Here is a 57,671-nt window from a genome sequence, read left to right as displayed (position 1 = left end):
ACTGGGTGACTATCCGCAGCTCAGCGCGTACGACATTGCAACCACCATCGGCAGTTTTAATGCGCGAGAAATCACGACACGATTGAATGCCGAAATAAAACGAATTATCGTAAAATAATTAGAGCGTCTCAAAATCTTTGTACATCAAGCTCGGTTGAATGCCGCGATTGTTTTGATATTTATTGCTGACGTACTTAACGTATTCGCCTTCGATGGTGTGATAAAAAATTTGACAAATTTCAACACCAGCATAAATGCGAATAGGTTGAACGCAGAACATTTCTAATGTCCAAAATCCACGAAACCCAACATCACCAAACCCTGCAGTGATATGAATAAATAAGCCAAGGCGACCAATAGAAGAACGACCTTCAAGCATAGGTACACAATCTTCGGTTTCTGTGTATTCAATAGTTCTGCCCAAGTATAATTTACCTGGCTCAAGAAGAAGACCTTCTTCAGGAATAATAACACTTTTTGTTGCGTGTGATTTTTTCATATCAAGTGTTGGCACATCGTATACCATAAGTTCATGATGCAAGCGCAAGTTGTAACTGTTAGGATTTAATTGATGATCGTTAAACGGATCAATCTTAATTTCTTTGCCCAACTTTTTTCTTATTTCCTTGCCGGATAAAATCATAAATATTCCTTGTATATAACGGTACAATCACCAAAGTTGTAAGATTCAATTAACGCTGCTACACTAAAACTAATTTTTAAAAGTATCAAAATTAAACCAATTACCTTCTTACATTTAAAGGTAACAATCATGTTAGATACTACAACAACAGATATCATTATAGAAAAAATTAGAGAAGAAAGTAACCGCTTTCATAGTCTCAATTTAGAAGTTGGCAAAGTCATTGTTGGCCAGCATGACATTATAAATTTTGCGATTATTGCCATTCTCTGCAATGGACACATCTTGCTAGAAGGCGTTCCTGGTGTTGCAAAAACAACCCTCATTAAGGCGCTCACCAAAGCTTTAGGGCTCACTTTTAATCGCATTCAATTTACACCAGACTTGTTGCCAGCGGATCTTATCGGCACCTTGATGTACAACCCAAAGACACAAGAGTTCGAAACAAAAAAAGGTCCGATTTTTGCCAATTTAATTTTAGCTGACGAAATTAACCGTGCACCATCAAAAGTGCAAGCAGCGTTGCTTGAAGCAATGCAAGAACAACAAGTCACCATTGGCTCACACACATTCCATCTTGATAAACCATTCTTGGTTTTTGCAACACAAAATCCTATTGAGCAAGAAGGTACCTATCAACTACCTGAAGCCCAACTCGATCGCTTCATGTTCAAATTATTAGTTGATTACCCCAATATTCAACAAGAACGAGAGATCCTCAGACGCACGCTGGACACCAATGCAGTTGGCACCATATTAAATAAACAAGAAATTTTTCAAGCGCAACAACTCGTAAAAGATATCTATGTTGATGATAAAATTTCAGACTATATTGTTAATATTGTCTTTGCCACACGTACGCCCGCGGTATTCAAATTAGATGAAATAAAACCATTAATTCAATACGGCGTATCACCACGCGCTACGCTTGCATTATCTCACGCAGCTAAAGCGCATGCATTTTTAAAGAAGCGACATTTTGTTACGCCTGATGACGTAAAAGCTGTTGCACCAGCTATACTGCGCCATAGAATAATTTTAACGTATGAAGCAGAAGCGCAAGAAATATCAGTAGACCACATCATTCAAAAAATACTTAATAAAATACCAACACCTTAACGCTATGAAACAAGTGATTGGCTCGATCAGGAGTTGCATTGGGGCGAATGGCTATATTATACTTGACAAGATCTTGCTAAGAAGAGTATCGTGTGAAAAGTAAATCGATAAAAAGGAATTATTGATGAAACATCCTGTATGGATTTTAAATAGCACGCTTCTTATTCTGCTCATTGCAATATGCAGCTTTATAGCTTTCTCCGGGCAAAAACCACCCGCACGAGAAGACATAGAGCCAAGCAGTGCAAGCAAACCCCTCAAGGGAGAAATCGTTAAAGTAAATATAGAAAAAATTTACGAGAACGATATTTTTGGCACGTATAAAAAAGAATTCACCATTGCTGCATCAGATGGCATTCCAACAATCCCCGATGCACCAACACCAAAAACGGTAAGTGTCCCTCAAGTACCAAAGCCCCAATTCTTAGACCCTCTGGATATAACCCTCAAGGGCATTATTATCATGCTCGAAGATGATTCTCAGAATCGGGCCATTATTGCTGACAACAAAACAAAAGTAGAATCCACCTTTGGTCTTGGCAAAATTCTTGAGGATGCTCAATTAATACGAATATTTAGCAATAAAGTTATTTTCCTTCGTTCTAATGGCCAGCAAGAAGTTCTCTACTTGCGAGAAAAAGATGCAAAGGCTGATTCAGCATATATAGCAGTGCAAAATGACTGGCAAGATATTTCGCAAAAAGTATCCGACACAGAGTTTGTTGTAAGCCCACAAGAATTTATCACGCACATAAAAAACCTCGCTCAATGCATTGATATGCTTGACCTTATCACTGTGTACAATAAAGGAAAGAGCGTAGGATGCAAAATAGGATCATCAGCCAATACACCACTTCTTGAACAACTTGGCTTGAAAGTTGGCGATATCATAACGCAAGTAAATGCAACATCGGCAGCTGATACCGCAGACCGATTCAAAATATACAAAGAAATTATTGGCATGGGACAACAAGGAACCGTCAAGGTCAAGTTGCTGAGACAAAAACAAGAAATAACTATTATTTATAGCTTAAAAGAATTTAAACCAAAATCATTAGAAAAGCCTGCTGCTGCAAGTGCTACCGCGACACCTATGCAAATCGAGCAACCAGCAAATCAAGCAAAAACAGAACAATTACGCTCGTTACAACAGCGCCGCACTTTTGCACCAACGTTACAAGAAATTCGTGCACAAGAAAGAGCAAATATGTTACAAAATGGTAAATCATCATCTGCAATAAAAAATAAAACCGATAACATTAAGTGATAAACTATGAAAAGTAAAAATAACATAGCGCTTCTTATTTCTCTGAGTATCGGAGGGTTGTTCCCCCAGATGCTTCAGGCAGAAAATGCTGTATCATCCTACAAGAAGAAAAATAAAATACATGGTTTACTCTCAAGTTTGAGCGATAGTCCTACAGCGGAAACATTAAGCACTTTGCAAGAAGACAAGCAAGCCAATCTTGCTACGCAACTTGATACGCTGGACGCACAATCTGCACCTGCATCAATTGCCGCGCCCGCTGTTGCAACTACATCTGCCGCTCAATCTATTCCTGCTTCAGTTGCAACGCCACTGAGCATTACCCCTGCACCAGAAAAAACTACATCTGCTGGTCCAGCACCCATTGTAATTCCAGCTGAAAAGACAGTAAAAAATGCTACTGAAATAAAAACGGACGACGCGAGGGTTAGCACCTTGGTCGACCAAACACCTATCAAGCCAGCTTCAGCAAAAAAATCAAAATCTGCTGTTAAAATCAATCCAGAAGACATGCCTTATATCGAATTCCAGTTTGAGAACACTGATTTACAAAATGTGATTTCTCAGGTTGGCGAAATCTTTAAAGTGTCATTCATTATGGACGAAATGATTGACCCGCTCCCTACAGGAGCCAAGGCAATAAAAGGAAACAAAGTATCATTTAAGACGCAAAAACCACTCACTAAAAAACAGGGATGGAATTTATTTTTAAGCTTCTTGGATGTAGCTAGATTCGCTGTTATTCCTCAAGCTGACCCAACCTTTTTTAAGATTACCTCAACCGAGGCTGCCAAAAAGTCCGCCCTTCGTTCTTTTATCGGCGTTGATTCAGCCCTACTGCCCGACACGGACGAAACAATTCGTTACGTCTATTTTATCGAAAATAGCTCAGTCGAAGCTATCAAGGGTATTGTAGATTCCCTCAAACCTAACACATCGCCCCTTCAAATACTCCAAGAATCAAAAGCCTTTATTTTGACCGATAAATCATACAACATCAAATCTATCATGGAGATCGTAAAAGAGCTTGATAAAGTCAGCATGCCGCAAGCATTGTCAGTGCTTAAATTAAGATGGGCTGACGCAAATGATGTAAAAACGCTCTATGAAGGAATCACCAAGCAAGATGATGCAAGTATCACCTCAAGACTTTTCCCTGCACGTAAACAACCAAGTTCTCTTTATTTCCCTGAAAACACCCGTATCTTTGCCGAACCACGTACCAATACTCTCATCCTTATGGGAACACAGGACGCTATCAAAAAAATTGAAGATTTTATTTTAAAACACATTGATGTGGATATCGATCGTCCTTACTCACCCCTCAAGGTGTATCAACTCAAGTATGCTGATGCAACAACGGTTGCTCAAATTATGAATGATGTTACAGGTTTTGGTAAAAGCACTGCAGCAGGAACCAGTGGTAGTGTTCGAGGTGGCGATAAATACTTCAAAACCATGAACTTCACTCCCGAAACATCAACCAATCGAATCATTGTTGGTTCTGCAGATAACGAAGATTATCTTAAAGCCGTAGAAATTATGAAAAAATTAGATGCGCCGCAGCCGCAAGTAGCTATGGAGGTCTTGATACTTGCAGTAAGTTTGCAAGACAATAAAGAGCTCGGTTCGCAGCTGCGCAGCAAAGTGCCGGGACCCGATGGCTTAGTTGGAAAAAATGTTAAATTTCAAACATCTGGCCTTTTTGCTGGTGGAGTAGCCCAAGGTATTGTCGAAAATCCAAATGGTCCAGGCGTACAACGCTTGTTAGGCAATCTCATTAATTTAGTACAGGGTGCCCCAGCGGGCAACACCGTACTTTCTCTTGGCGCGGATGTTTTTGGCGTATGGGGAATATTTCAAGCTCTTCAAACAGTGGCTAATCTAGAAGTTGTTTCAAATCCCTTTTTGACAACATCCAATAACACCGCCGCATTCGTTGAAGTTGGCGAAACACGTCGTGTTGTTTCTGGCAACGTATTAGGTGGTGGCACCGATGTAGATACATTTGCTAATCAATCAGCAAATTTACGAGTAGACGTCACACCACAAATAAACTCTGACGGCATGATTGTACTCAAATTAAAAATAACCATTGATGAGTTTCTTAATCCCGACGATCCGAGAAGTGCTACGCTTAAAAATAAACTCATAGAAACTTCCGCCATTGTTGCCGATAAAGAAGTGCTTGCTCTTGGTGGCCTTGTTCAAAATAAAATTAGCAATAATATGAGCAAAGTACCTATTCTAGGAGATATTCCCCTGTTGGGCTGGCTCTTTAAAAACAAACGAAAAACTCAAACTAAAGAAAATCTCTTAGTGCTTATTTCTACACGCATTATTGATCCTTTAACAGACGCAAGTCAACCAGCCACACAGGAAAAAATTAAGGATTATCACAACTCAATAAATGAGATGGAAGATCCAACCAACAAACGTGACCCAATTCACAGAATGTTCTTTGCAAACTCAGCTGCAAGCACCGATAAAATAATGGATGAGTATATGTTTAAAAGACATGATGCTCCTGGTAGCGAGCTGATTAAAGAAAACAAAACAATAAGCCGGGCAAAACGCCGCAAAGAGGAACGAAAACAAAAGAAGCTCGCGCAAGCACAAGAACAGAATCAGCAGCAACAACCATGGCAGGTGGTGATATGATAAAAGAAATATTTTTGCCTAATACCATTAATGGTTATTATCTTTTCCCGGTACGTATTGTAGGTTTTGATGTTGGCAAGACACACATCAGCGCAACACAAATTTATATGACTGGTAAAAAAACCATCATAGAAAAATATCTAGAGACCCCCCTCGATCAAGGAAGCGCCTCCAACTATGCCGAGCGTGTGTCCAACGCACTTAAAACAATAATGCTTCAATTAGACACATGCGATCGTGTACACACAGCAATTTCCAGCTCAGTAGTCATATTTAAAGAATTACGCTTACCATTCTTAAATTATGAAAAAATAAAAATGGTGCTCAACTATGAAGTTGAGCTCTTATTACCTTTTCCAATACAGGATGCTTGCGTAGATTTCATTATCACTAAACAATACCCTGACCTTGGCAGTTCTGAAGTCTTAGTAGCGGCTGTACAAAACAATTTTATTGCTGAGCATCTTCAACTGTTTACCGATGCTGGCATTTCTCCTGATGTTGTTACCGTGGATCTTTTTGCACTCTATGGTTTTTATAAAAAACTTCCTGTCTATGCTGCCACTACAAGCGATGTCACCTTTATCGATCTTGGCATGCAAACAACACGAATAGCCTACGTGCAAGATGGCAAGCTTCGCTTTATTCGTACTATTAACAAGGGCTTAGGACAAAGCGACACATTAGAGTCAAAGTTGTTTTGGCAAGAGATACAACTCACCCTACAATCATTCAAAGCACAAGCGCAAAATAATACAGCAAACACAAGAATTATGTTGCTCGGCAATGGCGCAGAAATTAAAGGAATAGCTGATGTCGCATCTCAGCAACTAGGAATGCCTTGCGAGCTTATGCGTGCAAACAGTCTATTGCATGATTCAACCATTACTATTAAAAATGACATCCCGCTCCCAAGCTCAAGTATTATTAGCTTGAGTACAGCACTACCATCGCCTATTACCCAACATTTTAACCTGAGACAAGGCATTTTTGCTCTACCTATAGCCTCATTGTTTAACAAACAATTACTTGTTGCCTGTTGCCTTATACTCCTCTGCATTGGCTCTTTAGGAACCTATAGTTTTCTGCAAATACGAGCCATGCGCAACGAAGCAGTTGCCTCTGAAAAAGAAGCGCTTGCCTCACTGACAGAACGCAAAGATTTTGAACGCGTCTTACAAGAAGAACTCAAAGGTACAAGCGAAAAAAATAAACTCGAAGACGCTAAAGACATTGCTCAAAGCGCAGTGAAAAAATTGGAAGAAATGTGGTTTGCTTTTACAGGATCAGCCAGATCCTCGATGTTACAATATCTTCTTGAGCTTTCCAACAGAATAGATCGCGATGGCCTTGGATTTGATATAGAAAGCTTAACTATTAGCGAAGGCACCATGACGATAAAAGCACACGTTAAAAATCATGAGGCATTAAAAATTCTTGAAAAAGAATTGAAACAATCAAAACTGTTCAGTTACGTGCCAACACAAGAAGAAACAAACTTTACCATGAAAATTATTTTAGCAAAAAATGGTGAGGGGCAATCATGATAATTTTAGACAAAATAAGTACCTTTATAGCACAATTAGAAGAAAGAAAATTCTATATCTACCTTGGTGTAGTTATAGGCATTCTTGTACTCATAATGTCTGGCATTGTTTTTTATCGTTACAATAGTATGAACTACTGGAAAAAACGTATTAACCACATCAATGAGATACGCGAAGAAATCAGTGAAATTATCAGCAAAGACCAACAAGTATTAAGTCAACGCGCAGAAGTTAACGCCACGTTGGCCGAAATGCCCGACTTTAAAATTGAAGGCTATTTTAATGAATTATTAAAAAAACTAAATCTTGAGCGTAATAAGCAAACAAGTGCAACATCACCTGGCGAAAAAAGCGATTCAGAATATCGCGAGGTGCTTTTAAAAGCAAAATTTGATACCATGACTATGCAGCAATTGACTGAGCTATTAAATGAGATTGACCAAAATAAACGCATTTATACCAAAGAACTTGAGATTACAAAGTCTACAAAAACACCAAAAACTATTGATGTTAATGTCACTATTGCTACACTGCAACGTAAACCTGAACAAACTGAGTTAGTTGAGTAGGAATTATGAAAAAAAACAGTATCATTTTTTCATGTATTATAATCATGGGCCTTACGCATCAACTGTGTGGTAAAAACGTTAAAGAGCACGAAGCTAAAACCATAGCCTTTAACTATAACAATGAAGAGCTCGTCGATATTATTAACTATCTGGCTGGCAAAAAAGGGGTGAATATTTTGTTGCCCAATGCTTCAGGAGATGAGGCAATTAAAACTAAGGTAACCCTGTATCTGAAAGACAAACTTACACTCGACCAAGCATGGGCAATGCTTTATACAATTCTTGATATTGCTGGTTATACTATGATGCCACGACAAGGCATGTATGCTATTGTAAAAAATACTGCCACCATAACCAAAGAGCCTTTACCGCTCTATATCGGCATGCCTCCACAACAACTACCCGATACCGACCAACGCATTCGTTATGTTTACTACCTTGCTAACATCAAACCAACGGATGACGAAGCAACAAGTGAAACCGTCGCAATACTCAAAAACTTACTCCCCGCTGACACCAGTAGTTATAAAATTGACACGACAACCAATGCTATTATTATAACTGCCAAAGCAGATGATATTAAATCTGTAATGAGCATTATTGTCGACCTTGATAAAGTAGACTTTCAAGAAACCTTTGAAGTATTCAAGCTCCGTTATACCGTCGCTCAAACCGTCGCCGATTTATTCAATAACAGTATATTAAAAACCGCAGCATCAGATCTTAATCGTTATCACCTGAGTACAAAACAACAATCAGAAGTCTCTTTTTTTTCAAAGCACATTCGCATTGTTCCGCAAAATAGAACTAATGCTCTTATTCTTATAGGTCGACCACAAGCGATAGAACGCACCAAAGACTTTATTCTCAAGTACATTGATATCGAATTGGATGCAGGACAATCAGTACTTCATGTATATAAACTGCAGTATTTAGATGCCCCATCCCTCGCAACGGTGTTAACCAATATAATTAACACTGCCAAAGCAGGCGGAACAGGACAATCGAGCTCGGGTGGCACCGTGCTTGGCGGAACATTCAAAAATTTTGATGAGATTCTCATACGATCAGATAAGCCTGCAAAGGGAGATTATGGTGGCAACAAGTTAATTGTTGCTGCTCGTAATGATGATTGGAAGGTATTAGAAAAACTTATCGCAGAGTTAGACATTCCACAACCTCAAGTTCTTTTAGAAGTTCTGATCGCTGATTTGAGTCTAGCAGACAGCAGGTTTATTGGTAACTTGTTAAGAAATGCCGAAAATCTTGCGCTGCCCGGTGGCGTGAATGTTCAGACGGCACAAATTGGTGGTGTAACACTCGATAATTTAGATTCTAGTGGAGCACCAACTTTAGCTACAACCCTACAAAGTGATTTGTTAACATTAGAACCCCAAGGGTTTTTGCCTGGCGGAGCAAGTTGGGCGAAAAAAATTTCTACCGTTGAATCTGGAAGCGCCTTTCTTTCATTTAACGATGATAATGGCAAGACATGGAGTCTATTACAAATTCTAAAAACATTAGATAGCACTAAAATTCTCTCTCATCCTCATGTGCTTGCTATTAATAATCAACCAGCAAAGGTGGTTATTGGTGAAACCCGACTCCTCCCCGATGAAGCCGTAGCAGCTGGTGGTACAACTACAACGAGAAAGTTTAAATCAATACCGGCAAATTTAAAAGTCACGGTTACTCCACGTATTAGTAGTGGCAATACTGTCAATTTGGGCATTGTTGTTGAATCATCAAACTTTAAAAGTGCAAGCAATGCGGATAACACTATTATAACTCGTAATGTAACAACTAATGCTGAAGTGCTTGATAAACATATTTTAGCATTGGGCGGCTTAATAAAAGTTGATACCTTACAAACAGCTAAGGAAACACCAATCTTGAGTAAAATTCCTATTTTAGGATATTTCTTCAAAAGTCGTGGCACTGACATAGCAAAAACAAATCTTACGATCTTTATATCACCAACAATTATACAACCGCGCTTGCGCAGTGGTGTGTCAGATTATACCAAAGATTATATTAGGCTTGCCAAAGAATACGCCAATGAAGGATCACTCTTTGATTCATTACAAGATCCAATTACTCGTTACTTCTTCAAAACAGGTAATGCAGACTCTGATTATATGATTGATGAGTTTTTAGACAAGGATGAATTCAAACGAGATTTAGCAAAAGAATCTCCTGCGGAAATTCAGAAAAAGCTCGTGAAAAAACCTATTAAATCATTGGTCGTCAAGAACGACCATGACCATAAGAAAGTCAGTAAAGACGCGAGCTTAGAACAATTTAAAGCATTGATTGCCAATGATAGTAATCCGCTGTTACATGTCTAGCAGAGAGCGGGCAAGTTCATCTTCAATGCGCAACATGTAATTATATTTTTCCATGCGCTCGCCCCGAGATAATCCACCGGCTTTGATATGGCCAGCGCTTGTACCAACAGCTAAATCAACAATAAAGGTGTCATTGGTCTCACCCGAACGGTGTGAGACAATAGTATTCATATCATGCTCTTTGCACAATTTTATTGCTTGTAATGTTTCGGTTATCGTGCCAATTTGATTTGGCTTGATAATCGCGGCCGTAGCAATGTTTTGTTCAATGCCTTGCCAGATTTTTTCAGGATTGGTGACAAAGATATCGTCACCAACAATTTGAACTTTATTCATCAAAGTTTGTGTCATGTTCTTCCAACCATCCCAGTCTTGTTCTCCCAAACCATCTTCAATTGAATAAAGAGGGTACTGGTTTGCAAGCTTTTCATAAAAGCTTATAAGTTGGTCAGACGACATTAGCTTTCCGTTAACGCGATATTTCTTCTTCTTTGCGTCATAAAGTTGTGAAGCCGCCACATCAATTGCTAAAACAAACTTCCCATTAACTTTCTTTTTTGTTAATTCAATAGCTTCAACTAAAAAATCTAATGCTTCAATATCATTGGTAAAATCTGATGCAAAGCCGCCTTCATCACCAACAGCAACGATCTTATCATTTTTAAGTAATAAATTTTGTAACTCATGATACATGACAATCGAAGATTCCATAGCAGCGCGAAAGCTCGGCATTTCAACAGGTACAACTAAAAATTCTTGTATGCTTAATTTATTATGCGCGTGCACACCACCGTTAATCATGTTAAACATAGGCAATGGTAATGCTACTGATTCAAAATTACACAAGTGAGCTATCATTTCATAGGGTTCTAGCCCTTCAACAAGTGCTTGCGCCTTGAGTAATGCAATGCTCACTGCCAACATAGCATTAGCGCCTAATTTCGATTTATTATCAGTACCATCTAATGCAAGCATCATAAGATCGGAAGTTATTACATCCGGTTCTTGTCCCAATAATGGAGGCGCTATAATTTGTTCGATATTATCAATTGCTTGTGTAACACCTTTGCCCATTAATCGTTTTCCGCCGTCACGTAGCTCAACCGCTTCCGCTGATCCACAGGACAATCCTGATGGCACGGATGCAGTAACAAAAAAACCTTCTTCTAAACTAATATCACATTCAATCGTCGGAAACCCTCGAGAATCAAAAATCTCTCGAGCAATAATTTTTTCAATTTTCATGAGCAACTCCTTTTTCAGTACTTTTTTCTATGCTTATTTTTCACTATACACATTTTGCAAATGATAGACCATGAAAAAGGACACGCAGCCTAAGCTACGTGTCCTGTACATCAATTTTGATAAAATTATTCTTACTGTTGTTTAACGGTAAGTTTTACGCCGTAATCCTTAAGTTGCTTGTCAGTAACCAAACTTGGCGATTCCATTAACGGATCATAAAAACGTTGTGTCTTTGGGAATGCAATGACTTCACGAATAGAGCTTGAACCTGTCATAAGCATAATTAAGCGATCGATACCAATTGCAAGACCACCATGTGGGGGGAATCCTAATTCTTGAGCTTCCAATAAGAATCCAAAGCGAGCATTAGTTTCTTCTTTACTCATGCCAAGCATATCAAATACTTTCGCTTGCACCGCCGCATCATGAATACGAATTGAGCCACCACCAAGTTCGATACCATTAAGAATGATGTCATATGCACGCGCCTTAATATCGCCTTGCTTTTCATTCTCCCAGCCCGCTTGTGGCGAGGTGAACGGATGATGCACAAATGTCCATTGCTTGCTCTCTTCATCATATTCAAACATTGGAAAATCAGTAATCCATGAAAAATTAAAGGTGCCTTGTGGAATTAGATTGTATTCTTTACCGACTATCAAACGCAGTCTACCCAAAATATCCCATGTTTGTTTGTGTGGACCGGCAAGAATCAAAAGCACGCTGCCAGGCTTTGCAGTTGGGACCAGCTTTTTGACTTCATCAAGAAATGTTGGGGCCAAGAATTTTGCGACTGGTGATTCAGCAATACCATCTTCTTTAAAGCGAACCCACAATAAACCTTGTGCGCCAAGATCCTGTGCTTTGCCCACCCAACCATCAAGGTCGGAACGAGAAAACTCTCTGTTTTCTATGTGGAGCGCACCAACACTGCCACCTTTATCAAGAACTGCACGCAAGAATTTAAGCTCAGTGCCTGCAAATAGTGATGTGATATTGTTAATTTTTAACTCAAAACGTAAATCTGGCTTATCTGAACCATACGATTCAAATGCCTCTTGGAACTTCATACGAGGGAATGGAAGAGACAGTTCAATGTTGTATGTTTTCTTCCAAATAAACTGAACTAATCGTTCAATTAATGATTGAACATCTGCCTCAGTAATGAAAGACATTTCAACGTCTAATTGTGTAAATTCAGGTTGACGATCAGTGCGAGAGTCCTCATCTCTAAAACAGCGAGCAATTTGGAAATATCTTTCCATGCCGCTTGCCATCAATAATTGCTTATACAATTGAGGCGATTGAGGCAATGCATAAAAATGTCCCGGATAGATACGTGAAGGTACGATAAATTCCCGTGCGCCTTCAGGTGTGTTCTTGGTCAAAATAGGGGTTTCAAATTCATAGAACCCTTCACTCTCAAAAAATTCTCGCATTGCAAAAACAACTTTGTGACGCAATGCAAAGCGACGCTGCATTTCTGGGCGGCGCAAATCAAGATAGCGATATTTAAGGCGCAACTCTTCGTCAACATTTTCAGCTTCTTCAAGGGTAAATGGTAACACTTTCGCTTTATTTAAAATCGTCACCGCAGTAACTTGCAGTTCCCACTTACCGGTTGGCAAATCTTTATTGATGGTTTCAGGAGTACGCTCTACAACAGTGCCACTTACTGTAATCACATATTCGGAGCGTAATGTATGTGCAACATCGTGCGATACTGTAGAAAAGTCAGGATTGAAAACCAATTGCATGAGGCCACTTCTATCACGCAAATCAATAAAAATGAGACCACCATGGTCGCGACGTCTATTAACCCAACCACAAATATGGATAGTTTTGTTGAGGTGGGTTTCGTTTACTAAACCACATGAAACAGTACGTTGAAATAGTTGCATTGCTTTCCTTATTCTCAAAATAATAGGTGTTATTACCTTTTAATTTATCACAATTCTTAGATATTGATAACAAAAAAGGGGCCTTTAAAAGACCCCTTTTTTTAGAATATGCAAAGTTGCTAGAATTTATATTCAAGACCTATATTAAATGTATAAGAAACATCTTTTCCTATATTTGGCACGAAAGCACTTGATGATCCAGTAACATCAAGATCTGAAATAGCGGCCAATTGAGCTCTGTCTAAAGGCTTGCCTCTAATATCTTCATAGTGAGTACCAGGGAAGAAAATAGAGGTAACAAGGAACAGTCTAAGATCTTTAAATAAATTGTAATCAAAATACACGTTTGTTTCGACACCCAAGAAAGTTCTAGCGTCGTCCTTAGAATCTTTTTTAGTTATAAGATCAAATTTCTTAGATGGAAATTGTTGCCAGAAAGCTAACATATTTGGATTAATACTAAATTTCTTCGTTGCGCTTACAGGCTTCCATGTCATACCTGTGCCACAAAATACTAGATTGGTAAATCCAGAAACACTTACGGAAAATTTACTTGGAACTTGACCGTCTTCAGGAGCAGAGAGTGGACGTTTAAGTTTACCCGCACCGCCCAAAACGTAAGCACTCTTAACGCGTTTGCCCCAATAAAGTTCTTGTAATCCAATAAATCCAGTAAAATCACCATCAACAACATCAAAGTTGGGATTGTTGTCGCCCGATGCTACGCCTGCTGCCACAGAAAATTGAAGATCTTTATCGAGAGCATACACTGAGCCATCAAGAACAAACATCCAGCCTTTATAGATATTATTATAAGAGTTACGGAATCTGAGCTTATCATTAAACAGCTCACCCTGATTACTACTTGTGCCAATTGATTTGCCATTAAACTGGACTTCTTCAACGCCAATTGCTTCATTGTCTCTTCGTGTTGATTCAATCAATTTTTGCGATGAAGATTTAGGAATAAATAATGCTGTAGCTCCGGTTGCACTACCCAAATGAACCTGGTTATTAACTTCCACAACATAGCCATCTCTATTTTCTACAACAACTTGATTACGATCCCAAGCTTTGACTGCTTGACGACCAAAGTTTTGTGCAAAATCAAAACCGACGGCAAAGCGACTACCTTCATATTCGCTTGCTAAACCTACGGTACCTAGCTTGCTGCTTGCATCGCCTAAAAACTCGATCATTTGCTCTGGATCATTGTTATAAAAAGCATATGGCTCAAGTGTTAATTTACCATAACAAGAAGAATCAAACACCGTCCAATTAAGCCTTGTTGCAATCAAAAAGTTAATAACGCCAAAACCACGTGATGGTGTATCTATTCTTCCGTATTGCTGACCAAGAACTCTTTCTGCTACTTCAGATAAATTACTACTCTTGTTTTGTAAAATTGCACTGTAAATATCATAGGTCAAAACTTTTGGAACAATATCACCAGATATTTTTACACCAAATGCAAATTGATCAACAACGATATCAGTGTAAAAACCAAGAATGCCATGACCAACAGCGTACGCGTCACCCAAAGCAATACCACGACCCAATTGGAAAGGAAATGCACCAATAATCATTGTATGTTTATTGGTAAAATCTAAACCTGCAGCGCGGACAAGATCAAATGATAGCCAGCACTCACGTATCCAAAAAAAGTGACGAGGAATACCATGTTTGTGACTTCCTCCTACAGCATTAAGAGTTTTGGTTTCAACATCAAGCGTTGAGGCTATGCTTCCAGGATTTCCCCAAACCCCCTTGTTTCTTGCTACAATACGGAAATTAGCCACATCGCACGCATAAGTCTTTTGACCACAGGTAAGGTCAAACTTCAAATCAAGAACATGGCGCGCATACCATATCTGATCGTTCTCATTGTTGTTATTCAACAATCCTATGTTTCTACCATAAAATGTGTCAGGCCTAAATGCTCCTGAGAAAACCCAATCAACATCCAAATTTTTGGTAAGAGATATTGAACTTGCTGGTACCAGCATAAAAATCAAAAGAAACAAATAACTAAATTTTTTTCTGTCTTGCATCGAAGAACCTTTGTAATATAAATCTAAAAGAAATGGTGTTTTGAATGCGTTTATAGCCCATTTATACTAATGTTTTTGGCTAAATTGTCAATTGAAATACTTGTTTACAAAAAGCAAAATCGCCCCTATTTTCATAGATAAAAACATCAACTCACATAGATATTTTTAGGATTTTATGAAACAACAATCACCCGCCTTATTACTCGGTGCCCATGTCTCCATAGCTGGTGGCTTTGAAAAAGCTATCGAACATGGCGAGTCCATCAACTGCACGGCCATACAAATTTTTACTAAAAGTAATCGCCAATGGGCAGCGAAAGCGATTACCCCTGAAGAAGCGTCTCGTTTTATTGATGCAAAAAAACAATCTTTCATACAATCAGTATCTGCCCATGCAACATACTTGATCAACCTAGGGTCCCCTGATTCTGCAACACAAAAAAAATCAATAACAGCAGTTACCGATGAACTTGACCGGTGCCACATGCTTGATATTCCCTTCCTTATACTGCACCCGGGCGCATCTTTATCCAGTAGCGAAGAAGATTGCTTGCAGCGCATAACCGACAACTTAAACGAGGCTATGAGCAAGGCGACTGGCAACACCATGGTTTTATTGGAAAATATGGCTGGCCAAGGTTCCGTGATTGGCTATAAATTTGAGCATCTAGCTTTTATTCGTAAAAACTCTGATTTTAAATCGAAGGTTGGAGTATGCTTTGATACCTGCCATGCTTTTGCCGCTGGTTACGACTTTAGTACACCAAAAAGCTACGAGACTATGTGGCAAGAATTTGATGCAACAATTGGACTTAGCCACCTGAAAGTCATTCATATAAATGATTCAAAAAAAGAATGCGACTCAAAAGTAGACCGCCATGAAGATATCGGCAAAGGAAAACTGGGACTTGAGCCATTTCGCATGCTCTTTAATGATCCACAATGGTTTAATATTCCAAAGATTTTGGAAACACCAGCAGATGACCTAAAAGATTATGTGCGCAACATGGAAAGCATTAAGTCTCTGATTTTGAAAACAACAAGAAAAGTTTTGAATATGGATGGATCTGACTAGTTTTTATTTTTTAAACAGAATGAGGCAACAGATTAAGCTCTTAGTAAGCGTTTGAGCCAAGAAGAAATTGTAGTATGAACTTTTCCTTGATCTTAATCTATTGCCCCGTTCAGTAAGAAGTGATTCTAACCACACGTTCTTAACCCAACAATAATGTTAGAATAAGCAACATCCTAAAGTCATGAAGCATTATCAATTCTGATGAGTTACCGATAAAAAGCAACAATGTTTTTCGATCAAAAAAAGCAACAACAAGAAAGCGTGCTCTATTGGGCATATTCTAATAAAAAACAACGGTTTTGTGTAAAGCGCAACACAAAAACAACAAAAAGTCATCTGCGATCAATTCCTTCTGTTTTTCCCCAAAAAAGAGCTTATTTTTGCCACAACAAAGCAAACCAAACAATTAAAAAAAGACCGGCAGATAAACATAATATCCATAAAGAGAGGCAATTGATGAGAAACAAAAACGACACGCCAAAGAGCACAAGTGACAATAAAAGCACGTATCCCAAGATTGCCCATTTAGACCAACCATTTCTTTGTAGATAGATTGAAAAATGGTCTGGAGAACCCAAATAGAATGGAATTTTCTTATAAGTACGTACCAAAATCAGTGTGCCAACTTCGAGTAGTGGAATAGCCAAAATAACTATAGGTGTTAAATACCCACTTATAGTATAAATACCCCAGTTAAACAAAAAAGGAACTGTTGCTAAGAACCCCCCAATAAAAAGGGAACCTGCATCCCCCAGATAAATCTTTGCTGTAGGTTTATTGTACCAAAAAAACGCTAATAAAGGCCCTAAAAACGCACAGAGCAGAATAATAACCGAAGGTTGATTAAAGTAGATTGCCAGGGCTAAAAATGAGCTTGTAGCACAAATAGCGAGTAATGTTGCCAAGCCATCCATAACATCAACCAGATTGAAAGCATTAATAATCAGCAACATCCAGAATGCCGATAGAGGTAGATTCCAATAATTAGAGAAGAACTGCGCCTTTAAATAAAGGCCAGCCTTCAAAAAACAAGTTGCCGCTAGTAGTTGACCAAAAAATTTTTGATAGGGACGCAGAACAATAAGATCATCTATCAGCCCTATAAACAATAAAAGTGTAGATCCAGTAAAAAAAAGCAACATGTTGTTCTCAAATGGATAAATCAAACAAAAAGCAACAAGAAACCCAACATAAACCGCTACACCGCCCATATAGGGAGTCGCAGTTTTGTGTACTTTGATTTTTCCATCTGGCTCATCGATAAACTCAAGGCGCCGCGCAATAATACAACATAAAGGAACTAGATAGAATGTTACTAAGAAAGAAATCAATAATGCAAATCCAGATCTTATAAAAATACCCACGTCCATGGAGCTTCCTTTTTTAAAATACATATATCAAGAATTTAATGACAACCAACTATAAAAAAAGCGACAAAAAAAGACCAGGATTTTTGAGTAAAAATCCTGGTCTTAAATTTATATAGTCTATTATAGTGATAGTTTATGCTTCAGGAACTTCTAGATAACACTCAACGCGATCATCTACAGCCCAATCAGTAACGCCATCAATCAAGAAAGCACATTCAAAGTTCGTATGAACTTCTTTTACGTTCTTTTTATCACGCTGCAAGCTCTTAATTTTGCCTTCACCAACTTTTCTATTGCCGCGCAACACTACAACAGTGCCATCTTTAGAGAATCGACCTTCTTTGACATAAGCACCGGCAATAACGCCAATATTTTTAATATCAAAGATACGCAATACACTTGCTTCGCCAATTTTCTTGCGCACCATCTTAACTTTTTTAGCAGCTTGTGCAACCACTTCAAGAGCTTCGAGCAGTTTATAAATAATATTGAACGAATTAATGGTAACGTTTTGTCTTTGAGCCAATAATTCTGCATTTTGATCTGGTTTTACATGCAAAGTAATAATGCGAGATCCAGTATCAGCAGCCAACATTACATCGCTTTCTGATATATCACCAACCCCTGCATGGACAATAGTGAAACTTTTTTCGCTCTTTTTTGATAACTTTTCAATAGATTCCAACAAAGCTTCTTTAGAAGAATTAGAATCAGTTTTTACTATAATATTAATCGCATTTTCTTTGGCGAGAGTTCTTATAGGTACTGCTTTACGCTCAGTTGCTTGAGGCTTACGTTGATCTTCTTTTGCAACTACTTCAAAATAACTACCTGTTTCAGGCAATACATCAAATCCTGCAACCAACACTGGAACAGAAGGACCAACGCTCATTACGCGTTGCCCACGAGAATCAACTAATGAACTTACTTTGCCTGTCGCATTGCCACAAATAAAATAATCGCCAACCTTGACGGTACCTTGCTGGCAAAGAAGTGTTGCAACAGAACCGCGACCCTTTTCAAGCTTTGACTCTAGAACATACCCTTTTGCCGGACCACCGACATCTGCTTTTAATTCCATTAATTGCGCTTGTAGTAGAACCATTTCAAGCAAGGCATCAATATTTTTACCTTCTTTGGCAGAAATTGGAACAACTACTGTTTGACCGCCCCATTCTTCAGGCAACAGATCATACTGAGCAAGTTGTCGTTTAACTACTTCAAGACGTTGTGCATCAACCTTATCTATCTTGTTTACTGCAACAATAATAGGAACTTCCATAGATTTAATGCTTTTCATTGCTTCGACCGTTTGTGGCATAATGCCATCATCAGCTGCAATTACTAAAATAGCAATGTCGGCAACTTTAATACCACGCGCACGCATTTTGGAGAAAGCCTCATGACCAGGAGTATCCAAAAATACAATGTTGCCCTGTGGGGTTTGTGCTTCGTAAGCACCTAGATGTTGCGTAATGCCGCCTTTTTCTTTTGCTGCAACACGTGTTTTACGAATAAAATCAAGCAAAGTTGTTTTACCATGATCAACATGTCCAACAACAACAACAATAGGAAGACGCTCAGTCATATTTTCTTGTGAAAGACCAGCAGATCTATCTACCGACTGCTCAGCTTGTTTTGCTGTGGATGGTTTAATAATTCTCATCTGATACTGCGTAGCAAGACGAGCAACCAAATCTTCAGTGAGTAGTTGATTTTTGTTTACAACAATGCCCCACTTGAGCAAAGAAAGAATAAGGTCATTTGCTGTTTTATGCATTTTTAAAGCTGCATCACCTACCGACATTGACTCAAGAACAATCTCAAGAATAGGTGCGGACGCATCTATTACCTGTGGCTTTTCAATTACCTGAGTATATTTAGATGGAGGAGGAGTGACTACCTTGCTTGGTGCCGGTTGCACAACATTGGAAGGCTTTATTGAGTCAGTTTGAACGTGCATAGAGGGAGTTTCTTTCTTGGTTGCATCAGGTGCCTTTTGAGGCGTTGATTGAGAATCAGTTTCAGTTTTTTTCTTAATTTTTTCAACTGGTTTCTGCTTGAATTTTTCCTGCAGAAATATCAATTGGTCATCAGAGAGCACAGACATGTGGCTTTTAACATCAAAACCTTTACCCTTTAGAGCTTCTAAAAGATCTTTAGAGGTAATTTCTAATTTTTTTGAAAGTTCATATACACGCATTGTTATTTATCTTGCCTCTGTTCACTCTGGGTCCCAATTACACATCATATACATAGGTGCAGTACTATTCCAAGCCCTCAATATCATTGTACATTTCTTCATTTTTAGCAAAACGCTCATCAGTTGAGGAGGGAACGGTTTGCATCAATTGAATATTCATGCCAGTCAGACGTGATGCCAATAAAATATTTTGGCCCATCTTACCAATCGCAAGCGATCGCTGATCTTCATCGAGCCAAATGTGTGCTGTATTATTTTCAACAATTTCTACTCGATTGATTTCAGCAGGCTTTAATGCATTTTTTACCAATAACTCGAGGTTATCATTCCATGCAACAACGTCAATTTTTTCATCGCCCAACTCTTTAAGAATCGGTTTGATACGACTGCCGCCCACACCAACACAAGTGCCAACTGGATCGATATTGTGGTCATTAGATATCACTGCTATTTTTGATTTATAGCCTGGAATTCTAACCACTCTTTTAATTTCTACCAATTTTTCAAAAATTTCTGGAATTTCTAACTCAAACAAGCGTTGTAAAAATAAATCTGAAGCGCGATCAAGAATTAATTGATTTTCGTTGCGCGGCTCCAACAGAACTTCCTTTAGCAAGGCCCTAATTGGGAAGCCAACGATGCACTTATCGCTTGGAATAGAAAGAGATTTTGGCAAGAAAGCAAGATTGTCGCCCATCTTAACCACTACACCACCACGCTCACACTTGTGAATAGATCCGTGAACAATGGTGCCTTCTTTAGGTTTAAATTCCTCAAATATTGCCGTAGCTTCAATTTTACGAATCTTACTTGCAATGATTTGCTTGGCGCGCAAAATTTCGATACGACCAATTTTCCCATCAAAGGAAATCCAAAGTATTTGACCAGCTTCGCAATCTTTATCGATAAAGCGTGCTTTTTTTACACTGATCTGATGATCCTCATCCGTAACCGTGGATACAACTTCTTTTTGTACCTGAACAACTATTTCATCAGACTTTTTATCATATTCAACACGTAGCGTTAAGGTTGGGTAGCGCTTTTCATAAGCAGCATACATTCCTTCGCCAATAATAGAACTTAAAACAGCCCTATCAAGGCCTCTCTCTTCTACGAGTTCATCAATTACATCAGCAAGTTTCACGGCGACCTTCGACTAATAAAGATATCTAATTTTTGGATGCTCTATTGCAACAATATATTTGAGTATACCTAAAAGATATAAAAAATGAAAGTATGCTTTTCATATTAATCTCAAGCCTTATCCCGATCAAGCTTTTAGAGTTCTTTTTTAGGGAATTTGTTTTGAGCTTATTTATTATTTATATAACTTTATAAAGCTTATAATAATAATAGGTGGGGCCGTTTTTGGTGGATAACTTTTTTTTAACGCATACTTTAAGCTGATCCAGTAGACTTATCACTGGAGTCATGCTCTGGTGGATAAGTGGTGGATAAGTGGTGGATAACTGGTGGATAACTTTTTTGTGATTCATCAATAGTGTTATCCAGTGATGATTTTAAAGTTTTTTTAATCGATTAGCGCTTTCCGGTAATGCTTTTGAAAAATAGATCTTTGAGTTATCCACCACTTATCCACCACTTATCCACCACTTATCCACCACCACAGGCTGAATTCATTGTGCTTTGATTGCCTGATGTTAATTCCCATTTGAATTGCTGTTGCGTGCGAGCTTAGTTTTTAGGATTTCACCAGTTGTAGCTGTAATGAGGTGGTGTGTTATGAGGTAGCAGCATTGTTTTGCGCTGACTCAATAAAAAAAGGTCGATGCTTGGTTGTTAAGCATCGACCTTTATAGTTCTTACTTATGTAAAGATTTACCGTCCTCTTTATAGCAAAAGATATTGCGATAGTAGGGTTGCCCATTTATTGCTTGCTGCAAAAGAAGTTTTATAATATGAGGAGTGTATGCGTCGTTCAGGGAAGTAAATAGAGATTCCTTGTGCGAGACTTAAATTCTTGCCTGCTTGGTTTGCAATAACCACCGACTTTATGATGTTTTTTCCATCCTCTAAGGCTTGGCCAAGTGTTTTTTTAATATTGGCCCCTTGTTGTTCATTGATGAAGGTGAAGTATTTAAGATTTGCAAGCAAGTTGGTATAAAAGTGGTGCAGATCAATGTAGCTTGGTTCATCAAAATGGGTGCACAGCAACTTGCTTTTGCTTGCTTGAATTGCATTTTTAACTGAGCCATTTTTCTGTAGTCGAAGGCCATCGCTTAATAATGTTGCAACGGTATTGATATTGTTTTCTAGGGCGTCAATGCTGTCCAAGTTTATTGCCGCCTGTGTGTAATCATTGGTAATTTTGCCATATGTTTCAGCATAAACATCAACCATGTGTTTTGCGAATGTTATGTAATCAATTGATCCAGAGCGAAATGGCTCAAGAACTCTTTGATAATCCCAGCCAGGTCCGAGTTCGACTTCTTGAGAGCCGACCATAACTTGAGCGTATTGTTTTGCTATTTCCGCAATCTCAATCATTCCCATAAGGCAGGCATCAAACCCTAAAATATTTAACTTTCTGCCGCCTAAGAATTTTTGGGTGACTTCCGCAAGGGCGCTATCGAGTTTTTGATTAGTTAGATAATTGCCTGTTGATTCGTCCCAACAGATACCGCGCCAGGAGTCATTATACAGTTTTGAGTCGATATCATTAATGCAGTCTAAAAAGCCAATGCTACGATCGAGTTCAAATTTATTTATGTTTGGGTTGAAGACAAACAATTCAGCAGGATTAACAATTCTGCCAATGTCAGGATCGATTATGCCGGTTCCGTGGTTCCATAAAATAAGTGCATAGTTACGTGCTGGATAATTTTCGATGGCCCATTTACAACATGATACAAGGGTCTTTGGGTCACCGCTATCCATTTGTTGTGACGATGAGTCAGCGCTATTGACGTGGAGAATTTTATTGTTTTCTACGTAGTAGCGGCGAGTGATTTTTTTATTGCCGGTAATTCTGATGTCTAGCTGGACAGCAATATTAAGAAAATCATTGGAGCCAATCTCTGACATTTGCTTTATGTTGCGTGCCGCAAAATTGCGCAAATTGTTGTCAGCAGCTATATAAACAATAAAGGTCCAATCTTTCACCCTGTTGGCCTTATGAGAAACAGATCTTTCTACGTGAGTTTTTGTATCAATAACCTCATTGCGTGATTGTGTTGTGCATACAAACAATAAATAAAAAAGATAATAACTAAGTTTTTTTATTTCCTTGATAACCATTGGTCTCCTTTTTTCTAGAGAAATAAAGTTCAAGTAGATTTCTTAGATCGATTCTAGGTGATATCGAAAGAGATAATCAATATTTTTTAATTATCATGCAACTTCTTGCTGTGTATGCGATTAAACCACGCAAGGGCAAATGTTAGTCCAAAACTTAATTGGAAGTCTAAGAAAAAAAGTTGCATTGGATTATAGACAAGCACTATGAGGGTGACTATTGTCAATAGATGGAATACTTGTGAGGGGACTTTAAGGAGGGCGCATGTTTTAAATAAGATAAACCCAATAAGAGCTCTGAAAAAGGAAATACTTGACCAGCTAAGGACGTAATATAACATGCTCAAAAAAATAAGAAATAAATTTCTATAGAATAGAGGAATCAGTAACAGGCTGAGTAAAATATGCCATACTATAATAAAAATCACCATATGCAGGCCAGATCGCGCAAGATAGTGGGATATTCCCCATGCCTTGCATGAGTCTTTTGATTTTTCCATCTGTTTTTTTCCACAAAATTTATTGCCCAAAAAAATTGATGAAAATAATGCTCTTGTTGTCCAGGAAAGCTTCGCCTTACATTGTTTTAAGAGTGATTCTCTGTAATAAAATAACCAACGGCTCGGGCTATATATTGGTCGATTAATTAGGGTATAGTCTAGGGTTGGTAAAAATAATGTTGCGGCTATGTTTTCTTTTATTAAATAGTCATTGTAGGCATTATTGGAAGTTGTCTTAAGGGTCACGTTTTTAAGCTCAATGGTATCTTGAACTTTGGCGTCCGTTTTTTTCATTGTGTAAAACGCAATGGTTTTGCGAGTATAGATCAGGTCAGGTGTACCGGTGCCTTGCTGAATAGTTTTGGTTTCTAGATTAATGCACTGTTTTAATCGTTGGTGCTCAAGAGGCGTAATGCTTGTTATGGTGCCAGTGATTGTGCAAGGTGTGTTGAGGTTAATTATGGTGCCAAGTTCATGGTTTGCTTTTTGGGATTCGTAGCAAAGCGCTCCTGATATCAATGCGAACAGTAATGCCCACATTAACCACGCACTAGGATTTTTTAGAGTTTTATAGAGAGCGCAAGAAGTGCATATAATAATGGCAAACAGTAGAGTCGAGATTGGCAGATCAGATTGTGACTGAGCCACTATACCACAGGCAAATAGTGCAGTGATATAAAAAATCGGATGCATCTGGCAAGAAACAAACTGCTTGGATAATAATGTCGACATAGTTATTTGAAAATTCTATATAAATTATATGGTACCATTTCATTACAATGATACCATATTTAAATTTTTTAAAAAGTTTCTATTTGTTTAATGCTGATGTCAATTAAGTATGAATGACTATGAATCTATACCTGCAAGGTGCTCTTCTGTGAGGGTCATGGCCACTTTAGGGTTTCTGATAAATTCCAATATTAACTGTAATTGTCTTGTGGCATTTTCGTAGAGATCAATTTTGACTTTATTTTCAGTTGAAGTGTCAGCAGCTTTTTTCAGTATTTTAAGATTTACTGCATTGAGGAATCGTTCGGCTGGGTCAAGCTTTGTGGCAGCATTTGCGCGGGCGCCTATAAGATTTGCTTTTGCTTGTAATATTCCACTTGTGAACGCTGTTACTGCTGTTTGTTCTTTAGTTGTTTGTGCGTCAATTGCGGTTCCATATTTTTGGATCTTCGTCAGCCAATCAGAGTTTGTTAATTTCTCTTTTATCTCTCGTTTTAAAGTATCAAGCTTGCTTAGAGAGTCCTTAATGCTTTTTTTTGCTGCATACACTTGTTGGTTGATTTCTCGAAAATAATTCATATTGGTATCAGGATTAAATGCTTTGCTATAAACGGCCACCGCAGCTTGATTCGCCTCATCTTCTCCCTGTGTTATTTTGGTTTCTAATGCGGTAATGCCAGACTCGTCTTTGATTTTATTGAGTTGATCAGTTGCTTTTTTTAGTTCATTGAGCAAGCTAAAGTCGTTTTGTATTGCTGTATCAGTAATATTTTTAATTTGTTTTTTATACTGTGTAATTTGCTTGGTAATATTATCGATAACATTGGCTGCCTCTTGAGTGTTCATTGTTTGGTCATCTTGACTTAACGAAGCATCAACGGAGGTTTCTAATGAGTCTATTTGGTCTTTCTCTTGATAGAATAGACAGAGGCTTAGAACGGCAGCTGCGGGAGTTAAGATACTGAGCCATATTTTTTTCATGTTTTTCTCCTGATTTTCCCAATCATAACCATAAAGTAATTTTATTTCTTTTGTATTCTAGGTATTTTGGGTCTTACAAATCAATATCTCAGATAAAATCTATGAGATAGGCTGTTAAGTGCATCATAAAAATCAGTTGTTGGTTTTTTATACAGATCATAGTATTTTGATAGTTCTCTTGTAGTTGATAAGCACAACAGAGTTTAATATCTTTGTTTAATTTCTTTAAAAAATTGAAACAATACATAAAAAGGGTTGTAGTTATTATGAAGAAATGGACTAATTTATTATGTAAAATACATATACTATTTATTGTGTGCAGTAGTTATGCATTGTGTTTTGCTCGGCAAACCGTTGTGAGCAGTGAGCAAAAAAAGCAAACTCAAAAAAATAATGATACATTACCAGATAGGAATACTAAAGAAATGGCAACAGACATACAGAGCAATAACCCCGTGTATAAAAAGGTCCTTAAGAATGGCTTGACCATTTTAGTCCATTCGGCTCACAATATACCAAAAGTTTCATTACAAATTTGGTATAATGTTGGGTCTAAAGATGAAAAAAGTGGAGAAAAAGGTATTGCCCATTTAATTGAGCACATGATCTTTAAGGGCACAAAAAAACTTACAGAATCCGACATTAACATTGTTGCCCATATGCTTTCTGGCGGCATTAATGCATTTACTTCTTTTGACTATACCGGGTATTTGTTTAACTTTCCAACGCAACATTGGCAAGAAGCTTTACCAATAATGGCCGACTGTATGTTAAATTGTGCATTTAAGGATGATCATCTTAATTCTGAGATGAAGGCGGTTATTCAAGAATTAAAAATGTATAAAGATGATTATCAGTCAAGCTTAATAGAAGAATTAATTTCTGCTATTTTTCCTGATCACCCATACCATTATCCTATTATTGGCTATAAACAAGATTTATGGAATGTGCGAGGCGCTGATTTGGCCAAGTTCTATAAAAAACACTATGCACCTAACAACGCTACCTTAGTGGTTGTTGGTGATGTAGATGCCAACGAAGTGTTCTCTCTAGCTGAAAAATATTTTGGTGAAATTCCAGCTAACCCTACCTACAAAAAAGATAAACATTATCTTAACCAGGGTATATCTTCAAAGGCAGTTACACTTTATCGCGATGTACAACAACCATTGCAAGCTTTAGTTTTTGTTGTCCCTGGTATTGCGCAAAAAAATGAGCAAATTTTAGATTTAACTTCTTGGGTTTTAGGATCAGGCAAAAGCTCACGTTTATACAAAAAAATTGTTGATGAAGAACAATTAGCAACTTCACTATCAACTTCGTATTGGGATCTGTTTGATCATAGTCTTTTCTTTATTATGTATGAACCAAAAGATATGGCAGATGCTCCAATAATTCAAGCAATGATACAGGCGGAAATTGACGCTATTATTAAAGATGGCGTGAGCGAGCAAGAGTTGAGCCGTGCCGTTAAAAAAGCGCAAATGAAACTCTATAATGTTTTAGAAAACACTGAAAAACAAGCCTACTCAATTGGCAAGCATTACTTAGCCACGGGCGATGAAAACTATATCTTTAATTATCTCAAGAATCCTACACCAAAACTTGGGCAAGATATTAAGGAGTTGCTAGCAAACTACTTTAGGCCATCTGTTATGCATATGGGCACTGTATTGTCGCTCCCAGAAAGAGAAAAGCCTTTCTGGACAGCATTACAAAAGCATTCTGATGAAGAAGATCAAGAGATTTTGTCAGCTCGTACGCGCGATATACAGGTATAGAGCTTGCACAGGAAATTGAATCACGCGGCATGTCGTTTAATGCTATGCCGGGCACGGTTGCCATGAGTATGTTAGCCGGCGATCTTGAAAAAGGCCTAGAGATTTTAGAGGAAATTTTAAGTCGGGCTATTTTTAATAAAGACGAAATCGAAAAAGTTCGTGCACAAATTAATGCGGATATTAAAAACTTTTGGGATGAGCCATCATCTTTTGCTGGGCAGTTGATTCGTGAGCGTGTGTATAAGGGGCACCCTTATAGCAAGAACATGCTGGGGACAAAAGAATCAGTTGATTCAATAACCAGAAAAGACCTAGTAGATTTCTATAAAAAATACATTACACCTCATGGCGCTAAAATCGCTATCGTTGGTGATCTTAAAGGTTACGACCTTAAAAAAGTATTAGAAAAAACGATCGGCAAATGGCAAGGGCCAGAAGTTGAGAGCATTAACTTCCCGGAACTTGCGCCGCTTGAAGATGGGCAATTTAATTATCCTATCAACAGAGATCAGGTAGTGCTCTGCTACGCAGGACTTTCAATCGATAGAAAGCACCCTGACTATGATAAGTTGTTGTTGTTCGATCAAATTTTTGGATCAGGGGCTTTGGGCTCGCTGCATTCAAAATTGTTTCAACTACGCGAACAAACTGGATTGTTTTATACGATCAATGGATCGTTGATTGCCAATGCGGATGAACAACCAGGCATGGTTCTTGTCAAAACAATCGTGTCACTTGATCGATTAAAAGAAGCTGAAAAAGCAATTACCGACACTATGGTGAACGTTGCAGATACCATTACCGCCGAAGAGCTGGTCGAAGCACGTAACGCTGTAGTTAACTCTTTGATGAATAATTTTGAATCAAATCAAAGTACTGCGCGCACCTTCTTGTTCTTAGATCGTTTTAACTTTCCTGCTGATTTCTTTAATAATCGTGCAGCGCAACTTAAAAAAGTTGATTTGCCAGCGATGCTTGCAGCGGTAAATAAGGTGCTTAAGAAGGATGCCTTAATGACGTTGAGAATTGGTCGTGTTGATAAAGACACTACGGTTGCATAAGAGCCTTGAGGTTCTGAGCAGATTGTTGTAGTTGATTTTTTTCTTGTGCATTTAACGATAAAGGGAATAGTTCTACTATTCCCTTTTCTCCTATTACACAAGGAACACTCAAACAAACTCCCAAATCTTCTTGATAGCAAGAAACGGGAATAACTTGTTTTTGATTAAAGATGATACTTTCGCACAATGCGGTTGCACAACTTGCAATGCCATAAAAGGTCGACCCTTTACAACTAATAATATCATATGCTTTTTGTTTAGTTTGTTGCGCGACTTGTTCTAATTCATTACGCGATAGGCATTCTGAAATTGATTTGCCATCACAGTAAGCAGAAGACCATGCGGGAAATTGTGTATCCCCATGTTCTCCCAAAATGTAAGCATGGATCGATTTTGGTGCAACATTTAGTTTAAGACCCAGGGCGCCTTGTAGCCTTGTTGAATCTAAAAATGTTCCTGAACCAAAAATCTGGTTTCTTGGTAAAATATTTTTATTCTGAATGTGTTGTGTGAGAATATCAAGTGGATTGCTAATCACGATAATAATAGCGTTTTTATTTAATGATGCGAGGCCATCTACAATGGCATCCATCACTTTAAGATTAATTTTTAATAAATCAAGACGTGTTTGCCCTGGACTTTGTGCTTTACCTCCCGTAATAATAATAATGTCTGCCTGCGCTGCTTCTTGCAAGGTCGCATCTCTTACGATTGAAGTGGAACTGAAAGGGAGTACATCTGAAAGATCTAAAAACTCTCCCTTGCAACGTATCGGGTCGACATCAACTAATAAAATTTCCGCTGCAATATTTTTGAGCATTAATGCGTAGGCGGTTGTCGTTCCCACGCGTCCAGCACCAATGATAGCTATTTTGGAATGTTTCATTAGGCATCCTTTTTTAAGTACGTTACACTGTTAAGAGTATTATTACTCGCAGCATGTAGAACTTGCAAGAGAAGGTTTAAATGGAATCAACAATGCAGTTAACAAAAAAAGATATCGCATCGTTTCAAAAATTTATTTGGAATTTCTACGCAGCGAACGGTCGCCAGTTTGCTTGGCGCAACACGCATGATCCGTATGCTATTACTGTTTCAGAGATTATGTTGCAACAAACGCAAACACATCGTGTTGCACAAAAGTATGAGTTATGGTTAGCAGAATTTCCTGATTTTGAAAGTTTGGCACAAGCGCCATTGCGTGATGTATTAAGCGTCTGGCAGGGGCTTGGTTACAACCGACGTGCCATGGCATTACAAAAAATTGCACAACGCGTCATGACAGAATTTAACGGCGTATTGCCAGCAGATCCAGAAGTTCTGGTAACGTTTCCTGGCATTGGCAAAAATACCGCAGGTTCGATCTGTGCGTTTGCGTTCAATATGCCGACGGTATTTATTGAGACCAATATTCGTGCTGTGTATATTCACACTTTTTTTAAAGATAAAACCGAAATTTCTGACAAGGAATTGCAACCACTGATTGCGCAAACAGTAGATAGCAAAGCGCGTGAGTGGTATTATGCGTTGATGGATTACGGAGTGTTGCTTAAACAACAACATGCTAATCCGAGTAGAAAAAGTAAGCATCATGCAACGCAGTCAAAATTCGAAGGGTCCGATAGACAAGTACGTGGCATGGTGTTGCGCTATTTAACAGCGCAATCTATGAACATGGAACAACTCGTTGAAGCAACAAAAAAAGAGAGTATGCGTGTTGCAAAAATTGTTGAGCAGTTGTGTAATGAAGGATTTGTGAGAAAAAATAATGATGAGTATATGATTTCTTAACATTGCTTATATAGTTTTTTTGCTAGAACACTCTCTTTGGCATGCTCAACAATAGGCCGTGGATATTCTTTGATGGCCGGCGAGGTTAGCTTAAACCATAAATGAATAGTTTTGGCAGCAATGTTTTTGAGTTCCGGAATCCATTGTTTAATATATTCGCAGTTATTATCAAATTTTTTTTGTTGTAGCCATGGATTGAAAATTCTAAAATATGGTTGTGCATCACAACCCGTTGATGCGCACCACTGCCAATTGCCGTTATTAACTGCAGGGTCGTAATCAATCAGCTTTTGAGCAAAATATTTTTCGCCCCAGCGCCAGTCGATGTGTAAATCTTTTGTTAAAAACGATGCAACAATCATACGCACACGGTTATGCATAAACCCTGTTGCGTTAAGTTGCCGCATGCCAGCATCAACGATAGGAAATCCTGTTGTGCCTTGGCACCAGGCTGTAAACTTCTTTTTATCATTCTCCCACCACAGTGCATCATATTTTTTTTGGTACGAATGTCCAAAAACAAACGGTGAGTAATAGGCAACATGCGCAAAAAAATCCCGCCAATAAAGTTGTTTAACGAGTGTATGGTTTATACCAAGAGCTTCCTTAATGGCATAATACGCTTCACGGACTGAAACAGTCCCAAAAGCAAGGTGTGCTGACAAATGCGTTGTTGCTTCCAAGTTGGGATAGTCTCGTTCTTTGTCATAATCTTCGTAGTGTTTAAGATTTTTAAAGATTTTAAGGCCGTTATCCCTACCACCATGTGAATCAATGCGCGGGTTTTCTTCTTTAAGGATTATTTTGTAAATTTCAGTACCAACAGTCGAATCTATTTTTTTTGTATAGAAATTGGCCGTTTTGAATTTCTGTGGCTTGGCAACTGCATGAAATTTAGATGCATTTTTAAAAAATGGTGTAAATTTCTCGTATGGCCTGCCGCTTAATGATTTTACTGTATTCGGTTCATTTAATAAAAAATCGTGTGATAGCTCGCATGCTATGTTTGCCTTGAGGCATAATTCTTTAATAATCTCTTCTTGTTTTATGCTTGACGGAATGTAGCTCTTATTTAAAAAAATTGCGTCAATGGATTCGTGCTTAATAAGATCCTTAATGATAGTTTCTGTTTTGCCATTAAAGAGATGAAGTTTGCCCTGGTTCTCGTGTAGTTTGTTTTGTAAATTTTGTAGCGATTCAATCATAAATTGCAGAGCATTATTATTATTGAAAATCTCTGTGTTTGATTCTTGGTATTCATCAAAAATAAAACACAGGACAATGGATTCTGATTGCGCTGCAGCATTCAACAAACCGATATTATCATCGATTCTAAGGTCGTGTCTGAAAATAAATAATGATTTGTTATAGTTAAGTTTCATAATTTTATCTTATGGTAATGGTATTTCAAACATATTAAAATGTCCGACCATGAATGTCCAGTCTGCGGTTGCGACAATGCCTGTCAGAATACAGAGGCGAAGCGCGGCTAGAGCTCTGAGCAAGCTCTTATCAATGGTCCTTTGCTCTTCTTCCGCTTGTTGTTTGTCGTTTGATTGTGTTATCCAACCTTTTAAAGCTTTTGCAAATTGATACGATCCATAACAAAGTCCGCCCATGGTTGTTACGGCTGCGGTTGTTTGTAGTGATACTTTTACGATATTCTGCATTCTTGTTAATGAATAATCGAAGGCAGATATTTGAGGAGTTATGGTAATTAAAAGGAGATAAGCTAGAAATATTATAGAAGAACATATTTTATACATGGTATTCCTTTATGAGTTGTGATTAATTATGAAATCCTACGTAGATTATTAGTAACGTCATTAATAACATCAAGAATCTCTTGTATACTGTCAAATGTTGGGTACGAAGTTAATTGATAGATCATATGGTCGAGCGCATCATTAATATTTATCAAGGCGTTTCGATAAGTATTAATGCCTATTTTAAAGTTACCCCGAAACCTATAAAGTGTTTCTCCTAATCGTTTTAATGCCGGATTGATCCGTTGTAGTTGGGATAGTGTATAAGGTCCGTAAGCATCATAATAATCAGTAATATAGTCTTGCCATAGAGAACTGGCCCCATTGAGCATCACCTGCATGTCTATCAATAGATCTTGGCAATAATAACGATATTCTGGCGGAAATTTGGCAATAAAATGAACCATTTCATCAGCAATATCAAAAAGCATGTGGTCGGCAGATTCTGCCAGGCGATTAAATTCATGGTCGTAGGGACTTCGCTCAATGTAGCATATTTCTGGCTCAACAGAATATTCAATGAAAAAGGTGTTTGTTTGAGATGAACGAACGGAGGAAAAGAATAGTAATAATGCAAAAAAAGCTTTTGACATGTTTTCCCTATAATTTGAGTGCTGTTATTCTTCTAGATACGCTCGCAATCCTTTTACGGTCAATGCCATTGCACTTTCTGCATAAACTTTTGTCAGGAGCATGTTATTCGGCAATGGTTCTACCAAGTGACGGTCTTTAACGGGGTAGGTGAGTTGTATTTTTACACAATCTTCTTTTGAGATTTTTTGTGTTGCGGCCCACTTTTTTTTTATGTCTTCAACCACGCTCGATTTGGTTAGTGTGACAGATATAATAGTTGTTATGTCGCCTTGGCTATGTATGGGGATATATATAGAGACATCAGATTCTGTTTCCTGGTTTTTTGTTTCTTGCATGCTATAGAGAGGAAGAGTGCCGAGTAGGATAAGGTGGGCATATTTGAGCAACATGAGATCTTCCTTCATTAAGGGCCCACATATTTCTGACCTAAAGAAATATGTGGGCCTCATATCTTTTAGAAGCTATGACTTTCAAACATAGTAATCAATGAAATGTTACTATTTTATTTCGTAGGTGCCAATAAGTTCCCCTTGGGCGATTATATGATGCTTCATCGCGTCCACAACTTCTTGCTTTGTTGCACCGGCATGAAGGGAGAGTGTCACATTCAGCGCATAGAGTCTGAAAAAGTAGCGGTGAGGCCCCGAGCCGGCTGGTGGACAAGGGCCATCATATTTTTTATTTTTTGAGTCATTGATGCCTTCTTTGCCGCCGAGTGCGTGAATAGCAGCGCCAACATCAAGTCTGTGTACCGTGTGAGGAATATTAAATGCAACCCAATGAACCCATGCATCTTTATTTGGGTTCTTTGCACTTGGGGCATCTGGATCTTCTACGATGACTACGAACGTCTCCATTTTTGATGGAGCGCCTGTCCAAAATAGATTGGGCGAAATATTTTCGCCTTCGCAGGTAAAGCGTGTAGGAATTTGTTCACTATGCTTAAAGTCAGCACTTGTTAATTTCATTGTTCCACCTACTAATGATTGGTTGAGACAAAAATATACCAACAAAAATCCATAATACCATTTCATAATTTTTCCCATCTTTCGTCATTCTCTCATGCCAAATACTAGCATGGATAGATAGGCGATAGTCAAGGGAGACTTTCTGGGATTAAATAAATGGCTGAATTATTGCAAGTATTTTTTGATCAACTCTTGTAGGATTTTAGGGTTACCCTTGCCTTGTGTTTTTGCCATGGCTTGCCCAACAAAGAATCCAAAAAGTCTTTCTTTGCCTGATTTATAATCAGTAACAACCTGAGGATTAGTATCGATAATTTCTTTAACGATTTTTTCTAACTCTTCAGATGAACCGATTTGTTCCAGGCCTTTTTCTTTGACTATGTGGCTTGGATTGGCACCTGTTTGGGCAACAAGAGCGAATACTTCTTTAGCAGCAGTGTTGTTGATTTTACCTTGCTCAACAAGTTCAATGATTTCAGCCAACTTTTCAGGAGTGACTTTAAATTCATTCAAGGTAAGTTTGTACTCATTGAGGTAGCCAATAACGTCACGCAAAATCCAGTGCACAATTTGCTTGCTGGAAGATTTTTCTGCTGCTTTTTCGTAATAATTAGCGAGAGCTAAATCGTCAACGATAATGTCAGCTTCGTAGGTTGTAAGGCCTCTATCTTTGACTAGGCGTTCAAATTTTTGAGCAGGGAGTTCTGGCATGGTTTGCTTCATGCGGTCAATCCATGCTGAATCGATAGCAATTAATGGCAAATCAGGATCTTGGAAGTAGCGATAGTCAGCGGCTTCTTCTTTGCTACGCATAAGAACGGTTTCTTTTGCTTTGCTGTCCCATAATCTGGTTTCTTGGCGAACGCGTCCACCATTTTCTAGCAATTCAATTTGACGTTCGATTTCATGCTCAATAGCATCGCCAATAAATTTGAACGAGTTAATATTCTTAAGTTCAACCTTAGTGCCTAGTTGTGCCGCGCCTTTTTTGCGCACGGAAATATTGGTGTCGGCTCTAAATGCGCCATCTTCCATATTGCCAGAACAGATGTCTAAATAAAGTACTGTTGAGCGCCATGCTTTTAAGTATGATTTAACTTCTTGTGCGCTAGAAAGGTCAGGATAACTTACTGTTTCCAAAAGTGGCGTGCCAGCTCGGTTTAAATCGACAAAGCTTTCGCTGCTTGAAGCGTGAATGTTTTTACCCGCATCTTCTTCCATGTGAATGCGCGTCACCCGTATTTTTTTATCGGTGCCATCTTCCAAACGAATAGTAATATATCCTTCAGAGCAAATAGGCTGGTCGCTTTGTGTGGTTTGGTACCCTTTAGGCAAGTCAGGATAAAAGTAATGTTTACGGGCAAATTGGCATACGCTTGCGATGGTACTGTTTGTTGCGAGTCCGGCGAGAATCGCATAATCAAGAACTTGTTTATTGAGTACGGGCAACACACCAGGATGTCCAGCGCAGATTTGGCAAATATTAGTGTTTGGGTCTTTGACCACTTCATTGGCGCATGTACAAAATATTTTAGTTTTGGTGGTTAATTGGGTATGGACTTCCATGCCGATATTAACTTCGTACTCTGGATAACGGTCGAGAACAGATGCGGTTTTTGCCACGGTATATGCCTTTTTACTAGTACCACTGTGCCTACTGAGAGGGGAGATGGTATTTTAAAGATTGCTTAGATCGAATCTAAGTTACTGTATCATTTTTTTTCGATTTTGTACTGAGAAAGTGCAAGTTTCTTGTCATCCTGGATTGCAATTTTGCAGGTAAAGTTTTTTTCAAGATACAGAATTGCATTGTATTCAGTATTGCTGATATAGGTAAACATATCAGAATTTACGGTCAACGTAATCTCTTGCGGCTTTTGAGCTTGAAGGAATTCTTTAACCTTTCTGAGGATCCAATAGCATTCAGTTTGCAGCGACTTAATAAATCCAGAACCTTTGCAGGTAGGACAATCATGAGTCAACTCTTGTACCAATGTTTTTCCTGAGCGCTTACGCGTCATTTGCACAAGGCCAAACTCAGAAACTTTGAGTACAACTGATTGGAATTTATCTTGTTCTTTAAGGTTCTTCTCAAAAAACTTGAACAGCTTTTGTCGGTTGCCCGATATCGCCATGTCGATAAAATCAATAACAATCAAACCACCAATGTTGCGCAAGCGAAGTTGGCGTACAACTTCTTCAGCAGCCTCAAGGTTGGTTTTAAATATGGTTTCTTCCATGTTGCTTTTGCCAACAAACTTGCCGGTGTTAACGTCAACAACGGTCATAGCTTCTGTTGATTCAATAATGAGTGAGCCGCCAGATTTCAGTTCTACTTTTTTATTGAGTACTGCTTCAATTTGTTTTTCGATATTAAAATGCTCAAATAAAGGCATAGCGCCATCATAAATTTTTACTTTATGGGAGTATTCAGGTGCTATGTTTTTTACAAATTTATAGATGGCATTTTGGTCTAGTTTGGTGTCGGCAATAACAAATTCAACATCATCGTCGAGGTTATCACGGACCACTTGCAGGGTAAGATCAAGGTCTTCGTGCAATTTTTCTTTAGGTTCAGCGGTCTCGAATTTCTTTTGAATGTCGTTCCATGTCTGGATCAAGAAGTCAAGATCTTTACCAATTTCTGTTGCGTTGCGATTTTCTGATGTGGTACGAATAATCGCACCCATGGTGTCAGGCAAATGATTTTTGACGATGTCTTTGAGTCTGTTGCGTTCTTCGCGGTCTTCAATCTTTTTAGAAACACCGATGCGTGGAATATTAGGCATCAATACAGCAAAACGTCCTGGAAGGGTAAAGCAGGTGGTTAACTTTGCTCCTTTTTCATAGACCGGTTCTTTGCTGACTTGGACTAGGATAGGGTCGCCTTCACGTAAAATTTTGCTGATATCAAGCGGTTGCCTGCTTGATGGGCGCTCTACTCTTTCGCCATCATCCATTTGAATGTGTTTACTGATCTTTTCTATTGCTAGTTCGCGATCAATCTCTGAAATATGGAGAAATCCTGCGCGATCTTGGCCAATTTCTACAAAAGCGGTTTGAATTCCTGGCAGTACTTTGGTAATAATGCCCTTGAAAAATATGCGCTCAAGGTTCTCAGTTGCATGCGCTGAAAAGTAAATGTTTTGTAGCGCTTCATCCTTGGTTATTGCTATACGCGTTTGCCAGGGGTTATTATTAATTAATATTTTTTTCATTAATTTCCGTTGGTAATTTTCATTTTTATAGTCCCATCAATTTTTACAAATCGAGACATTCGTGTAGCTTATATTAGGTTGTCTTGTCTTTATTATACAAAATATAATGTATAATGAGTAGAAAAATGACTAAAAATGTGATAAAGTGCTGTTGATATGAACTATATTGATAACAAAGTCTACTGATGATGCAGAGGAAGCTATGAAGAACACAGGGTCATTATTTCTAGTAATTTTATTACTAAGCGTGTCTGGTTGCCAAAAGAATAAGTCAAAAGCAAAAAACAAATCTCAAGTATCATCAAGCATTGATATACCAACAGCAGATGGTAGCATCAGCAGCTTTTTTGATGAAGAGTTGGGCGAATTTGCTTTAGTTGATGGCATTGCAACAAAAATTGATGCTTCAACCCCTAAAGCTGGTGATTTCACTTGGGAAGATGCAGAACAAAAACAATTCAAGGTAGTATACTTTGACTTTGATCGTTACAACATTAAAGATGATCAAAAAAATAGCGTTGCTCACAACGTTAATGAAATTAAGAAATCAATGGAAGAGTCAGAAAAACGTGGCGTAGATCCATTAGTTTACATTGATGGCCACGCTGACCATTCAGCTGGTTCAGCTACCTATAACCTTGCGCTATCAGAAAAACGTGCTGCGGTTCTTCGTGATGCATTGGTAGTAAAAGGTATTCCAAAAGAAAACATTAAGATTATTGGTCGCGGAAAAGAAGTTCCAGCGATGCTTAATGGCAAACCAGTTACTGGTGACAGAAAAGAACAATGGCCAAACAGACGTGATGAAGTTCGCGTAATGGTTGGTTAATTTCTAACTTTTTAGAGATTATATAAATAGGGCAATGAGTTTTATCTCATTGCCCTATTTTTTGTTTTGGTTTTCTCTGATTACAATTCTAAGCCCATAATGTAGTCGTCGCATGGAGTGTCATTAATTTTCATGATATCTTGTGTGACGGTGTTTTCAATAATGAAGCCTAATTTTTTATATAAGCCAATTGCTCGCTCATTATTTGAACTTACTTGAAGCTGCAATTTTGTGAGATTGTTAGTTTTTGCCCATTCTATGGCCGTCATTATCATATGGCGCCCTATAGATAAGCCCCAGTATTTTTTACTGACTGAAATCCCAATATCGCCAATCGAAGTCAAAGGAACATCTTTGGAGCGTTGCAGAAACAACTGCGAGGCAATTTCACCATTGACCCTACCAACAAGCATCAAGCAAATATTAAATTCCAAACTTTCTACAATCGTTTGTTGTTCTTCTGCCAGAGAAAGTGGAAAACCATTGAGTCCAAAGGTTAAAAAATCTGTTTCCCCACCCACCATATTGAGAAATTCAATAATGGCAGCGGCGTCGTCAACGCTCGGTCTAGAAATAACGAGATTGGTGTCGGGAGCGAGAGTGATTGTTTTTAATATATGCTCCATGCAATTGGTCCTTTAACCTAAAGTGATCGATTTGTATTTTTTTGTGGTGAAATTAGAGAGCAATAAGTACTTATTAAGGTTCATTATAGCAAATAAACAGGTTTTGCACCTGAACTTTAAATTATAGCTTTAATGAGTTTTTTGATTTCATCGCCACCATGTTTTTTTTCAAAGATAACGAGATTATTTTTATATAAACCTAGTTGAGTTGCAGGAGGCATAAGTATATAAGTTACCAGTTGTGTCAATTGAGTAAAATCGGTGATATTGGTGCCAAACCCATGTTTTTTTATAAAATCATGATTATATGCTTCCCAGGTGAGAATGGATGATGTTGCATCTAATATCATTGGTAGATTCATATAGATTGCTTCATTCACACTTACTGATCCAGATTTTGTAATAAGAAGATCGGCTATTGCCATGAGATCTGAGACTCGATCGGTAAATGCTATCATCGATACCGTTATATACTTGGGAAACGTGATAGATTGAACAGCTTCTTTTGAAAGCGCTTCTTTGCCCAAACACAGAATAAGATGAGCAGGAAATGAAAGTTGTGCGAGTTGTTGCGCAAATTCATAAAGTGCTTGCGAGCCAAGAGATCCCAATATTACAAGAATGACAGGTTTGTCTTTTGTGATTTTATACTGATTTTTGATAGCATCTTTATCTTTTGGTTCAAAAAATTCTGGCCCTACTACAAATCCTGTAATGTCATACATGGAAGACGGAATTTTTGCTTGAGCAAGCTCGTTCTTTTCTTGTGCATCATCAAAAGGCAAAGCAATCTTAAATTTTTTATAGGTTGGTTTTTTTATGTTGATGATAAAGGTGTCGAGATCAAGATCCGTGGGAACCAGAAGAAAAGGAATGTTTTTTTGTTGTGCAACATCAAGAATAAAGCTGTTAACCAGTGGCGCAACGGAAATAATAAGATCGGGCTTTGTTTGCGTAAAGTAGTTTTTGAGGAGCGTGTGTATTTTAGTTCGCGCAATGGTGTTAAAGAACCAAGCAGCAGGCTTAAACATAAAGTTAAGGAAGCGATACCATTTTTTGGCGGTGTAATAATTATAGATACCCACATAGGTTAATCTTCCACCAGTAAGATAGTTGGTAAGATCAAGTGGCCCTAGAACATCGTTAAACACATCGTTGATTTCTATGGTATATGTATCATCTAGGTACTTTTTTAAAGCATTTGAAACGGCAGTGTGGCCGCCTCCACCAGTAGAAGTAAAAATTATTATTTTTTTCATAACCCACCATTGTTTTATCCCCAGAAAACCTTACGTTTTTTCAAGACTGTGATTATGGGCTAAAGCCCTTTTTCCAGGGGTCCCCTAAACCACGGCTTTTTAGCCGTGTGTGGGGCTAGTTCAATAACTCATCCATTTTTTATAGCATGACATAGTGGTGGAGTAGAATGCTAGAGCATTGATTTAATAAGATTTTTTACTTGGTTGCCGCCATGCTTTTTTTGCAACAAGGCGAGATTGTTTTGGTACGATGCAAAGATGGCAGAATTTTTTAATAGTTGGGTGACAAGAGTTGCTAAGTTGTTTTCTTTCATTACCGAAGTACCAAGTTTGTGACGTTGTACAAAGCGATGATTTGCTTGTTCCCAGGCTAGTATTTTTGTGGTAGCATCCAGAATCATTGGTAGCTCAGTATATATTGATTCGCAGACACTAACGGATCCAGATTTAGTAATAAGAATGTCTGCCATTGCCATTAAATCAGAGATGCGGTGGGTAAAACCTACAGTGACTTTAGTGATATGGTTAGGGAACCGCAAAGCATCAATTTTATTTTTAATTTCAACTTGCCTACCGGTGCAGATTATGAGGTTAACGGGAAAAGAAAGCTTTCCCAGTTCTTGTGTAAATGAATATAAGGATTGTAATCCTACAGCGCCAAGCAAGAGCAGCACAGTGGGCTTATCTTCTTCTAATTTAAATTCCCTTTTGAGTAATGAGCGATTTTTGGGCTCAAAAAAATCGGGACGGACTACAAATCCAGTAATGTGTGTTGTTTTTTCTTCTATTTTTGCTTGGGAAAGTCTTGCACGGGCTTCTTCGTCTTCAAAAGCTAGAGCTATTTTAAATTTTTCGTAGGCTGGGCTTTTGATGCCTTCAAGGAAAGTGGTAATATCTAAGTCAGTAGGTATAAGTAAAAAAGGAATGTTGAGTTCTTGGGCAACACATAAAATACTGTTATTGATTATGGGAATCACCGAGATAATAATGTCCGGTTTTTGCTCTTGAATGTAGGTTTTTAATAATTTTTTAACTTTTGTGCGGCGCAAATTAAAGAAAATTGCGCCAAGGGAGTAGTAAAAATTAAGAAAGCCATACCATTTGAGTGGCATGAAGTAGTTGTATACATCTTCCCCTGAACCTTTTCCAAAAGAAAATGTTTTAATAGGGTCAAGAGATCCAAGTACCTGGCTAAAAACATTGGTGACGACTATTTCATATTCATTACTTAAATAGCCGGTTAAAGCATTTGCAACTGCAGTATGGCCACCGCCGCCATAAGAACTAAAGATAACAATTTTTTTCATTGCCAATGCCCTAATAATCTTTAATTTTTAATATCTTGTTTATTATTTATTTTCCAACGCAAAATTCTCTAAAAACTGCATCCATACCTTGTTCGCTAATAGTTTTTCCTGTTAATTCACAAAGGAATGCCAATGCGTCATTGAGGTGATAAGACAATAATTCATATGCCGGCGATTCATGTAATAACATGCTGTCTATTTCTAGTAAGCGCTTTTCAAGATCAATGAGCAAATTGTAATGCCGCTTGTTGAGTAAAAATGGCGACTCGTTTTTTTCTAGCAAAGCAGTTATTGTTGAGGAAATTTTTTCTTCGACCTTGGCAACAGCAATTGCATCATTGCTTGATAATGCTATGACGCCAGATAGCTGAGCGATTAATTCATTGTAATGAGCAGGCAAATCGGCTTTATTTTGTATGATAATAGTTTTGTGTTGATATTTTTCCAACAACTCTTTGTAGACGATCTGCTCATCGCCACTTATGGTTCGTGATCCATCAAAAACTAAGAGAATAATATCAGCGAGTTGCGCCTCTTGGCCAGATCGCTTAATGCCTTCTTTTTCAATAATATCATTGGTTTGCCGCAGTCCTGCTGTGTCGATAAGTGTCCAATAAGAATTATCTTTATAAACACCAGCTTCAATAACATCACGTGTTGTGCCTGCAATGTTGGTAACAATAGCGCGTTCTTTGTGAAGTAAAGCATTAAAGAGTGAAGATTTTCCAGCATTCACCGATCCAATGATAGCAATGCGGACACCTTGTCGAATATGCAATTGCTGGTCAAATGTTTTTTTTATTACGGTGATAGTCTGTAGTGTTGAGCTAATCATTTGTTTAATCTGATTAGAAAATGTCATCTCTTCATCAATAAATTCAAAGCTTGCTTCTGAAAACGCGAGTGCTTTAATTAAAGTTTTTTCGATAGCGAAAATCCAGCTGGAAAAACTACCTTCAAGTTGTGCAAGCGATTTTTTGAGAGCCATTTGAGTGTTGGCATGAATCAATTCATTGATTGCTTCTGCCTGGATAAGGTCAATTTTATCATTAAGTACAGCGCGCTTAGTAAACTCACCTGCTTGTGCAAGGCGTGCTCCGTGAGCGAGTGCTTGATCTATAATTTCTTGAATAATAAATGGATTGTTGTGGCAGGTTATTTCTACAACATCTTGACCGGTAAACGTTTTTGGCCCTTGCATAATGGTAAACATTACTTGGTCAATATGATTGCCCTGAGCGTCAATAATAAAGCCAAAATGCACGGTGTGCGTAGGGAGCGATAGTAATGATTTGCCGGAGGCAAGCTTACTGATTTTTGAGGCGACAGAAATAGCGTGGGTGCCAGAAATGCGTAAAAGCGCAATCGCACCAGATCCGTTTGGTGTACATTGCGCTATAATCACTTGGTCATCATGACTCAAGATCATGCATTGCTCATCAAGATTACTTTTAAGCCTTTGAGAGGACGTTTGAATTTTTGGCGCAAGGCTTGCATAATTAAGTATGCCCAGCTACGGAATAATGTTTTTTCTTTCTCGCCACCTTGAGTGATTTGTCCAGCGAAGTTTAATTTAAGCGCATAGCGGTCAACTTCTACCGTAAACTGAATGTTTTCAAGGTTTAATATGCGTAACGAGTCCTTAACCCATTCTTGTGCAGCTGCAACTAATTCATCATTCCAAGGTGAAGATGTAGGGTGTTTCTTTGCTTGTTTATCAGCAAATGGTTGATCTTCTCTGACTTGTGGTTGAGCTGGTTGCGAAAATTGAGAAGGTTGCGGCCTTTGTGGCTGCGGTTTTCTTGCTTGCGGCTGCGATTGTGGTTGTTGTTGTGGGCGTTCTTTGAATGAAGGCTTATTGTTTGTTTGATAGGTTGGTTGCTCTTGAAAAAAGAGCCCTATTTTTGCTGGTTTGGTGGTAAGACCGATGAAGTTTTTTTCAGCTTCTTCAAATACTTTGACCGTAAACTCTTGAGGTTTTCCTGCGCGAGCCCAGCCTTTTTCTATTGCTTTGGCAATTGATGATGCTTCTTCCATAATTGATTTCATAGGGATAACCTTTCTCTGTCGTTTGATATAGTCATCAAACAATATATTGGTACAAGGAGCTGACCTTCTTGAGGAATAGGCTCCAACAAAATAATAATAATTACTGTATATCATGTATTGAGGGAATGTATAGGTTTAACCTTAAACCCAACTCAATGAATTTTTTGGAGCGGGAAACGGGACTCGAACCCGCAACCTTTGCCTTGGCAAGGCAACGCTCTACCAATTGAGCTATTCCCGCAAAACTACACGCATGGTGTAATGATTAGAAATGTAGCACAAGAATAGAGTTTGTCAATAAAATATGGCAAAAAGGGGTTGATGGCGGGTTATTTTTCCTTTTTGGATTTGTTGTATTATGCTCAAAGGATTCAATTTTGGGTTCATTAGTTTTATGAGAACAACCAGCTCATCCCGCCGTCTTCCCTGAAGGTAGCGAGCTTTGCGAGCGAACTTGAAGGGCATTCCCTTCGCAAATTTATTTATATACATAAAGGAGTACAAACGATGATTACATCTATAAGTGGTACTATAAAAAATATTCAAGAACAAGCGGTTGTAGTAGAAGTGGGCGGCATAGGTTTGCAGGTTCAAGTGCCTCATGAGTCACTGTTTCAGGTTGGTCAAGCGGCACAGCTTCATGCCTATATGCATTGGAATCAAGAGCAAGGGCCGTCTCTCTTTGGGTTCAGTACCGAGCTTGAAAAAGCTGTGTTCCTGCTCATTATTGACTGCTCGGGCATAGGCCCTAAAATTGGGCTAGCTGCTTTAGGTTCTTTGGGAGCAGAGCGGTTTATAGAAATCGTACAGTCGGGTGATGAGCGAGGATTGAGCAAGGTGAGTGGCATTGGACCTAAAAAGGCTGAGCAAATGATTGTGCAACTTAAACATAAGGTCGCTAAGTTGCTTGACAAGGGAATGAAGATTGCCGGTTCAGCGCAGGTTACCGATTGGCAAAACCTTCAAGAAGTTCTTGAGTCGCTGCATTATTCTCGTCCAGAAATTTCTGCTGCGATGCGTCACTTGCGTGAGTCGACTACTGAAGTTACTGTTCCTTTTGACCAAATGATGCGTAAGGCATTGTCATTTTTGGCAAAGAAAACATAGAGAAAGTTTTTAGCCGGGTTTTGTGAGAACTAGGTTGTAGGTTTTATTATGGTATCGATTAATGAGCCGGATTTTTTCCAGCTTACTATAGCGCCATGAGCTCTCTTTTGTGTAAGGTCGCCGCCGTATACCAGATGGCCAGAGCTAGCGTCAGTTTCTGTTAATTCGTACCATTTCCCTAAGCCCTTGAATAGGTCAGAGCTCATTGTTTCTACTGACTTAATTTCTATAGGAACAGGCTTTGTTGCATGTTCAACTATACAATCTATTTCAATATACCCATTTTTATCGCGCCAAAAATAAAGTGATGGATTAGAGCCGGTATTATAAAATTGTTTGTAGAAATCTGAAACAATCATGCATTCAAATAAGTGCCCTTTCCATGGACTAAGATTCAGCTCTTCGGGTGTTTTGATGCCCAAAAGAGAACATGCAACTCCCGTATCATAAAAGAATAACTTTGGCGTTTTTATAACGCGTTTAGTAAAGTTTTCATGATAGGGCATAAGCGTGTACATAATGTAACTTGCTTCAAGTATTGAAATCCATTGATTAACTGTTTTTTGATTTATGCCACAATGCATTGCCAAATCAGAAACATTCAGCAGTTGTCCAACGCGAGCGGCGCACAATTGTATAAATTTTCTGAAAGTTCTTAGGTTTTCAACATTAACCAGTTGTCGTACATCCCGTTCGACATATGAATGAATGTAGGAAGGATAAAACTCATCAGGGGTGAATGGATCAGTATACATTCTGGGATAGCTTCCCTTGACGAGCGCTTCATTAACATTGTTCGGCAATAATGTGCTGTCGCTCAGTTCATGCAAGGACAGAGGAAGCAACGTTAAAATCCCAATTCTACCAGCAAGTGATTGCGTAATGGCTTGGTTCATTAAAAAGTTTTGAGATCCGGTCAAAACAAAATAACCGGGCCTTTTTTTTTCATCAGATTCAAGTTGTATGTAAGAAAGTATTTGTGGCACATACTGAAATTCATCGAGAATAATGCCATGTGCATTGCTATGCGTTGTTAAAAATCCACGTGGATCAGTAGTGGCAAAGTCTTGTGTATCTGGATCTTCAAAGTTGAGATATTTATGATTTTTAAAAACATCTCTTGCTAGAGTTGTTTTACCCGATTGGCGAGGGCCAAAAATTCCTACTACGGGAAATTTGGTAAAACGTAATAACGCATTTATTAAATCTCTTTTTATCATTGTTTCTCCCATGCTAATTAAGTAGTCTACTACCACACTAGCATAATCACTCAGGCAAGGTCAATTGATTTATTGTGCTAATTAAGTAGTTGAGTACTCAATTAGCATAGCTTTAATCGGGGGGGATTTTTTTGAGGACAAAGAAAGTATAGAGAAAATCCTTGGCACTGGTATGCTTTCAAGGTTAAATAAGCGAGTCTATGTGCCGCTATCCTTCGACAAAGCTCAGGAAGGACGGCCCTGCCTTGTATGAGCAATGTTCTCCAGAAATCAATAGCACCCACCCGCCGACATCCCTGAGCTTTGTCGAAGGGTATAGAGAAAGACGTATTCATGGATTTGTTACAATTTTTCGCTTGGCTTAATAATGATATTTTGGCGCTGCCAGCAACGATACTATTCTTTGGCATAGGGATTGTTTTAACGGTTAAATATGGGTTTTTACAGATCCGTGCCTTTCCTTTGTTCATAAAACTTCTCGCCAAAGGCGCCACTAAAGGCAAGCATCAAGCAGGCGAAGGTCAAATGCGGACTATCGGTTCCATTGGTGCTTTATTTACTGCTATGGCTACTACCATTGGCATTGGTAATATTGTAAGTCCGACATTGGCAATTATGGTCGGTGGTCCTGGCGCATTATTTTGGCTTATCGTATATATTTTTATTGGATCAGCGATTAAGTTTACTGAGGTTGTATTTGCTTTAGATACCCGCATTAAAACCGTTGATGGGCATATCATTGGTGGACCAATGCGTTACCTTGCTCAAGTGCAACCATGGCTTGCTGTGTGGTACGGTCTTGCCATGGCACTTTTAATGGCAGGTTGGTCAGGAGTGCAAGCTAATACATTGGCTTCAATCTTGGCACATGAGCATGTTCCAGCATGGGTTACCGGGCTAGGTCTAGGATTGTTCGTTTGGGTTGTGTTGCGAGGTGGTGCGCAACGCGTGAGCGCTGTTGCAAGCAAACTCGTGCCAATTATGTTTATTGGCTATGTTTCATTTGCTGCAATTATTTTGCTTAAAGATTTAAGCGCATTAGGTCAGGCATTCACATTGATCTTTCAAGGGGCGTTTTCTCCTGTGGCAGCAGCGGGCGGTTTAGTAAGTGTTACGTTGTTTCAGACAATGCGAACGGGCGTCTATCGTGGCATTTTTATTACCGAATCAGGCATTGGTACTTCGTCAATTCCTCATGCTATGGCAGATGTAGAAAAGCCGACCGATCAAGGTATTTTGGCAATGTTTTCAGCTGGCGCTGATGCTTTTTTATCACTCGTTTCTGGTCTGCTCGTTTTAGTGACGGGCATTTGGATGCAAGGAGAATTTCGTAGTACCTTGGTGTACGAGGTATTCAAAATGCATTCGCCAGTATTTGGACGTTGGATTTTAACCGGTAGTATTGCTTTGTTTGCATTGACGACCGTGATGGGCAATAGTTTTAATGGAAGACAAAGTTTTGCCGCGTTGGCAGGATTTCGATGGGTGAATGCGTATTTGCTATTCACCGTATCGCTCATTTTTCTAGGCTCTATGATGCGCGTGCAATTGGTGTGGGAAATGATGGATACGGTGTTGACGTTCGTTGCTATTCCAAACTTAATTGGCGTTGTGTATTTGGCGTTTAAACGGCCAAATGTCTTAAAGGTTTAGTTTACGCTTTTTGCTGCTGCAGATACCGCAGAAAGAAATTTTGGCTGCGTAGCTTCTTTGAGCGATTGAGCTGGTTGCTGAATTGTTTGCTCTAAGCTGTTTAAGCGATTATTTTGTAGCTCTTCTTTGCGGATTTTATTCTCTGTGTTCAGGACAAGTAGCGTTAAATGCTTATTGCGTAACTCATCACATTTTTCTTTAGGGATCCCAGAATTGCAAACTTGTAGGACTAAGATATATCCTTTTTGTATTGCCTCACTTTCAGCGATACAGAGAGATCTTTCTTGCAGTTCTCTATGCTGTTCTTTTTCTTTACGTTCAGCTTCTTCTTTTTCTTTTTTTTCTTTCGGATCATGCATTGCTCGATCATAAAGATCATAACATGCTCGTGCGACAATTGCTCCAGCGCCTGCTTTGAGTAAAGCCATGCCAACTTCATATGCAGGGCTTGATGGTGATTGGGGAGGTTGTGCTGAATGTATCGACGAGGCAGTACATAATAAAATTAGCGCGTTCAGTATTGATATGGAAGATCGACGTATAATCATATTAAGTCCTGAGAAGGTTAAGCAATGGTAGTACCTGTGGCTGGAGGCGTTTGTTGTTCTTGTTTTTGTTCAGCCAATTTTGATTGATAGACAGGAGCTGTTGCGGTTGTAGGTTTTTTTTGTTGTCCATAACCAGCCAAATGCATACGTTTTTCCATATGCTGAAGACTTAAAACAGTAAGTTGATTTTTCATTTTTTTGCAGGCATCGGCTCTGATAGGATCATTCTCGAGTGATTCTATTACTTCAGACATGTTTTTTAATTGCTCTGCTTCTTGGTCTAGCATTTGTTGAAGCGCGATGATAGTTGAAAGGTCATCATTATCATTTTGATTTGTTTGTTTTTGTTTGGCAGAGAAAATGCGATTTTTTACCAGGCTGTAAAGATCGCTTCCTAAGTGTGAACCTATTGAATGAGTTGCGCCATTAGCTATATTGCGGCCGTATGATTTCCAAGTGTTTTTTTCTTCATAGGTGTGGTTATGATATTCAATCGTGTTTGCTAATTGTGCGTGTTCCACTACTAAAGATCCCTACTGAGTAAGTTGTTTTAAAATTTCTTGTTCTTTTTTATGCATCACTTCGTACTCTTCATCTTTTTCATGGTCATAGCCGAGCAGATGACAAATGCCGTGCACAAGCAGAATTTGCATGCGCTGCTCAAACGTTTGCTCCCATTTTTGTGCATCCTTTTGAACATATTCAAGCGATATAATCAAGTCGCCCAAATTTTTATCCTCTTCTGTTTTAGGCTTAATGCGTTGGCCGGCTTTAAGGTCAGGGTGATAACTGAATGATAGAATGTCAGTTGGTTTATCCTTACCTCGATACTGTTTGTTGTAAGTGCGGATGGTTTTGTTGGTTGTCAGCAGTATGCCTAAATCAAAATCGGTATACTTAAGAATATACAGGATCTTTTCTGCCTGAGCAATAAGTTTTTTTTCGTTTATCTTAATTTTCCGGACAGAGTTTTTTAAAGCGATCACAGTCCAACCTTGCCGTGCCATAATCCATCTTTTTCTTCTAATGCTGCAGTTTCAAGTTTGCCAACCACATAAACGAGCGCAACTGATTGTGTGACGCCCTTAATGAGTTGTTCTTGCTGCTTGAGGTGTTCAAGCGCAGCAGCGTCTTCAACATGAATAGTTAAAGATTCAAGAGCTGTTTTGAGCGAAAGTTGCTTTTCTGTCTTGAGTTTTCTGACTGCACCAGTTAATGCCACAATTCGCTCCATGGTAGCGGCTGTTTGGGTAAAGACAAACGGGTATTGAGCATCAGCAAATTTGGTTTGATGCAGCGAGTCTTTGCCTTCGTGTTGTTTATACAATTCTCCATAAATAGTCTCGGTCACATGGGGTATGTACGGTGCATACATTTGTAGGATGCGTAGTCCCACATGATACAGCGTCCAGCGTGTTGCGGCAACTTCTTCAGCCGAATAAAGTTCTGGGTTGAATAACTGATTTTTGATGAGTTCTAAATAGTTATCACAGAAATCATTCCAGAAAAACTTTTCAATAGGTTGGAGTGCTAACCCGAACTCGTTAACTTCAAAATATTTTTTGTAGTTTTCAAAGTGATTGTTGACGGTATGTAGAATCCATTCGTTTACCTGACCAAGATTTTTTGGCATTACCTTTGGGTTTTCCAGCGCCGTAATATGCTCTTTGGTGAACCAGAAGGCATTCCATAATTTTGTTACGAGGCGTTGGCCAATTTTCAGCTGTGTTTCAGAAAAAGCAATGTCGTAGCCCAAGCTGCCGGTTGCTGTCCAATAACGGATAACGTCCGCAGAATAAGTTTTGAGTAAGTTTTCTGGCACAAGTGGTGAGTTCTCTTTGGATTTAGAAATTTTTTCTTTTGCATCGCTCAACACATGTCCGGATATCACAATGTTGTGCCATGGAATGGTTTCGTGGTGCATCCATACTTTTACAATCGTATCAAAAGCCCAGGTGCGGATAATGTCGTGCGCTTGAGGACGCATGCTCATAGGGATAAAATTATGCACTGCAGGATCATCGATGGAGATTTTGTCATTATTTTCATACAAAGCAAACACAATGTATGGCGTAATGGAAGAAGTGTTCCAGGTGTCCATAACGTCAGTGTCAGGGGCAATATCAGTGCTGCCACATTTGTCGCATGAGCCAGAGAACGGAGTTTCTTGTGGATCAATAGGAAGCTGGGTGATATCTGCTACCATAATGTGGTTACAGGCCTTGCAGTGCCAAGCAGGGAAAGGGATACCAAAAAAGCGCTGGCGTGAAATACACCAATCCCAACTTAAATTTTCCACCCAATCTCTGTAGCGAGCTTGCATGAAGGCTGGGTACCAATCTACCTTGTCGGCCATCTCTAGGAATTTTTGTTTATGATCAAGAATATTCACAAACCATTGCTCAAGCGCTACAAATTCAATGTCTTTTTTGCATCGTTCGTGCGTATTGACCGAATGGGTGATTGGCTTTTGGCCAATCAACAAATTGTTTTTTGCCAGTTCTTCAAGAACCTTAGCTCGTGCTTCAGGAACTTTGAGTCCTGTCAAAATGCCAGTTTCTGGAGCAAATTTGCCATCAAGAGTAATGGATTGTTTGTAGGGTAATTTAAATTTTTTGTACCACTCGATGTCTGTTTTGTCACCAAAGGTACAACACATCACGAGCCCTGTTCCTTTTTCGATGGACACATGTTCATCTTCTAGGATTGGAACTTCATAATCAAAGAGAGGAACAGTAGCTTTTTGACCACGTAAATGTTGATAGCGTGCATCATCGGGGTTGAACAGAAGTGCAACACACGATGGTAATAATTCGGGGCGTGTTGTGCCGATAATAAGGTTGTTGCCTTCTGCATCTTTGAACACAATGTCATTAAAGAATGAAGGTTTTTGTACGTCATCAAGTTCTGCCTGGGCAACAGAAGTGCGGCAGGTTGTGCAATAGAGTGCTGGTTCATGCTTGCGATAGATGTAGCCCTTTTTATAGAGCTTGATGAATGATTCTTGTGAAAGTCTACGTGCTAAATCGGATATTGTTGAATAACAATTTTCCCAGTTTGCAGAGAGCCCCATACGTTGCCAGAGATCAACGAATTGTTGTTCAACGCTATGTGTTTCTTCAAGGCATATTTTAATGAATTCTGAGCGAGGCATGCCATGTGCGCGAACGTCTCGTTTTTTTTCGACATAACGTTCGGTTGGTAGTCCGTTATCATCAAAGCCAAAGGGATAAAATACAGAAAAACCCTGCATGCGTTTATAGCGGGCAATAATATCGGTTTGAGTGTAGGAGAAAATATGGCCGATATGAAGACTGCCAGAAACTGTTGGTGGCGGTGTATCGATGGAATAAAGTTTGCCCGGATTGTTTTCTAAACTATAGGTTTTTTCTGCAGCCCATTTTTGTTGAGCTTGTGCTTCAGATGAAGAGTGTTCGTACTGTTTATTCATATGGTTTCTTTATTTTATCCCCAGAAAACCCCAGGTCTTTTCAAGACTGGGGACGAATTGGCCTAAGCCCTTTTCCGGGGTCCCCTAAACCACGGCTTTTAAGCCGTGTGAGGGTTAATTGTTAATAGCGTTCAAGATGATTGTTTTTAATAATACTAAGAAAAACGGGGGGGGTCAAAAAAAGTCCTTGGACTGATTTTTTTCGAAAAAAATCGATTTTATCCTGAATTTACAGGGCTTTTTTAACTTTTTTTATTTTTTTTTATCAATCATTGCATTTTGTTTATTTTTTAATATATAATTAAATTACAGATAGAAATGTTTATATATTTTAAAATAACCTAATAAAAAAGGAGAGTATGTATGAAGATAAATAGATTAGGACTGACGTTAGTGGTAGCAGCTTTGGTTGTTTCTGGCGTTTGTCAGGCGGAATCAAAATTTGACGCTATCAAGAAGGAAATAAAAGCAAAGATTACTTTTGAAGAGGCTCGAGAAAAAACGACTAAAGCTATTGAAGATCTGAACTGTCCAGATGCAACTGCATTTAAAAAAGCTTTTGAAGAAGAAAAAGAAGCTTACAAGGCTTTGAAAAAAGCGGGCAAAAATATAAAAGAAATTGAACTCGAAGAACAAAAAAATCTTGATGACGCTCGAGCAAAGTATGAAGAAATGTTTGGAAAGAATTTATAATTAATGGCTAAAGACCAAGTCAAAGGAGAGTGAATATGAAGAATTATATGTTGTTTGCAGTGCTGGTTGCAGTATCAATGGGTACACTATCAAAAGCTTCAAGTCTTGCTGATAAAGCAATAAAAACAGCCCAAGCAGCTAAAGAAAAAGCGGCGCTCGACGCGGCGGCGGCCAATAAAACTAAATCAATGGCAGCAACAACAAAAAATACAGCGGTGAACAGTCCTGCGACTTCAGCTGCTGTAGCTAATCAGTATTACAATTACACGGCTCAAGAAGCAATAGATAAAGCAAAAGCGGTTGCAGAAGAATCCTTACAAAAATCGCAACCGGCAATTATCTATCGCCCTCAACAAAAATAGAATGAGATTTTTTGAAAAATTTATAATTAATAGTTACATAATAAAAGGAGAATGAATATGAAGAATTATATTTTACTCACAGCACTGGTTGCTGTCTCAATGACAACGGTATCAAAAGCTGAAAGTCTTGCTGATAAAGCAACAAGAACGGCCCAGTCTGCTAAGGCAATGGCGGTAGATGCAGCACAAAAAACTAAAGTAATGGCTGCCAATGCAGTTGATTCGGTGAAAAATGCTGTTGCGAATAATCCTAAAGCTTCGGCTGCTATAGCAGTAGGAGTTGGTGCGGCTGTTGCTGGTGGTGTATATGCTTATAATCAGTATTACAACAAGCCATCTGTACTTTACACTGCTCAAGAAGCAATAAGCAAAGCAAAAGCGGTTGCCGCAGAAAGTTTACAAAAGTTGAAAACGGCAATCACCTATCACCCATATGCAGCAGCTGGTATTGCTCTTGGAGCAACAGCGGTAATTGGTGGATTAGGCTATGTTGGTTATAACAAGTACCAAGAAGTCAAAGCGCAACGTCTGTTTGAAGAGGCTATGTACAACACGAATGATGATTTGTTGTAAATAGTGCGCGGAGCATAACGTAGGAATATAATTATGAAGATATACAAATACGTACTCATAGGATCAATGGTAGGGGTGCTGTTTACAGCGCCCTCTAACGCATTGGATGAAGTAAAAAAACCGGTTGAAGTTCCCGTAACTGAATCTGCGGGCGGTGTGATGGGTGTCATTAAAGACCATCCTGTACTTGTTGGGGCAGCAGCTGCAACAGTAGCGGCAGTGGGCGGTGGTGTTGCGTATTATTTGTCTACACGAAAAGGCGAAGAAAATGCACCAGCAACAGTGATGTCATCAGCAGTGACAACTTCTGCAGTTGCCACATCAATGCCTCCTGTAGCAGAAAAGCCAGCAGTAATTTCTCCAATAGAACCAACAGCAATGGTAGCAGAGCCTATTAATGTTGTTAAATCGGCAATTGTACAAGAGGCCGCTAAGGTTGGACCAACTGCAGCAGCAACTCCTCCTACGGCAGATGTGCTAGCATCTGAACCTGCAGTGCATGGAGAGTCTGTCCAAGCGCCTAAACAAATGGAGACACCAAAAGCTTCTGAACCAATAGAAAAACCAAAACGTGAATCGGTTAATCCAATGGCTGCAATTGTGCCATCAACAGCAGAACAACCTATATCAAAATCTGCTGCCGTGATAGAGGAAACACCAAAACTTGAATCGGTTAACCCGATGGCGGCGGTTGTGCAACCAACAACAGGGCAACCTGCCATAGCGCCTTTGACAGAATCAAGAAGGCCGTTGGTTCCTTAATGTAAGTAAAGAAGTTAGGCCTGGGCGTAATGTTTTTCAAGTTGATTGAATAAACCTTTTGCTATTTGGCGCATAGAATCAGGAGCTTTAGCATTATTTATTAATGTTACGAGCTCCTTTTTTGCTTCGGGTACATTTCCCAATTTTTCATAACATCCTGCCATTCTTATAGAAAGTTGTGGCATTGAGTCGTGCATGTGTTCTACTTTTTTAAAACAGATTAATGCTTTTTCTGGTTGATTAATTTTAACGTGAGCTTCTCCTTTATTGTACCAGGCGCGTGTTTCTTGCGGTGTCGTTGCGAGTATGTTTTCGTAAAGTGCGATGGCTTGATCGTATTTGTTAGACAAAAAATAGGCATTAGCTAAATTAAATTTAGCTTCCGGATAATTTGGATTAAGTTCAAGTGTCTTTTTGAAACCAAAAATTGCATCATCAAATTTCTGCAGACCTAGACTAGCTTTTGCATAGGTTGCAAAGCCCATATCGGTATCTAAGTCTGCTTTAGTACAGCTATCTTTAAACAATTGCCATGCTTTCTCTTGGTCGCCCCTTTCTAAATATAGTCGACCTAAATTGAAGTAGGCTTTTCCATAATATGGACGTAGTTTTAGCGCAACATTGAGGCATTGTTCTGCTTGATCGAGCTCCTTTTTCATGATTAAGAAGGAAGCCAAATTATTATATCCTTCAGGATAGTAAGGATTAATCGCTAGTCCTTGCTTGAGTGCTACAATGGCATCGTCAATTCTGCCCATGTTAGAGTAAGCAACAGCCAGATTGTTGCATGGGTCTGGATATTTACTATCCATAGCAATTGCTTTTTTAAAGTTTGCCGCAGCTTCTTCAAATTTATGACACTGTTGTGATAGCTCAACGCCATAATTATTATAAGCACGTGCCTTGCCGGGAGCGTTTTGAATAATGTTTGCCCAGAATTCTAGTCCCGAACGCCAGACAGTGTTTCGCTGGACTGTTGCGATGCTGAGTGGTAATGCAAAAAGACATATCAAAGCTACAGGACCATAGTGATTATGAGAAAGTACCGGCACATTTTTTAGTTTCTTTACAAGATACGTAAAAGCCCAAATTAAGCTTGCGCTGAGCAAGAACAACCAACCAAACGAGGCAGTATAGGTTTTGTAATCAACGAGTAGTTCGGGCGAAGGAATAATGCTTGAGCGTGGTGCAATGGCAACAGCAAACCATAGTGCGCCAAATGCGACAACATCTGCTTTGTCACGGCGTAATAGTTTGTACACGGCATAGGCAATGGCGAGCAATCCGATAAATGGCACAAGAGCATCGGGAGCAAAAAAACCTTTTGAAAGCATCCAGTCATACTCAACGCTGATTCCAAATGGCCAAACAAACATCCACAGATAGTGTAAAATAACTTTAAATTGTGAAACGAAGAACATTCCTGGGGTTATAGCGACGTTTCCATTGTGAGTAATAACATTGCCAATATTATTTTTTGCAACTGAGCCAAATGTTAAAATTTTGGTGAAAAATGCTGGCTTGAGAAGCCACAGATAAATTGTCGAGATGACGCCAAAAAGTGCCGCATGAATAATGAGTCGTTGTTTGAATGAACGCCAATCTCCTTGGGCTATAAAAAACCAATCAATAAGCATAAAAAGTGCGGGAGAAATAACCGCAATTTCTTTTGTGCCGCATGAAAGCACCGCAAGGGCAAAAAGCAAAGCCCCGAGAATAGTTTTTTTGCCGCGTGTTGTCGCTTGTGAAAGCTTGACAAGACATAGTGCCATGCCGAAAATAAAGAGTGCTGCGAGCCCCTCTAGTTCACCTTGAATAACGTAAGAGACTGTTTGAGTTTGTACAGGATGTAATAAAAATAATAAGGCGGTCATAAAAGCAATTGAATGGGCATGTGTTTTGAAAAAATTTTGCTTTTTTAAATGTGTCAATACGGTAAGTAACAAGAAAAATACTAGCAACCCATTGCAGGTATGAATCAACACATTGCCAACACGATAAGAAAACGGATCAAATTTGCCGATGCTATAGTGTACTGAATTAAGCCAGTAGCTAATCCAACGTGTGCCGCTGAACCATAGCTTGCTCAGGCTGTTATGGCGTATGTCAAAATGTTTAGTAATATTTGCAATGTCATCAAACTGGAATTCATAATGCAGTGACGGGTAATATACTATGGCAGTGAGAATCGCTAAAAACGATGGTGGGAGTATTGTGTAGAGCCATGAGGAGGCATTTGTTTGAGTCTTCATTATTAAAACTTCCTTGCTTATTTTATAGTTTCATTAGGTTCTCTGTGCGTTATTCTACTGAGCCCTTGCTTTTTTGTCGAGTGAGTTTTTTAACAACATATTAACACTAGTAAAGTACTCTCTCCACCGCTCGTCCTGAGTGTTTTTTGACATGCTTTTGCATGGAAAAAAATGTAACGAAGGATCGGTGGGAAAGTTATGTGCAATGAAAAATTAAAAATTATGTAAGTTTTTTTAGATCCGACCCGTTCGTTACATTTCTCGCTATAAAAAGCTCGAAACACTCAGGGCGAGCGGATCTGAGATGCTTTATGTGTGTTTGAATAATAGCACTTTGAGTTGTATCTATTGGATAAGGCTGATTGACCGTCGGTGCTATTTTGCCTACAATAAATAAGAAAAGCCCATTTTTACTCCTGTTAGGATCCCATGGTTAGCCTCAAGTCAGCAGAATTCTTTATTACCATGATTTCATTTTCATTGGCCTATATTTTTGTAGTTACTTTTGTCGGGTATTTCCGTGCATGGGTGACTGATAAAATGGGTGACGATTCGGCAGTAAACGCCGGCTTTTTGACGCTCAATCCTGCGCAACATTTTGACCTTGTTGGCTATATCTGTCTTTTGTGGTTGCACTTTGGTTGGGGCAGCCATATGCCACTTAATCCACATAACATTGTGGCACGATCACCACTTGTTCGTTGGATTAAATTAATTATTGCTTATTGGTCTGATGCCATTGCGCACATTGTGCTGGCAACATTTTCTATTACCGGACTTGTTTTGATGTTTGGTGGTAAGGTTATCGGTGTCTCTGTGGACATGATGATGACAGGGGAGCTATCGCACATGCGTTTTGCTGCACTCTATCCAGGTGGTTCATCAATTGCCATTTCTTTCGCTTTGGTATTAATTGCATCAGTTTATTTGAATGTTTTTTTGGCGGTATTTAATCTTGTATTTCGTGGTTTAGAACTCGTTATGATTTATCTGATAGAGCGTTCTCCGCACTATGCTCAATATAATAATCTTGCCACCATATTTTTATATGCCATTGTGGTTTCAATTTTTGTAACGCCACAGCTCAGATGGTTGTTGATGGTAATGATAGCTCATATGGGATATTTAATAGCATGCCTTTTTGGCGCATTATAAGTGAGATAGTATGCATAATAAAAATTTAGAATTATTAAAGTCTGGCACGGTTCAGGTTATTCCTGAAGCTGACTTGGAAAAAAAATTATTGAGTGGAAAAAAACTTAACATCAAATTAGGTGCCGATCCAACATCTCCAGATCTTCATTTAGGACATGCTGTTGTTCTTTCAAAATTAAAACAGTTTCAAGATCTTGGTCATGAAATTATTTTTTTAATTGGAGATTTTACTGCGCGCATTGGTGATCCTACTGGCAAATCAAAAACACGTCCGCCTCTCTCGGAAGAAGATATTAAACATAATACCAAAACATATTTCGAACAGATTGGTAAAATTTTAGATATCAATAAGATATCAGTACGTTTTAATGCTGAGTGGCTTGATGCATTGACGAGCAAAGAAATGGTAAAGTTGTGCGCACACAGCACCCTTGCTCGTTTAATTGAGCGAGAAGATTTTGATACGCGCATGAAAAATAATCAACCGATTGGTTTTCACGAATTGCTGTATCCATTGTTTCAAGGCTATGATTCAGTTGCGTTGCATGCTGATATTGAACTCGGTGGCACCGACCAAACCTTTAATCTTTTGATGGGTCGCTTTTTGCAAGAGCACTACGGACAAGCGCCGCAAGTGGTGATGACGTTGCCATTGCTTGTTGGTCTTGATGGCGTGCATAAAATGTCAAAATCTCTTGGCAATTCTATTGGTCTTACCGAACCTGCAGATCAAGCGTATGGAAAGTTAATGTCTATGTCTGATGAATTGATGTGGCATTATTTTGCTGTGTTGCTTGGCAGATCGCCTGACCAAGTCAGTGATTTGCAACAACGTGTTGCTGAAGGCGCATTGCATCCTATGACATTAAAAAAAGATATGGCGCATGAAATTATTGCAAAATTTTGGTCTGCGCAAGAAGCTGATGCGGCTCGTGAAGCATTTGTAGCATTGTTCCAGAAAAAAGATTATTCCCATGCACAAGAAGTTGCATTGCCTACTGGTTGCGCCAATCCTTTATGGATTGTTGAATTGCTTAAAACAGTTGGTGCTGTTGCTTCTTCATCTGAAGCTAAGCGGCTGATTGAATCTAATGCAGTGTCAGTTGATGGCGAAGTGGTGGCTGACTTTAAAGCAGAAATTACTTGGCAATCGGGTATGATTGTTAAAGTTGGTAAACA

Annotated in this window: 49 protein-coding genes and 1 tRNA gene (1 of these 50 running past the window's edge); 20 read left to right on the top strand and 30 right to left on the bottom strand. The window is 38.8% G+C overall.

Annotated features, from left to right (window positions below):
* On the top strand, positions 1–118 hold the 3' end of the coding sequence (gene alr, locus NTX86_05720; GenBank protein MCX5922793.1) for an alanine racemase. It extends 1,052 nt beyond the left edge of the window; 118 of the gene's 1,170 nt are visible here — the last part of the coding sequence; the start codon falls outside the window, past its left edge; its stop codon occupies positions 116–118.
* Here alr and dcd read toward each other — a convergent pair whose 3' ends face one another.
* Positions 119–643: a dCTP deaminase gene (dcd, locus tag NTX86_05715; GenBank protein ID MCX5922792.1), complete on the bottom strand. Its 525-nt coding sequence runs from the start codon at positions 641–643 to the stop codon at positions 119–121. It abuts the gene before it with no gap.
* A gap of 126 nt (positions 644–769) precedes the next feature.
* On the opposite strand from dcd, the gene NTX86_05710 reads away from it, so the two are divergent.
* From NTX86_05710 to NTX86_05685, 6 genes are all read left to right on the top strand, one after another.
* Positions 770–1,762 carry a MoxR family ATPase gene (locus tag NTX86_05710; protein ID MCX5922791.1) on the top strand — a complete coding sequence of 331 codons (993 nt, stop codon included), beginning with the start codon at positions 770–772 and terminating at the stop codon, positions 1,760–1,762.
* 124 nt (positions 1,763–1,886) lie between these two features.
* Entirely contained in the window at positions 1,887–3,029 is a 1,143-nt protein-coding gene (locus NTX86_05705) for a hypothetical protein (protein MCX5922790.1), read from the top strand.
* A gap of 6 nt (positions 3,030–3,035) precedes the next feature.
* On the top strand, positions 3,036–5,690 hold the full coding sequence (locus NTX86_05700) for a hypothetical protein (protein ID MCX5922789.1): 2,655 nt from the start codon (positions 3,036–3,038) through the stop codon (positions 5,688–5,690).
* On the top strand, positions 5,687–7,237 hold the full coding sequence (pilM, locus tag NTX86_05695) for a pilus assembly protein PilM (protein ID MCX5922788.1): 1,551 nt from the start codon (positions 5,687–5,689) through the stop codon (positions 7,235–7,237). Before NTX86_05700 ends, pilM begins: the two co-directional genes overlap by 4 nt.
* Positions 7,234–7,806: a hypothetical protein gene (locus NTX86_05690; protein ID MCX5922787.1), complete on the top strand. Its 573-nt coding sequence runs from the start codon at positions 7,234–7,236 to the stop codon at positions 7,804–7,806. Before pilM ends, NTX86_05690 begins: the two co-directional genes overlap by 4 nt.
* Before the next feature lie 5 nt (positions 7,807–7,811).
* On the top strand, positions 7,812–10,154 hold the full coding sequence (locus tag NTX86_05685) for a hypothetical protein (protein ID MCX5922786.1): 2,343 nt from the start codon (positions 7,812–7,814) through the stop codon (positions 10,152–10,154).
* On the opposite strand, the gene eno is transcribed toward NTX86_05685, so the two are convergent.
* From eno to NTX86_05670, 3 genes are all read right to left on the bottom strand, one after another.
* A complete protein-coding gene (gene eno, locus NTX86_05680) occupies positions 10,143–11,399 on the bottom strand; it encodes a phosphopyruvate hydratase (GenBank protein MCX5922785.1) in 1,257 nt (418 codons plus the stop codon). The genes NTX86_05685 and eno overlap by 12 nt on opposite strands.
* A gap of 131 nt (positions 11,400–11,530) precedes the next feature.
* Positions 11,531–13,300, bottom strand: coding sequence for an aspartate--tRNA ligase (gene aspS / locus NTX86_05675; GenBank protein ID MCX5922784.1), 1,770 nt, complete (start codon positions 13,298–13,300; stop codon positions 11,531–11,533).
* Positions 13,301–13,419: 119 nt separating this feature from the next.
* Positions 13,420–15,351 carry a hypothetical protein gene (locus NTX86_05670; protein MCX5922783.1) on the bottom strand — a complete coding sequence of 644 codons (1,932 nt, stop codon included), beginning with the start codon at positions 15,349–15,351 and terminating at the stop codon, positions 13,420–13,422.
* A 175-nt stretch (positions 15,352–15,526) separates the two neighbouring features.
* On the opposite strand from NTX86_05670, the gene NTX86_05665 reads away from it, so the two are divergent.
* A complete protein-coding gene (locus NTX86_05665) occupies positions 15,527–16,426 on the top strand; it encodes a deoxyribonuclease IV (protein MCX5922782.1) in 900 nt (299 codons plus the stop codon).
* A gap of 374 nt (positions 16,427–16,800) precedes the next feature.
* Here NTX86_05665 and NTX86_05660 read toward each other — a convergent pair whose 3' ends face one another.
* The 6 genes from NTX86_05660 to NTX86_05635 all read right to left on the bottom strand — a co-directional run bounded on the left by NTX86_05660 (position 16,801) and on the right by NTX86_05635 (position 25,467).
* Positions 16,801–17,796, bottom strand: a complete 996-nt coding sequence (locus tag NTX86_05660; GenBank protein MCX5922781.1) for an MraY family glycosyltransferase — start codon at positions 17,794–17,796, stop codon at positions 16,801–16,803.
* A 133-nt stretch (positions 17,797–17,929) separates the two neighbouring features.
* On the bottom strand, positions 17,930–19,999 hold the full coding sequence (infB, locus tag NTX86_05655; protein ID MCX5922780.1) for a translation initiation factor IF-2: 2,070 nt from the start codon (positions 19,997–19,999) through the stop codon (positions 17,930–17,932).
* Positions 20,000–20,063: 64 nt separating this feature from the next.
* Positions 20,064–21,143, bottom strand: a complete 1,080-nt coding sequence (nusA, locus tag NTX86_05650) for a transcription termination factor NusA (protein ID MCX5922779.1) — start codon at positions 21,141–21,143, stop codon at positions 20,064–20,066.
* A 707-nt stretch (positions 21,144–21,850) separates the two neighbouring features.
* Positions 21,851–23,257, bottom strand: a complete 1,407-nt coding sequence (locus NTX86_05645; GenBank protein ID MCX5922778.1) for a clostripain-related cysteine peptidase — start codon at positions 23,255–23,257, stop codon at positions 21,851–21,853.
* A gap of 86 nt (positions 23,258–23,343) precedes the next feature.
* Complete coding sequence (locus NTX86_05640) at positions 23,344–24,486, bottom strand: ComEC/Rec2 family competence protein (GenBank protein ID MCX5922777.1); 1,143 nt, start codon at positions 24,484–24,486, stop codon at positions 23,344–23,346.
* A gap of 117 nt (positions 24,487–24,603) precedes the next feature.
* A complete protein-coding gene (locus NTX86_05635; protein ID MCX5922776.1) occupies positions 24,604–25,467 on the bottom strand; it encodes a hypothetical protein in 864 nt (287 codons plus the stop codon).
* Between the two features lie 266 nt (positions 25,468–25,733).
* On the opposite strand from NTX86_05635, the gene NTX86_05630 reads away from it, so the two are divergent.
* Both NTX86_05630 and NTX86_05625 read left to right on the top strand, forming a co-directional pair.
* Positions 25,734–27,248 carry a pitrilysin family protein gene (locus NTX86_05630; protein MCX5922775.1) on the top strand — a complete coding sequence of 505 codons (1,515 nt, stop codon included), beginning with the start codon at positions 25,734–25,736 and terminating at the stop codon, positions 27,246–27,248.
* A gap of 29 nt (positions 27,249–27,277) precedes the next feature.
* Complete coding sequence (locus tag NTX86_05625) at positions 27,278–28,309, top strand: pitrilysin family protein (protein ID MCX5922774.1); 1,032 nt, start codon at positions 27,278–27,280, stop codon at positions 28,307–28,309.
* Here the strand turns inward: NTX86_05625 and NTX86_05620 are convergent.
* The gene (locus tag NTX86_05620; GenBank protein MCX5922773.1) at positions 28,296–29,195 is read right to left on the bottom strand and encodes an L-lactate dehydrogenase; all 900 of its coding nucleotides are present in this window, start codon (positions 29,193–29,195) and stop codon (positions 28,296–28,298) included. The two genes, NTX86_05625 and NTX86_05620, sit on opposite strands and share 14 nt — an antisense overlap.
* Before the next feature lie 92 nt (positions 29,196–29,287).
* On the opposite strand from NTX86_05620, the gene NTX86_05615 reads away from it, so the two are divergent.
* Positions 29,288–30,100, top strand: coding sequence for an A/G-specific adenine glycosylase (locus tag NTX86_05615; protein ID MCX5922772.1), 813 nt, complete (start codon positions 29,288–29,290; stop codon positions 30,098–30,100).
* On the opposite strand, the gene NTX86_05610 is transcribed toward NTX86_05615, so the two are convergent.
* The 7 genes from NTX86_05610 to NTX86_05580 all read right to left on the bottom strand — a co-directional run bounded on the left by NTX86_05610 (position 30,097) and on the right by NTX86_05580 (position 36,646).
* Entirely contained in the window at positions 30,097–31,482 is a 1,386-nt protein-coding gene (locus NTX86_05610; GenBank protein MCX5922771.1) for a deoxyribodipyrimidine photo-lyase, read from the bottom strand. The genes NTX86_05615 and NTX86_05610 overlap by 4 nt on opposite strands.
* A gap of 9 nt (positions 31,483–31,491) precedes the next feature.
* Complete coding sequence (locus NTX86_05605; GenBank protein ID MCX5922770.1) at positions 31,492–31,866, bottom strand: hypothetical protein; 375 nt, start codon at positions 31,864–31,866, stop codon at positions 31,492–31,494.
* Between the two features lie 26 nt (positions 31,867–31,892).
* The gene (locus tag NTX86_05600; GenBank protein MCX5922769.1) at positions 31,893–32,459 is read right to left on the bottom strand and encodes a hypothetical protein; all 567 of its coding nucleotides are present in this window, start codon (positions 32,457–32,459) and stop codon (positions 31,893–31,895) included.
* Positions 32,460–32,483: 24 nt separating this feature from the next.
* Positions 32,484–32,849 carry a hypothetical protein gene (locus tag NTX86_05595; protein ID MCX5922768.1) on the bottom strand — a complete coding sequence of 122 codons (366 nt, stop codon included), beginning with the start codon at positions 32,847–32,849 and terminating at the stop codon, positions 32,484–32,486.
* Positions 32,850–32,957: 108 nt separating this feature from the next.
* Complete coding sequence (locus tag NTX86_05590; GenBank protein ID MCX5922767.1) at positions 32,958–33,494, bottom strand: YbhB/YbcL family Raf kinase inhibitor-like protein; 537 nt, start codon at positions 33,492–33,494, stop codon at positions 32,958–32,960.
* A 99-nt stretch (positions 33,495–33,593) separates the two neighbouring features.
* Complete coding sequence (gene gatB, locus NTX86_05585; protein ID MCX5922766.1) at positions 33,594–35,051, bottom strand: Asp-tRNA(Asn)/Glu-tRNA(Gln) amidotransferase subunit GatB; 1,458 nt, start codon at positions 35,049–35,051, stop codon at positions 33,594–33,596.
* An 89-nt stretch (positions 35,052–35,140) separates the two neighbouring features.
* On the bottom strand, positions 35,141–36,646 hold the full coding sequence (locus tag NTX86_05580) for an Rne/Rng family ribonuclease (protein MCX5922765.1): 1,506 nt from the start codon (positions 36,644–36,646) through the stop codon (positions 35,141–35,143).
* 202 nt (positions 36,647–36,848) lie between these two features.
* On the opposite strand from NTX86_05580, the gene NTX86_05575 reads away from it, so the two are divergent.
* Positions 36,849–37,475: an OmpA family protein gene (locus NTX86_05575; protein MCX5922764.1), complete on the top strand. Its 627-nt coding sequence runs from the start codon at positions 36,849–36,851 to the stop codon at positions 37,473–37,475.
* Between the two features lie 80 nt (positions 37,476–37,555).
* Here the strand turns inward: NTX86_05575 and NTX86_05570 are convergent, their stop codons facing one another.
* The 6 genes from NTX86_05570 to NTX86_05545 all read right to left on the bottom strand — a co-directional run bounded on the left by NTX86_05570 (position 37,556) and on the right by NTX86_05545 (position 42,957).
* Positions 37,556–38,101, bottom strand: a complete 546-nt coding sequence (locus tag NTX86_05570; GenBank protein ID MCX5922763.1) for a GNAT family N-acetyltransferase — start codon at positions 38,099–38,101, stop codon at positions 37,556–37,558.
* Between the two features lie 116 nt (positions 38,102–38,217).
* Entirely contained in the window at positions 38,218–39,360 is a 1,143-nt protein-coding gene (locus tag NTX86_05565) for a glycosyltransferase (GenBank protein MCX5922762.1), read from the bottom strand.
* A gap of 170 nt (positions 39,361–39,530) precedes the next feature.
* Positions 39,531–40,667 (bottom strand): glycosyltransferase, encoded by a 1,137-nt coding sequence (locus NTX86_05560; GenBank protein MCX5922761.1) that lies wholly within the window; start codon positions 40,665–40,667, stop codon positions 39,531–39,533.
* Positions 40,668–40,713: 46 nt separating this feature from the next.
* Entirely contained in the window at positions 40,714–42,096 is a 1,383-nt protein-coding gene (mnmE, locus tag NTX86_05555) for a tRNA uridine-5-carboxymethylaminomethyl(34) synthesis GTPase MnmE (GenBank protein MCX5922760.1), read from the bottom strand.
* Positions 42,093–42,716 carry a hypothetical protein gene (locus NTX86_05550; GenBank protein ID MCX5922759.1) on the bottom strand — a complete coding sequence of 208 codons (624 nt, stop codon included), beginning with the start codon at positions 42,714–42,716 and terminating at the stop codon, positions 42,093–42,095. The genes mnmE and NTX86_05550 overlap by 4 nt, the downstream gene beginning before the upstream one ends.
* A 165-nt stretch (positions 42,717–42,881) precedes the next feature.
* Positions 42,882–42,957 (bottom strand) — tRNA-Gly (locus tag NTX86_05545).
* A gap of 266 nt (positions 42,958–43,223) precedes the next feature.
* On the opposite strand from NTX86_05545, the gene ruvA reads away from it, so the two are divergent.
* Entirely contained in the window at positions 43,224–43,823 is a 600-nt protein-coding gene (gene ruvA / locus NTX86_05540; GenBank protein MCX5922758.1) for a Holliday junction branch migration protein RuvA, read from the top strand.
* A 29-nt stretch (positions 43,824–43,852) separates the two neighbouring features.
* Here ruvA and NTX86_05535 read toward each other — a convergent pair whose 3' ends face one another.
* A complete protein-coding gene (locus tag NTX86_05535) occupies positions 43,853–45,043 on the bottom strand; it encodes an ATP-binding protein (GenBank protein ID MCX5922757.1) in 1,191 nt (396 codons plus the stop codon).
* A 333-nt stretch (positions 45,044–45,376) separates the two neighbouring features.
* Here NTX86_05535 and NTX86_05530 point away from each other — a divergent pair, with 333 nt between their 5' ends.
* Positions 45,377–46,696, top strand: a complete 1,320-nt coding sequence (locus NTX86_05530) for an amino acid carrier protein (GenBank protein ID MCX5922756.1) — start codon at positions 45,377–45,379, stop codon at positions 46,694–46,696.
* On the opposite strand, the gene NTX86_05525 is transcribed toward NTX86_05530, so the two are convergent.
* The 4 genes from NTX86_05525 to NTX86_05510 form a co-directional block, all read right to left on the bottom strand.
* Positions 46,693–47,124 carry a hypothetical protein gene (locus NTX86_05525; protein MCX5922755.1) on the bottom strand — a complete coding sequence of 144 codons (432 nt, stop codon included), beginning with the start codon at positions 47,122–47,124 and terminating at the stop codon, positions 46,693–46,695. The genes NTX86_05530 and NTX86_05525 overlap by 4 nt on opposite strands.
* Positions 47,125–47,261: 137 nt before the next feature.
* The gene (locus NTX86_05520) at positions 47,262–47,765 is read right to left on the bottom strand and encodes a hypothetical protein (protein ID MCX5922754.1); all 504 of its coding nucleotides are present in this window, start codon (positions 47,763–47,765) and stop codon (positions 47,262–47,264) included.
* A 12-nt stretch (positions 47,766–47,777) separates the two neighbouring features.
* Positions 47,778–48,230: an rRNA maturation RNase YbeY gene (gene ybeY, locus NTX86_05515; GenBank protein MCX5922753.1), complete on the bottom strand. Its 453-nt coding sequence runs from the start codon at positions 48,228–48,230 to the stop codon at positions 47,778–47,780.
* Entirely contained in the window at positions 48,227–50,695 is a 2,469-nt protein-coding gene (locus tag NTX86_05510) for a valine--tRNA ligase (protein MCX5922752.1), read from the bottom strand. Before NTX86_05510 ends, ybeY begins: the two co-directional genes overlap by 4 nt.
* Positions 50,696–51,058: 363 nt before the next feature.
* Between NTX86_05510 and NTX86_05505 the strand changes: the two genes are divergently transcribed.
* The 4 genes from NTX86_05505 to NTX86_05490 are packed head-to-tail and all read left to right on the top strand — an operon-like array spanning position 51,059 to position 53,085.
* Positions 51,059–51,388 carry a hypothetical protein gene (locus tag NTX86_05505; protein MCX5922751.1) on the top strand — a complete coding sequence of 110 codons (330 nt, stop codon included), beginning with the start codon at positions 51,059–51,061 and terminating at the stop codon, positions 51,386–51,388.
* Between the two features lie 35 nt (positions 51,389–51,423).
* Positions 51,424–51,750, top strand: coding sequence for a hypothetical protein (locus NTX86_05500; protein MCX5922750.1), 327 nt, complete (start codon positions 51,424–51,426; stop codon positions 51,748–51,750).
* Positions 51,751–51,807: 57 nt separating this feature from the next.
* On the top strand, positions 51,808–52,323 hold the full coding sequence (locus NTX86_05495; protein MCX5922749.1) for a hypothetical protein: 516 nt from the start codon (positions 51,808–51,810) through the stop codon (positions 52,321–52,323).
* Positions 52,324–52,356: 33 nt separating this feature from the next.
* Complete coding sequence (locus NTX86_05490) at positions 52,357–53,085, top strand: hypothetical protein (GenBank protein ID MCX5922748.1); 729 nt, start codon at positions 52,357–52,359, stop codon at positions 53,083–53,085.
* 14 nt (positions 53,086–53,099) lie between these two features.
* On the opposite strand, the gene NTX86_05485 is transcribed toward NTX86_05490, so the two are convergent.
* Positions 53,100–55,337, bottom strand: a complete 2,238-nt coding sequence (locus NTX86_05485) for a tetratricopeptide repeat protein (GenBank protein ID MCX5922747.1) — start codon at positions 55,335–55,337, stop codon at positions 53,100–53,102.
* 429 nt (positions 55,338–55,766) lie between these two features.
* On the opposite strand from NTX86_05485, the gene NTX86_05480 reads away from it, so the two are divergent.
* Both NTX86_05480 and tyrS read left to right on the top strand, forming a co-directional pair.
* Entirely contained in the window at positions 55,767–56,492 is a 726-nt protein-coding gene (locus NTX86_05480; GenBank protein MCX5922746.1) for a hypothetical protein, read from the top strand.
* 10 nt (positions 56,493–56,502) lie between these two features.
* The coding region (gene tyrS, locus NTX86_05475) for a tyrosine--tRNA ligase (protein ID MCX5922745.1) at positions 56,503–57,671 on the top strand (1,169 nt) is incomplete at its 3' end.

The organism is Candidatus Dependentiae bacterium (assembly GCA_026389015.1).
Classification (GTDB): domain Bacteria; phylum Babelota; class Babeliae; order Babelales; family Vermiphilaceae; genus JAPLIR01.
Note: the sequence above shows the minus strand (reverse complement) of the source record. Positions and strands in the feature narration are given on the sequence as shown.

What these genes read in the sequence shown, in the direction of transcription:
- dcd (MCX5922792.1), bottom strand. Translation starts at nt 643, where the DNA reads ATGATTTTATCCGGCAAGGAAATAAGAAAAAAGTTGGGCAAAGAAATT.
- NTX86_05705 (MCX5922790.1), top strand. Translation starts at nt 1,887, where the DNA reads ATGAAACATCCTGTATGGATTTTAAATAGCACGCTTCTTATTCTGCTC.
- NTX86_05700 (MCX5922789.1), top strand. Translation starts at nt 3,036, where the DNA reads ATGAAAAGTAAAAATAACATAGCGCTTCTTATTTCTCTGAGTATCGGA.
- pilM (MCX5922788.1), top strand. Translation starts at nt 5,687, where the DNA reads ATGATAAAAGAAATATTTTTGCCTAATACCATTAATGGTTATTATCTT.
- NTX86_05690 (MCX5922787.1), top strand. Translation starts at nt 7,234, where the DNA reads ATGATAATTTTAGACAAAATAAGTACCTTTATAGCACAATTAGAAGAA.
- NTX86_05685 (MCX5922786.1), top strand. Translation starts at nt 7,812, where the DNA reads ATGAAAAAAAACAGTATCATTTTTTCATGTATTATAATCATGGGCCTT.
- eno (MCX5922785.1), bottom strand. Translation starts at nt 11,399, where the DNA reads ATGAAAATTGAAAAAATTATTGCTCGAGAGATTTTTGATTCTCGAGGG.
- aspS (MCX5922784.1), bottom strand. Translation starts at nt 13,300, where the DNA reads ATGCAACTATTTCAACGTACTGTTTCATGTGGTTTAGTAAACGAAACC.
- NTX86_05670 (MCX5922783.1), bottom strand. Translation starts at nt 15,351, where the DNA reads ATGCAAGACAGAAAAAAATTTAGTTATTTGTTTCTTTTGATTTTTATG.
- NTX86_05665 (MCX5922782.1), top strand. Translation starts at nt 15,527, where the DNA reads ATGAAACAACAATCACCCGCCTTATTACTCGGTGCCCATGTCTCCATA.
- NTX86_05660 (MCX5922781.1), bottom strand. Translation starts at nt 17,796, where the DNA reads ATGGACGTGGGTATTTTTATAAGATCTGGATTTGCATTATTGATTTCT.
- infB (MCX5922780.1), bottom strand. Translation starts at nt 19,999, where the DNA reads ATGCGTGTATATGAACTTTCAAAAAAATTAGAAATTACCTCTAAAGAT.
- NTX86_05645 (MCX5922778.1), bottom strand. Translation starts at nt 23,257, where the DNA reads ATGGTTATCAAGGAAATAAAAAAACTTAGTTATTATCTTTTTTATTTA.
- NTX86_05640 (MCX5922777.1), bottom strand. Translation starts at nt 24,486, where the DNA reads ATGTCGACATTATTATCCAAGCAGTTTGTTTCTTGCCAGATGCATCCG.
- NTX86_05635 (MCX5922776.1), bottom strand. Translation starts at nt 25,467, where the DNA reads ATGAAAAAAATATGGCTCAGTATCTTAACTCCCGCAGCTGCCGTTCTA.
- NTX86_05630 (MCX5922775.1), top strand. Translation starts at nt 25,734, where the DNA reads ATGAAGAAATGGACTAATTTATTATGTAAAATACATATACTATTTATT.
- NTX86_05625 (MCX5922774.1), top strand. Translation starts at nt 27,278, where the DNA reads ATGTCGTTTAATGCTATGCCGGGCACGGTTGCCATGAGTATGTTAGCC.
- NTX86_05620 (MCX5922773.1), bottom strand. Translation starts at nt 29,195, where the DNA reads ATGAAACATTCCAAAATAGCTATCATTGGTGCTGGACGCGTGGGAACG.
- NTX86_05615 (MCX5922772.1), top strand. Translation starts at nt 29,288, where the DNA reads ATGCAGTTAACAAAAAAAGATATCGCATCGTTTCAAAAATTTATTTGG.
- NTX86_05610 (MCX5922771.1), bottom strand. Translation starts at nt 31,482, where the DNA reads ATGAAACTTAACTATAACAAATCATTATTTATTTTCAGACACGACCTT.
- NTX86_05605 (MCX5922770.1), bottom strand. Translation starts at nt 31,866, where the DNA reads ATGTATAAAATATGTTCTTCTATAATATTTCTAGCTTATCTCCTTTTA.
- NTX86_05600 (MCX5922769.1), bottom strand. Translation starts at nt 32,459, where the DNA reads ATGTCAAAAGCTTTTTTTGCATTATTACTATTCTTTTCCTCCGTTCGT.
- NTX86_05595 (MCX5922768.1), bottom strand. Translation starts at nt 32,849, where the DNA reads ATGTTGCTCAAATATGCCCACCTTATCCTACTCGGCACTCTTCCTCTC.
- NTX86_05590 (MCX5922767.1), bottom strand. Translation starts at nt 33,494, where the DNA reads ATGAAATGGTATTATGGATTTTTGTTGGTATATTTTTGTCTCAACCAA.
- NTX86_05580 (MCX5922765.1), bottom strand. Translation starts at nt 36,646, where the DNA reads ATGAAAAAAATATTAATTAATAATAACCCCTGGCAAACGCGTATAGCA.
- NTX86_05575 (MCX5922764.1), top strand. Translation starts at nt 36,849, where the DNA reads ATGAAGAACACAGGGTCATTATTTCTAGTAATTTTATTACTAAGCGTG.
- NTX86_05570 (MCX5922763.1), bottom strand. Translation starts at nt 38,101, where the DNA reads ATGGAGCATATATTAAAAACAATCACTCTCGCTCCCGACACCAATCTC.
- NTX86_05565 (MCX5922762.1), bottom strand. Translation starts at nt 39,360, where the DNA reads ATGAAAAAAATAATAATTTTTACTTCTACTGGTGGAGGCGGCCACACT.
- NTX86_05560 (MCX5922761.1), bottom strand. Translation starts at nt 40,667, where the DNA reads ATGAAAAAAATTGTTATCTTTAGTTCTTATGGCGGCGGTGGCCATACT.
- mnmE (MCX5922760.1), bottom strand. Translation starts at nt 42,096, where the DNA reads ATGATCTTGAGTCATGATGACCAAGTGATTATAGCGCAATGTACACCA.
- NTX86_05550 (MCX5922759.1), bottom strand. Translation starts at nt 42,716, where the DNA reads ATGAAATCAATTATGGAAGAAGCATCATCAATTGCCAAAGCAATAGAA.
- ruvA (MCX5922758.1), top strand. Translation starts at nt 43,224, where the DNA reads ATGATTACATCTATAAGTGGTACTATAAAAAATATTCAAGAACAAGCG.
- NTX86_05535 (MCX5922757.1), bottom strand. Translation starts at nt 45,043, where the DNA reads ATGATAAAAAGAGATTTAATAAATGCGTTATTACGTTTTACCAAATTT.
- NTX86_05530 (MCX5922756.1), top strand. Translation starts at nt 45,377, where the DNA reads ATGGATTTGTTACAATTTTTCGCTTGGCTTAATAATGATATTTTGGCG.
- NTX86_05525 (MCX5922755.1), bottom strand. Translation starts at nt 47,124, where the DNA reads ATGGCTTTACTCAAAGCAGGCGCTGGAGCAATTGTCGCACGAGCATGT.
- NTX86_05510 (MCX5922752.1), bottom strand. Translation starts at nt 50,695, where the DNA reads ATGAATAAACAGTACGAACACTCTTCATCTGAAGCACAAGCTCAACAA.
- NTX86_05505 (MCX5922751.1), top strand. Translation starts at nt 51,059, where the DNA reads ATGAAGATAAATAGATTAGGACTGACGTTAGTGGTAGCAGCTTTGGTT.
- NTX86_05500 (MCX5922750.1), top strand. Translation starts at nt 51,424, where the DNA reads ATGAAGAATTATATGTTGTTTGCAGTGCTGGTTGCAGTATCAATGGGT.
- NTX86_05495 (MCX5922749.1), top strand. Translation starts at nt 51,808, where the DNA reads ATGAAGAATTATATTTTACTCACAGCACTGGTTGCTGTCTCAATGACA.
- NTX86_05490 (MCX5922748.1), top strand. Translation starts at nt 52,357, where the DNA reads ATGAAGATATACAAATACGTACTCATAGGATCAATGGTAGGGGTGCTG.
- NTX86_05485 (MCX5922747.1), bottom strand. Translation starts at nt 55,337, where the DNA reads ATGAAGACTCAAACAAATGCCTCCTCATGGCTCTACACAATACTCCCA.
- NTX86_05480 (MCX5922746.1), top strand. Translation starts at nt 55,767, where the DNA reads ATGGTTAGCCTCAAGTCAGCAGAATTCTTTATTACCATGATTTCATTT.